We start from the raw sequence: 40,604 nt of genomic DNA, 5'->3' as shown, positions 1-40,604 counted from the left end.
GCGTGCCAAGCTGATCGGAACCTGGACGCTGCACCAGCTTCTCGACGAGCGACCGGATGCGATCGTGATCGGCTTCTCGTCGATCAACAGCTTCTTCGGCGGCTTTGGTGTGGGCGCGTATGCTGCGGCGAACAGCGCGCTGGAAAGCTTCGCCCAGATCCGGGCGCGCACCTACTGCTATGCCTGGAGCATGTGGGAAGGCATCGGCATCAACCGTGAGATGCGCATGAAGGATCTCGCGCACGCGCGGGGCTACGCCGCGATCTCTGCCCGCCAGGGCTGGCTCTCGCTGCTGGCTGGTCTGCACCGGGGAGCGGACAACCTGCTGATCGGCCTGGATCGCAGCCGCCCGCAGATCCGCCGAACGCTCACCGTGGAGGAGCATCGCCTCTGGCAGCTTATGGGCTACTTCAGCAGCGCCGATGGACAGGTGTCAGCCGAGCAGCTCGCGGAGCTTGCGGTCGTCGATCGCTTCGAGACGCCGAGCCGCTGCACGTTTATGGAGCTTCCGGCGCTGCCCCGCACGGCGGATGGACAGATCGATCGTCAGGCGCTGCCGGCGCCCAGCGGCGGTCATCTGGCGCGCGAGTCCAGCTATGTCGCGCCGCAGAGCGAGCTTGAGCGGACGATCGCGGCGATCTGGCAGGACGTGCTGCGGGTTGAGAAGATCGGCGTCAACGATAATTTCTTCGAGCTTGGCGGCCAATCGCTGATGATGGCCCAGGTGCAGGGCAAGCTGCGCCAGAAGCTCAGCCGCGATATTTCGATGGTTGAAATGTTCCGCTATCCGACGATCGGCGCGCTGGCAAAGCATCTCGGCGTCGTGCAGCCGCCGCCTGCCGCCGGGCCTGGCCGCGAGCAAGATCGCAGCCAGAAGCAACGCGCGGCGATAGCGCGGCAGAAACAGATGGCGAAGAGAAGGAGCGACGGCGATGAGCGAGCATGATCTCGCGCTGACCGGCATCGCGATCATCGGGATGAGCGGGCGTTTTCCGGGTGCTAGCAGCGTCGAAGCGTTCTGGCAGAACCTCCGCGCCGGAGTCGAGTCAGTCCAGTTTTTCTCCGATGAGGACGTGCTGGCAGCGGGAGTCAATCCGGCCCAGCTAGGCGATCCGAGCTACGTCAAGGCCCGGGCTGTGTTCGACGGCGCGGAGCTCTTCGACGCGGGCTTTTTCGGCTACAACCCGCGCGAGGCAGCGATCATGGACCCGCAGCAGCGGCTCTTTTTGGAGTGCGCCTGGGAGTCGTTGGAGCACGCGGGCTACGACTCATCCACCTATCCGGGGCTGATCGGCGTCTTTGGCGGCGCAAGCATGAACACCTATCTGCTGGCAAACCTGTATCCGAACCGCGATCTGATCGGGCTGATCGGCGATTTCCAGTCGATGATCGGCAACGACAAGGATTATCTGACCACGCGCGTCTCGTACAAGCTGGATCTGAAAGGTCCAGCCGTCACCGTCCAGACCGCCTGCTCGACCTCGCTGGTGGCGGTCTGCCTGGCGTGTCAAAGTCTGCTCCAGTACCAGTGCGACATGGCGCTGGCGGGCGGCTCGTCGATCGGCGTTCCTCAGCGCGGCGGCTACCTCTACCAGGAAGGCGGCATCGGCTCGCCCGACGGCCACTGCCGGGCCTTCGACGCGGCAGCGCGCGGAACGGTCGGCGGCGATGGCGTGGGCGTGGTCGTGCTCAAGCGGCTTGAAGACGCGCTGGCTGATGGCGACACGATTCACGGCGTGATCACCGGCTTTGCGATCAACAATGACGGCGCGATCAAAGCGGGCTACACCGCGCCGAGCGTCGAGGGGCAGGCCCAGGTGATCGAGGCGGCGCAGGCGATGGCGGATGTCGATCCTGAGACGATCGGCTACATCGAGACGCACGGCACGGCCACACCAATCGGCGATCCGATCGAGATCGCCGCGCTGACCCAGGTGTTTCGTGCCCGAACTGACAAGACCGGCTTCTGCGCGATCGGCTCGGTCAAGACCAATATCGGCCATCTCAACGCGGCGGCGGGCGTGGCGGGCCTGATCAAGACCGTGCTCGCGCTCGGCCACAAGCGCATCCCGCCGAGCCTGCACTTCACACAGCCGAACCCGCAGATCGACTTTGCCAACAGCCCGTTTGTTGTGAACTCGCGGCTCTCTCCGTGGACGGCACGGGGTGGCCCGCGCCGCGCTGGCGTGAGCTCGTTCGGCATCGGCGGCACGAACGCGCATGTGGTGGTCGAAGAAGCGCCACAGCCTGAGCCGTCGGGTCCGTCGCGGCCCTGGCAACTGCTGCCGCTCTCGGCGCGCAGCGCGGCGGCGCTTGAGGCCGCGACCGACAACCTGGCCGCCTATCTGGAGCAGGACGCGAATCTGGCCGATGTGGCCTATACCTTGCAGGTCGGACGACGCGCCTTCGGCTACCGGCGCGTGCTGCTCTGCCGCGATCTGGACGATGCCCGGCGCGCGCTGGCGTCTGGGCGCGGACGGCTGCTGACTCGGTTTCAGGAAGATCAGCAGCGCCCCGTGGCGTTTCTGTTTCCCGGCGGCGGCGCTCAGCATCTCGCAATGGCGGCGGATCTGTATCAGCACGAGCCGACCTTCCGCCAGGAGATCGATCGCTGCGTCGAGCTACTCAAGCCTCAGCTAGGGCTGGATCTGCGCCAGGTGCTCTATCCACAGCCGGGCCAGTCGGAGGCCGCCCGCGAGTTGCGCCAGACGGCGCTCGCGCTGCCAGCGCTCTTTATGGTCGAGTACGCGCTGGCCCAGCTCTGGATCTCGTGGGGCGTCAGGCCGTCGTTCATGATCGGCCACAGCCTGGGCGAGTATGTCGCCGCCTGTCTGGCCGGTGTCTTCTCGCTGGAGGACGCGCTGGCGCTGGTGGTGCTGCGCGGACGCCTGATGCAGCAGCTACAGCCGGGAGCCATGCTCAGCGTCGCCGCGTCGCCGGAGGAGATCCAGCCGTTTCTGAACGCAGCGGCTACCGATCACCTGGCGCTGGCGGCGATCAACGGTCCGGCGCTGTGTGTGGTTTCAGGAACCGCAGAGTCCATCGCCGCGCTTGAGACGACGCTCAGCCAGCGCGGCTTGAACGTCCGCCAGCTTCATATCGACGTTGCCGCCCACTCCGCGCTGGTCGAGCCGATCCTGGGAACGTTTACCAGCTTCGTCCGAACGCTGCGCTTGCAGGCACCGCGGCTGCCCTATCTTTCCAACGTCACCGGCACGTGGGCCACCGCAGCCGACGCGACCGATCCGCAGTACTGGGCGCGGCATCTGCGCCAGACCGTGCGCTTCGGCGATGGGCTGCAAACGCTCCTGGCTGAGCCGGATCTGGCGCTGCTGGAAGTGGGACCAAGCCAGTCGCTAACCACGCTGGCAAAGGCCCAGGCTACGAGCGACCGGATCGTGCTTGCTTCGATGCGCCACCCCAACGATCAACAGCCGGACGATGCGTTTCTGCTGTCCACGCTCGGACAGCTCTGGCTTGCCGGAGTTACCGTGGACTGGGCGGGCTATTCCGCTCATGAGCGCCGCCGCAGGCTGCCGCTGCCGACCTACCCGTTCGAGCGGCAGCGCTACTGGATCGACCCGCCGGGCGCTGCGGCAACCGGCTCACACGATCGCGGCGAGCTTCTGCACATACCGTCGGCTGTGCCCGCCGCGCTGCCAGCCGCGTGGGAGCAGGCCGCGCTCCATCCTCGGCCCCATCTGCCCAACGAGTATATCGCTCCCCGCAGCGATCTTGAGCAGCTCATCGCGGGCGTGTGGCAGAATCTTCTTGGCATCGAGCCGATCGGCGTCGAAGACAACTTCTTTGCACTGGGCGGTCACTCGCTCCTGGCGACACAGATCGTCGCGCGCGTGTCCGAGGTCTGCCGCGTCGAGCTGCCGCTGCGCAGCCTGTTCGAGACGCCGACGATCGCGGGCCTGGCCGAGCAGGTGGCGCTGGCCTCAGCCGAGGCGCAGCCGCCTGCCGCTCCGCCGATCCCGCCGATCCCGCGCGAGGCTCCGCTGCCGCTCTCGTTCGCCCAGCAGCGGCTCTGGTTCGTCGACCAGCTCGCGCAGGGGATGTCGGCCTACAATATGCCCGCAGCCGTGCGGCTGCGCGGGCGGCTCGATGCGCCTGCTCTTGAGCGCGCGCTGGCCGAGGTCGTGCGACGCCATGAGATCTTGCGGACGACCTTCGCGCTGCTTGGCGGGCAGCCGGTCCAGCGCGTCGCGCCAGCCGGAAGCGCAGCGCTGCACCTTGCCGATCTGCGCGATCTGCCGCCGGAAGAGCGCGAGGCCGAGGCCAAGCGCCTGGCGACGATCGAGGCGCAACAGCCCTTCGATCTCGAAGCGGGGCCGCTGCTGCGCTCCAGATTGATGCGGCTGCAAGACGATGAGCACGTGCTGATGCTCGCCATGCACCACATCATCGCCGATGAGTGGTCGCTGGGCGTGCTGATCCGTGAGCTAACCACGCTCTACGCGGCCTTCAGCCAGGGCCAGCCATCGCCATTGCCTGAGCTGCCGATCCAGTACGCCGACTTCGCCGCATGGCAGCGCGCGTGGCTTGCCCCAGGGGCACCCGGCGGCGTGCTGGAAGAGCAGTTGAGCTACTGGCAGCGCCACCTTGCCGACGCGCCCGTGCTTCAGCTTCCCACCGACCGGCCACGCTCGCCGGTTGGGACCTTCCGAGGCACAAATCAGACGTTCACGCTGCCGCTTGAGCTGGCGGATCGGCTGCGCGACCTGAGCCAGCGGGCGGGCTGTACCCTGTTCATGACGCTGCTGGCGGCCTTTCAAACGCTGCTGAGCCGCTACTCCGGCCAGTCCGACATTGTTGTCAGCAGCGGCGTGGCGAACCGCCGCAGGCCAGAGCTGGAAACGCTGATCGGCTGCTTCATCAACATTCTGGTGCTGCGCGTCGATCTGGCCGATCGGCCACGGTTCCGCGATCTGCTTGGCCGCGTGCGCGAGATCTGCCTTGAGGCGTATGCCCATCAAGATCTTCCGTTCGAGCTGCTGGTCGAGCGGCTGCATCCTGAGCGCGATCTCAGCTATAACCCGCTGGCGCAGGTGATGTTTATCGTCCAGAACGCGCCGGTGGAGATCCACGATCTGCCCGATCTGACCGTGGAGCCGGTGGTGCTGTTCGAGCGGGCGGCGGCGCAGTTCGATCTGACGATGCATGTCTGGGAGCAGCCCGACGGACTTCGCGGGATCGTCGAGTACAACACCGATCTCTTCGACGCCGCGACGATCGCGCGCATGCTTGGGCACTTCCGGGTGCTGCTTGAGGCGATCGTCGCCGATCCCGACCGGCGGACCAGCGAGCTGCCGCTGCTGACCACAGCCGAGCGCTATCAGATGATCGTCGAGTGGAACGCCACGCAGACGGCCTTCCCCGCCGATCGCTGCCTGCACGAGCTGTTCGAGGCGCACGTGACACGCGATCCCGGCGCGGTCGCGCTGATCGTGGACGAGTGGCAGCCGCAGACAACGCCGGGCATCCAGCGCATGACCTACGGCGATCTCAACCAGCGCGCCGATCGACTGGCCGCGCACCTGCGCGCGCTTGGCGTCGGGCCGGACGTGCCGGTCGGCCTGTATGTCGAGCGGTCGGCGGAGATGGTGATCGGCATCCTCGGTATTCTCAAGGCGGGCGGCGCGTATGTGCCGCTCGACCCCGACTATCCGCGCGAGCGGCTGGCGGCGATGGTGCGCGATGCCCGGATGCCGGTGCTGGTGACGCAATCCCGCCTCGACGCCGGGATCTTCCAGGCAAGCGCCAGTCAGCAAGCGCCGGTCGTGGTGTATCTCGACCGCAGCCTGCCGCCGGTCGATCCACAGCCGCGCCAGCAGCCAGCGGTCGCGACGACGCCTGAGCATCTGGCGTATGTGATCTACACCTCAGGCTCGACCGGACGACCCAAAGGTATTGCGATCCGGCATCGCGGCGTGCTGAACAATATCGTTGATCTCAACGAGCGCTTCGATGTCGGCCCCGCCGATCGCGTGCTAGCGCTCTCGTCGATCAGCTTCGATATGTCGGTCTATGAGGTGCTTGGCACGCTCGCGGCGGGCGCGACGATCGTGATGCCTGCGATGCAGGTTTCGCGCGAGCCCGAATGCTGGGCCGATCTGCTGGTCCGGCATCAGGTCACGGTCTGGAACTCCGCGCCGCCGCTGCTCAAGATCCTGGTCGATCATGTTGCCGATCGTCCGCCGCAGCACCCGCGCTGGCTGCGGCTGGCAATCCTCGGCGGCGACTGGGTGCCGGTGACGCTGCCGGATCGGCTCAAGGCTATCGCGCCGGATGTGCGCGTGATCAGCCTGGGCGGCGCGACCGAGGCTTCGATTCACTCGACGATCTTTCCGGTCGATGTGCGCGATCCCGGCTGGCGGAGCATCCCTTATGGCTGGCCGATGGCGAACCAGCGCATCTATGTGCTGGATGCGAATTTGCAGCCGGTGCCGATCGGGGTGCCGGGCGAGCTGCACCTGGGCGGGATCGGCCTGGCGCGAGGCTACTTCAATCGTCCGGATCTTACGGCGGCCAAGTTCATCCCCAACCCATTCATCGGCGACGATCCGAGCCTCGATCCATCCGACCGGATCTACAAAACCGGCGATCAGGTGCGCTACCTGCCCGATGGCAACACCGAGCTGCTCGGCCGGATCGATCATCTGGTGAAGATTCGCGGCTTCCGCATCGAGCTTGGCGAGATCAAGGCCGTGCTGGAACGCCACCCCTCGGTTCGCGAGGCCGTGGTCGTCGTGCGCGAGGATCAGCCGTCCACGGGCGGGCATCCGCAGAAACGGCTGGTGGCGTACGTTGTAGCACAACGGAACAACGGCACAACGGAACAACGGAACAACGCAACTGGGGACTCGGAACTCGAAACTCGAAGCTTGGAACCTGGAACCTGGAACCTGGAGCTCCGCGCCTATCTCAAAGAGCAGCTCCCCGACTACATGGTGCCGAGCGCGTTCGTCTTCCTCGATGCGCTGCCGCTCTCACCGAACGGCAAAGTCGACCGCAAAGCGCTGCCCGCGCCGCAGCCGGAGACGAACGAGCGCGCCGAGGTATTGGCAGCGCCGCGCACGCCGATCGAGGAATTGCTGGCAGGCATCTGGGCCGATGTGCTGGGCATGGAGCGCGTCGGCATCCACGACAATTTCTTTGAGCTGGGCGGTCACTCGCTGCTGGCAACCCAGGTCTTGTCGCGGGTGCGGGCGGCAATCGACGTGACGCTGCCGCTGCGCGAGCTGTTTGAAGCGCCAACGGTCGCGGGCATGGCGGCGCGCGTCGCAGCGGCCCGGCAGGTCTGGAATCCGCCGCCGCTTCGTCCGGCAGCTCGCGAGGACGCGATCCCGCTATCGTTCGCGCAGCAGCGGCTCTGGTTCCTCGATCAGCTTCAGCCCCACAGCCCGTTCTACAACGTGCCGCTGGCTGTGCGGCTCAGCGGCCAGCTCGATCGCGCGGGGCTTGAGCAGAGCTTAAGCGCGGTGCTGCGCCGCCACGAGGCGCTGCGGACAACCTTTAGCGAGGTCGCGGGAGCGCCCCGCCAGGTGATCGCGCCAGCCGCGACGATCGATCTAACGGTCGTGGATCTGCGTGGGCTGCCAGCATTCGAGCGCGAGCAGGAGGCGCGGCGGCTGGCAGCGATCGAGGCGCGCCGCCCCTTCGATCTCCAGCACGGCCCGCTGCTGCACGCCGCGCTGCTCCGTCTCGATGACGCGGAGCATGTGCTGATCCTGACGCTGCACCATATCGTCGCGGATGGCTGGTCGCTCGGCGTGCTGCTGCGCGAGATGGCGGCGCTGTATCAGGCGCAGATCGACGGCACCGCGCCAGCGCTGCCCGATCTGCCGGTGCAGTACGCCGACTACGCGATCTGGCAGCGCACCTGGCTACGCGGCGAGGTGCTGGAGGCGCAGCTTGGCTACTGGCGCGGGAAGCTCGCGGGCGCGCCGTCGGCGCTGGATCTGCCCACCGATCGACCGCGCCCGGCGGTCCAAACCTTCAACGGCGCGATCCATACGTTTACGCTGCCCGCCGAGCTTTCCACCGCGCTCTCGGCGCTGAGCCAGCGGGAAGGCGTGACGCTCTTTATGACGCTGCTGGCGGCATTCCAGACGGTCCTATCGCGCTATAGCGGACAGACCGACATCGTGGTCGGCTCGCCGATCGCCGGACGAGCGCAGCCCGAAGTCGAGGGGCTGATCGGCTGCTTCATCAATACGATGGTGCTGCGCGCCGACCTTTCGGGCCGCCCGACCTTCCGCGCGCTGCTTGGGCAGGTGCGCGAGGCGTGTCTAGACGCCTATGCACACCAGGATCTGCCATTTGAGCTGCTGGTCGAGGCGCTGCATCCCGATCGCGATCTGTCGCATCATCCGCTGATCCAGGTGCTATTCGCGCTTCAGAACGCGCCAATTCCTGAGCTGAGCGTTCCGGGGCTGACGCTGCAACCGCTGGAAGTATCGAGCGGTACGGCGCGGCTCGACCTGGCGCTATCGATGACCGAGACGGTCGGTGGGCTGGCCGGGACGCTGGAGTACAACACCGATCTGTTCGAGGCCGCGACCATTGCCCGTCTTGCCGGGCATATCCAGACGCTACTCGAAAGCGTCGTGGCCGATCCCGACCGACGGGTGACGGATCTCCGGCTGCTGACCGCCGCCGACCATGCTCAGCTTCGCGCCTGGCACGCACCCAACCTGTCGCTGCCATCGGCGCTTGTTCCACAGCGCCTGGTCGACCAGGCGCGCCGCACGCCGCAAGCTCCTGCGCTAGTCTGCGGCTCCGCGACGCTGACCTATGCCGAGCTGCTGGGACGGTCCAATCAGCTCGCGCACCACCTGCGCGCGCTGGGCGTCGGCGGGTGCCCGCCGGGCGAGACGCGCGTCGCCGTGCTGCTGCCGCGCGGCCTCGATCTGGTGGTGTCGCTGCTGGCGGTCTGGCAGGCGGGCGGAGCCTATGTGCCCCTGGACGCGCGCTATCCCGCCGAGCGGCTGGCGTTCGTGCTCGCCGATAGCGCGCCGACGGTGCTGCTCACTGACAGCGGTCTGCTGGCGGCGATGCCAGCACCCGCCACGCAGGTGGTCTGCCTGGATGCTGCGTGGCCGGAGATCGCGCGGCAGCCTGAGACATCGCCCGTGGTGTCGCGGCAGCCTGAGCAACTCGCGTATCTGATCTACACCTCGGGCACGACCGGCCAGCCAAAGGCGGTGATGGTCGAGCACCGGCAACTGGCGACCATGCTGGCAGGCAGCGCCCACAGCTTTGGCTTCGCCGCGACGGATACGATGCCCTGGATCGCCTCGGTGGCGTTCGACATCAGCCTGCTGGAAGTATTCAGCATGCTGCTGGTCGGCGGCACGACGCGGATTGTCACTCAGGAGCAGGTGCTCGATCTGCCGCTGCTGGTCGATGGGCTGGCCCGCTGTACGGTGCTGCACGCCGTGCCGAGCCTGATGCAGCAGGTGGTGGCAACCCTGGACGAGCAGCCGGAGTGGGCGGCGCGCTGCCAGGGCTTGCGACTGATCTACACCGGCGGCGATGCGGTCCCACCGGAGCTGCTGACCGGCCTGCAACGGCTGTTCCCGCAGGCGACGGTCTGCGTGCTCTACGGCCCGACCGAGACAACCGTGATCGCTACGTCGTATACGGTGCCACGCAGCATGGCAGTGTCCGGCCATATCATTGGGCGAGCGCTGCCCAATGTGCGGCTGCGGATCGTGGACCGCTACGGCTCCGAGGTGCCGATCGGCGCAGCAGGCGAGCTACAGATCGGCGGGCCGCAGGTGACACGCGGCTACTGGCGGCGGCCCGCGCTCACCGCCGAGAAGTATCACGCGGCTGACGAGCAGCGCTGGTATCGCACCGGCGACCTGGCGCGCTATCGCGCGGATGGCGTGATCGAGTACCTGGGCCGGATCGATACCCAGGTCAAGATTCACGGCTTCCGCATCGAGCCGGGTGAGATCGAGGCCGTGCTGCGGCAGCATGAGTCCGTCGCCGAGGCGGTCGTCGTGGCGCGGGCCGACAACGGCGGCGAGAAGCGGCTGGTAGCGTACGTCGTAGAACAGGGGAACACGAGAACAGGTGAGGGCCTGCACCCGAAACTCCGAGCCTACCTGAAGGATCGATTACCGGAGTACATGGTGCCGAGCGTGTTCGTGATCTTGGATGCGCTGCCGCTCTCACCAAACGGCAAGCTCGATCGCAACGCCCTGCCCGCGCCGGGCGACGTTCGCTTGCAGCTTGGCGCGGAGTTCGTCGCGCCGCGCACGGCGATCGAGGCGCAGCTAGCGCGGATCTGGGCCGAGGTGCTGGGCGTCGAGCGCGTGGGTGTCTTCGACAACTTCTTCGAGCTGGGCGGCCACTCGCTGCTGGCGGCGCAAGTCGTCTCGCGGGTACGCAGCGCCTTCGGCCCGCGCATGACGCTGCGCACGCTCTTCGAGACGCCGACCGTCGCCGGGATCGCGGAGGCGCTCAGCGGCAGCCCGTCCGAGCAGACGGATGCCCCGGAAGACGACATTCCGCTGGTCGCTCGCGGCGATCAGTCGCTCGATCAACTGCTGGCTGAGCTGGAGCAACTGCCGGATGAGGCGATCACGGCGCTGCTTGCCAGTGAGCGGCAGGCGATCGACGAAACCAGCCCGCAGGAGATGTCATGATTGATGCGCGCCGTTCGTGCCAGGAATAAGGACGAGGTTATGCTTGCAGCGTTTGCGCAGACAGGAATTGACCTGCTCTTTCACGAGGATCGCGCCCTGTACGATCTGCTCGATCAGGAGTATCAGCGCCAGCAAGAGTCGCTGGTGATGGTCGCCTCATCGAGCATCGCCGATCCGTCTGTCCTGGTCTGCGAGGGCATGGTTACGGGCAACACCACAACCGAGGGCTATCCCGGCGCGCGCTTTCATGCGGGCTGCGCCTGGGTCGATGCGATCGAGCGGCTGGCGATCGAGCGGGCACAGGCTGCCTTCGGAGCACGCTACGCCAATGTCCAGCCGCACTCAGGCTCATCGGCGAACCAGATTCTGCTCTTCGCGCTGCTCAAGTCCGGCGATACGATCCTGGGCCTCGACCTGAGCGCGGGCGGCCATCTGACCCACGGAGCCAGGGCCTCGGTGTCGGGCCAGCATTTCCATGCCGTGGGCTATGGCCTTGATCGGGACGGGCTGATCGACTACGATCAGGTGCGGCAGCTAGCCCTGCGGCACCGGCCAAGGCTGATCATCTGCGGCGCGAGCGCCTACCCGCGCGCGATTGATTTCGCGCGCTTCCGCGCGATTGCCGATGAGGTCGGCGCGTTTCTGCTCGCCGATATTTCGCATATCGCCGGGCTGGTGGCGGCGGGCGTACATCCCAGCCCGATCGACCACGCGCACTTCACGACAACCAGCACCTACAAGCAGTTGTACGGGCCGCGCGGCGGCCTGATCCTGATGGGCCGCGACGCGGACACGCCAGCGCCCGGTGGCAGGGGAACGCTCGCCGATCTGATCCAGCGCGCGGTCTTTCCCTTCTTCCAGGGAACGCCCAATCTCAGCGCGATTGCCGCTAAAGCGCGGGCACTGGCGCTGGTGAACACGCCTGAGTTCAGGGCGCTGGCCCGGCAGATCGTGGCGAATGCCCAGGCGCTGGCGCGGCATCTGGCGCAGCGCGACTACCACGTGCTGACCGGCGGCTCCGATAACCATATCGTACTGATCGATACGCTGGCACGCGGCACGACCGGCCTGATCGCCGAGCGGGCGCTGGAGTCCTGCCAGATCATCGTTAACCGCAATAAAATACCGGGCGATACCAAGCCGGCCCTTGTGACAAGCGGCATGCGACTCGGCACCAATAGCCTGGCGCGCCGAGGCATGGAGCCGGCGGATATGGCGCTGTGCGCCGAGCTGATCGATCGGGTATTGTCGACGGCTGTGCCCCTCGGTGATAGCGAGTACGAGCTATCGCCGGATGTGCGCCGGTCGACGCTCGATCAGGTTCGGCAGCTCTGCCATCGATTTCCAATACCACGCTACCCACCGACGCACCGCGCGGATGAGACGAGGAATCAGCATGAGTGATCTTTCGCAACGTATCTCCGGCCTATCTCCTGAAAAGCGAGCGCTTCTGGAGCTGCGGCTCAAGCAGCAGGGCAGCGCGCTCAATACCTTTCCACTCTCGTTTGCGCAGGAGCGGCTATGGTTTCTCGATCAGCTTGAGCCCGGCAGCGCGTCCTACAGTATCCCCGCGCTGGTGCGGCTGCGCGGATCGCTCGATGCTGCCGCGCTTGAGTCGGCATTAAACCAGATCGTCGAGCGGCACGAGGCGCTGCGCACCACGTTCACGACCAGCGAGGGTCGTCCGGTGCAGGTGGTCGCTCCAGCACTGGCTCTGGAGCTGCCGCTGATCGATCTGCGCGACCAGCCTGAGTCCGCCCGCGAGTCGGTGGCGATGAGCATGGTCCAGGCCGAGATCGAGCGGCCCTTCGATCTCCAGCACGGCCCGCTGCTGCGCGCCCGGCTGCTGCGGCTCGATGCCGAGGAGCATCTGCTGCTCCTGACGATGCACCATATCGTCTCGGATGGCTGGTCGATGGGCGTGCTGATCCGCGAGCTAGTCGCAAGCTATCATGCCCATGTTGCCGATCAGCCGTTGCAGGTACCGCCGCTCCAGCTTCAGTATGCCGACTACGCGGTCTGGCAGCGCAAGCGCTTGCAAGGCCAGCTCCTCGATCAGCAGCTCGGCTACTGGCGGCAGCAGCTCGGCGGGGCACCCTTTGGATCTGGCACTCCCGCGCCGCCGCTGCTGGAGCTGCCCACCGATCGCCCGCGCCCGCCGGTCAAAACATCACACGGCGCGATCTATGCGTGGTCGCTGCCGCAGCCGCTCACGGCGGCGCTGCTGGCGCTGAGCCAGCGCGAGGGCACGACGCTCTTTCAAACGCTGCTGGCCGCGTTTCAGGTGTTGCTCGCCCGCTACAGCGGTCAGGATGATATTGTGGTCGGCTCGCCGATCCATGGACGCTCGCGCCCTGAGCTTGAGGACCTGATCGGCTTCTTTGTCAATACGCTGGCGCTGCGCACCCGGCTTGCCGACAATCCATCCTTTCGGACGCTGATCGGGCGCGTGCGCGAGATGACGCTCCAAGCCTTCCTGAACCAGGATCTTCCGTTCGAGCGGCTGGTCGAGGCGCTTCAGCCCGAACGGGATCTGCGCTACACGCCGCTGTTTCAGGTGGTCTTCGCGCTCCAGAACGCGCCGATCCCGGCGATCGAGGTGCCGGGCCTGACCATCTCTCCGGTCGCGGTTGCCAGCCAGACCGCCAGGTTCGACCTCGCGCTGACGCTGGCTGAGACGGAGCAGGGCATGAGCGGGCGATTCGAGTACAACACCGATCTGTTCCATGCCGCGACGATTGAGGCGCTGGCGCGGCATTTTCATACGCTGCTGGCTGGGATCGTCGCCGATCCCGACCGCCGGATCGCCGACCTGCCGCTGCTGACGGAAGCCGAGCGCGAGCGGCTGCTGGTGGAGTGGAACGCGACTCAAACGCCCAGCCGACCCGACCAGTCGATCATGGCGCTGTTCGAGGCGCAGGCTGCCCGCACGCCCGACGCGGTCGCGCTGATTTCCGGCACCGAGCGGGTGACGTATGCGGAGCTGAATCGCCGCGCAAACCGGCTCGCGCACTATCTGCGCGCTCAGGGCATCGGGCCGGAGCGCCGCGTCGGCGTCTGCCTCGATCGCTCGCCAGAGCTGATTGTTGCGATCCTCGCCATTCTGAAAGCGGGCGGCGCGTATCTGCCGCTCGATCCGGCCTACCCTGCGGCACGTCTGGCGTTTATGATCGAGGATGCCCAGGTGGCGCTGCTGCTGACTCGCCGGGCTTCTGTCACGGCGGCCTGGTCCGCACTGCCCGATCCGCCGCCGGTCGTCGATCTCGAAGTCGTCGGGCCAGCTATCGCCCAGGCGAGCAATGCCAATCCAGGCGGCCTGCTGTCGCTCGATCAGCTTGCCTACGTGATCTACACCTCCGGCTCGACAGGCGTGCCGAAGGGCGTGCTGGTGTCGCATCGTGGGCTGAACAATCTCGCCGCCGCCCAGATTGCGGCCTTTGGCCTGCGCCCCGATAGCCGCGTGCTTCAGTTTGCCTCGCCCAGCTTCGACGCTGCGGTATCCGAGATCGTCACGACGCTGCTGGCGGGTGCGGCGCTCTATCTGGCGGCGGATCTGCTGCCCGGCTCCGATCTACTGCGCCTGCTGCGCGACGAGTCGATCACCACGGTGACGCTGCCGCCTTCGCTGCTGGCGGCCCTGCCCGACGCCACGCTTCCGAAGCTTGAAACCATCGTCGCGGCAGGCGAGTCGTGTCCGGCGGAGGTTGTGAGGCGCTGGCAGCCCGGACGACGCTTCCTGAACGCCTACGGCCCGACCGAGTACACAGTCTGCGCGACGATCGGCGTGCCTGGGAATGAGCCAGGCATTCCGCCGATCGGTCGTCCGATCGCCAACACGCGCGTCTATCTGCTCGATCGGCACATGCAGCCGGTGCCGGTCGGCGTGGTGGGCGAACTGTACCTGGGTGGCCCGGGCATTGCGCGCGGCTACCTCGATCGTCCCGACCTGACCGCCGAGTGCTTCGTCCCCGATCCATTTGCTGATCAGCCCGGCGGGCGGCTCTACAAAACCGGCGATCTGGCGCGCTATCGACCTGATGGGCAGATCGTCTTCGTAGGCCGTCATGACGAGCAGCTCAAGGTGCGTGGCTTCCGCGTCGAGCCGGGCGAGATCGAGGCCGCGCTGCGCTCGCATCCCGCCGTGCGCGAGGCGATAGTGCTGGCGGGCGAAGATACGCCGGAGCAGACGCGGCTGGTAGCGTACGTCGTGCCGAGCGCAGCGCAGGCCGGGGGTGTGGGGGTGCCCCCCACGACTTCTACCCCCTCGCCTGCCTCAGCGGGAGAGGGAGGCCGGGGTGGTGAGGGCCTCAACTCCGAACTCAGAGCCTACCTGAAAGAGCGCCTCCCCGACTACATGGTGCCGAGCGCGTTCGTCTTCCTTGATGCGCTGCCGCTCTCACCGAACGGCAAGATCGATCGCCGCGCACTGTCGGCGCTGAGCAGCGCGCAGCCCTCGCATGTGCCCCGTGTCGCGCCGCAGACCGAGCTTGAGCACACGATTGCCGCGATCTGGCAGGAGCTACTTCAGGCCGAGGCCGTCGGTCGGGAGGATAATTTCTTCGAGATCGGCGGGCACTCGCTGCTGATGGTCCAGGTTCAGCATAAGCTCTCTGCCGCGCTGGGCCGCGATATTGCGATGGTCGATCTGTTCCGCTATCCGACGATCAGCGCGCTGGCGCGCTTTCTCAGCGACGGAGAGCAGGCCGCTGCGGGACAGCGCGGCAGCCAGGCGCGCGCCGAGCGCCGACGAGCGCTGCTGCACGGCGTGGCGCAGCCAGCCAACGATCAGCAGGCGCGGCGCTCCGACTCCGCGATTGCGATCATCGGCATGGCAGGCCGCTTCCCAGGCGCACAGGACATCGATACCTTCTGGCAAAACCTCTGCAACGGCGTCGAGTCGATCGCGTTCTTCTCCGATCAAGAGCTGCTCGACGCGGGCGTTGAGCCGTCGATGCTGGCGCTGCCGAACTACGTCAAGGCAGGCGCGACGCTGGATGACATCGAGCTGTTCGATGCGGACTTCTTTGGGTACAGCCCGCGCGAGGCGGAGATTATGGACCCGCAGCAGCGGCTCTTTTTGGAGTGCGCCTGGGCTGCGCTGGAGCACGCGGGCTACGCCCCCGACAGCATCGCGGCCCCGACCGGCGTGTTTGCGGGCGTCAGCCTGAACCGCTACTGGATGAATCTGTTCAGCAACCCGGAGGCCGTCGAAGCGCTGGGCGGGTTCCATACCGTGATGTCCAACGACCGCGATTTCCTGACCACGCGCATCTCGTATAAGCTCAACCTGCGCGGGCCTAGCATCAACGTCCAGACCGCGTGCTCGACCTCGCTGGTGGCGGTGCATATGGCCTGCCAGTCGTTGCTGCACCACGAGTGCGACATGGCGCTGGCCGGCGGCGTGTCGGTCGCGGTCCCGGCCAAGAGCGGCTATCTGTTTCACGAGGGCGGCATCAACGCGCCCGACGGTCATTGCCGCGCCTTCGACGCCGAGGCGCGCGGGACGATCAGCGGCAGCGGCATGGGTATCGTGATCTTGAAGCGGCTCCAGGACGCGCTCGACGACGGCGATCAGATCTACGCGGTGATTCGCGGCTCCGCGATCAACAACGACGGCGCTCAAAAGGTTGGCTACACCGCGCCCAGCGTGGACGGCCAGGCCGAGGTGCTCGCCGAAGCGCTGGCGGTCGCGGGCGTTGCCCCGGATACGGTGAGCTACGTCGAGGCCCACGGCACGGCTACGGCGCTCGGCGATCCGATCGAGGTTGCGGCGCTGACCCAGGCGTTTCGCGGCGGCACCGATCGCACGGGCTTTTGCGCGATCGGCTCGGTCAAGACCAACGTCGGCCACCTGGACGCGGCGGCGGGCGTGACCGGGCTGATCAAGGCCGCGCTGGCGCTCAAGCACGGGCAGATCCCGCCGAGCCTGCATTTCGAGCGGCCCAACCCGCAGATCGATTTCGCCAGCAGCCCGTTCTATGTCAACAACCGGCTGGTCGAGTGGCCGTCGGACAGCCAGCCGCGCCGCGCGGGCGTGAGCTCGTTCGGCATCGGCGGCACGAACGCCCACGTGGTGCTCGAAGAAGCGCCAGCCGCCGAGTCTTCCGACGCCGGACGGCCCTGGCATCTGCTGACGATTTCGGCGAAGACCGAGGCCGCGCTCGAAGCGGCCACGACGAATCTTGCCGCGTACCTGCGCCAGCATCCTGCGGCGAATCTGTCCGACGTGGCGTACACGCTACAGACTGGCCGCAGCACGTTCGACCACCGGCGGGCGCTGGTCTGCCGCGATGTCGACAGCGCCGTTGCAGCGCTCGAATCCCGTGATCCGCAGACGGTCCTTACCGATCAACAGTCGGCCAAAGCGCGGCCTGTGGTCTTTATGTTCCCCGGCGGCGGCGGTCAGCACGCGCAGATGGCCCGTGAGCTGTACGAGACAGAGCCGGTCTTCCGCTCCTGGGTCGATCGCAGCGCCGATCTGCTCAGCCCGCAGTTAGGTCTTGACATTCGCGCTGTGCTCTTCCCCGCTCCCGATCAGGCGGCAGCAGCGGAGCGGCAGCTTCAGCAGACCGCGCTGGCACTGCCCGCGCTGTTTGCGATCGAGTACGCCCTGGCTCAGCTCTGGATCTCGTGGGGTATCCAGCCTGCCGCGATGATCGGCCATAGCCTGGGCGAGTACGTTGCCGCATGCCTAGCCGGTGTCTTCTCGCTCGAAGATGCGCTGACGCTTGTCACCGTCCGTGGTCGCCTGATGCAGCAATTGCCCGCCGGAATGATGCTCAGCGTCGCCCTGCCGGAGGCCGAGCTGCGGACGCGGCTGGAATCAGAGGATACCGGGCGTCTTTCGATCGCGGCGGTTAACGCTCCCGCGCTGTGCGTGGTGTCGGGTCCGGCGCAGGTGGTCGCCGAGCTTGAGCGCGCGCTGCAAAGCGAGCAGGTCGATTGTCGGCGCGTCCCGATCGAGGTCGCGGCACACTCTACGCTGGTCGAGCCGATGCTTGAGGAGTTTGGGCGTCATGTGCAGGCGCTACGACTCAATCGTCCACAGATCCCGTGTATCTCCGGCGTCACCGGCACCTGGCTCTCCCCAGCCGACGCGACCGATCCGGCTTATTGGGTCAGGCATCTCCGCCAGACGGTCCGCTTCGCCGATGGCATCGCCGAGCTGCTCACCGATCCCGACCGCATGCTGCTTGAGGTCGGGCCGGGACGCGCGCTGAGCGGCGTTGCCAGGCTGCAAGCGCCGCCCGATCGCGGGCTGACCACGCTCGCCTCGCTGCCCGGCCATCGCGATCAACAGTCGGACGATGCGTTCCTGCTGACGACGCTCGGACGGCTCTGGCTGGCCGGGGCGCAGGTGGACTGGCGAGCGTTTTATAGCCACCAGCGGCGTCGGCGTGTGGCGCTCCCGACCTATCCGTTCCAGCGGCAGCGCTACTGGATCGAGCGACAGCGGATGGAGCCGGGCGGTCAGATGCGCCACGCGGCGCTGCGCAAAAAGCCGGAGCTTGCCGACTGGTTCTACGTCCCATCGTGGAGGCGCACGGCGCTACCACAGCCCTTCGATCTTCGTGAAGCTGTCGATCGTCAGGGTCGCTGGCTGGTTTTCGTGGATACCACAGGATTCGGCGCGGCGGTTGTGCGACAGATGCGGCAGGCGGGACAGGCGGTGGTCGCGGTGCAGGCGGCAGACCGGTTCTCGCGGCTGGATCAGCACGACTACGCGGTCGATCCCCGGCAGCCAGAAGATTATGTCGAGCTACTGTCCGACCTCCGGGCGCACGGCTTCGATCTCGACCGGATCGTCCACCTGTGGAGCGTCGCGCCCGCCGAGTCGTTCGAGCAGGCTCAGGCGAGCGGCTTTTACAGCCTGATCTATCTGGCGCAGGCTTTGGAGCAGCAGCGCGCCGCCGATCCGCTTGAGCTGGTGGTGGTGCTCAGCGGCGCGCAGGCCGTCACGGGTGAGGAACAGCTTGAGCCTGAGAAAGCGACCGTACTAGGTCCAGCCCGGATCGTCGCGCAGGAATACCCGCACATTACCTGCCGCACGATCGATATTGCGCTGCCTGCCGCCGGGCCACGCCGCGAGCAACTGGCTCGTCTGCTGCTGGCTGAGCTGTCGGCTGGATCGGCGGACTTCGCCATCGCCTATCGCGGCGGGTATCGCTGGGCGCAGACCTTTGAGCCGATGCAGACTGGCGAGGCGGAGGCTGGACGGCCCCGTCTGCGCGAGAACGGCGTGTACCTGATCACCGGCGGCCTCGGCTACGTTGGCCTGACGATCGCGGATGAGCTGGCGCGCTCGGTGCGGGCACGGCTGGTGCTCGTCTCTCGCTCGGCGCTCCCCGATCGCTCACTATGGGAGTACTGGCTGACGAGCAACCCCGAAACCGATGCGGTCAGCACGAAGATTCGCGCGGTACAATTGCTGGAGTCGCACGGCGCGATGGTGCTGACGCTCAGCGCCGATGTGGCGGATGCCGCGCAGATGCATTCGGTCATGGAGCGGATTCGGGACGAGTTTGGGACGCTTCACGGCGTTATTCACGCGGCTGGCGTGACGGGCGAGCAGGCATTTCGTGGGATTCATGCCCTCGGCTCTGTCGAGAGCGCCTGGCAGTTCCAGCCCAAAGTCTACGGGCTTCAGGTGCTTGAGGCGGTACTGGCCGAGCAGGAGCTTGACTTTTGCTTGCTTTGCTCCTCGCTCGCTTCGATCCTGGGCGGCCTTGGCTTTAGCGCCTACGCCGCCGCGAACCTGTTTATGGATGCGTTTGCGCATCGGCATAATCAGGAGCATGCCGTGCCGTGGATCAGCGTCAACTGGGAGGGCTGGCGCGCACCGGCGCATCAGGGGCACCGCCTCAGCCTCGGCGCGGATCTGGCTGAGCTGGCGATCACGCCTCAGGAAGGAGCGGCGATCTTCCGCCGGATCATCACGCTTGCTCCGACCGCGCAGATCGTCGTCTCAACCAACGATCTCTCAGCCCGCATCGAGCATTGGAGCGGACGCAGCGCGCGGCAAGACGCGCCGGAGCAGACCGAGGAGCAGACCGTTCTGCACGAGCGCCGCAATATCCCGACGCCGTACACCGCTCCGACGAGCGAGCTTGAGGGCAACATCGCGCAGATCTGGGAGCGACTCCTGGGTATCGCGCCGGTCGGCATCCACGATAACTTTTTCGACCTGGGCGGCCACTCGCTGCTGGCGGTCCAGCTTGTCTCGCGGCTGCGCAGCGAATATCAGGTTGACGTATCCCTGCACACCGTGTTTGAATCACCGACCGTAGCGCAGATCGCGGCGCTGATCGACGCCAGCCCGGCCCAGAGCGATGAGGCCGAGACGCTGGAAGAGATGCTTCAGATGGTGGAGCAGCTTTCGGAGGATGAGATCACGAATCTGTTGCTCGGCGGGCCGCAGGAGTGAGGGCCTCGCCAAAGAACCAAGAACTGGGAGAAACTCGAAACCTGGAACTTGGAACGTTGAACTCGAAACTTTGAACTTGATTGATAAGGAACCGCTGCGGCATGAGCGATATGTTTAACCGGATTGCCGATCTTTCGCCACAAAAGCGCGAACTTCTTGCGAAGCTCCTCAAATCGCGTGGCGTCGATCCGTCGCGCCTGCCGATCGTGCCGCGCACAGGCGATCGTAGCACGGCCATGCTTTCGTTTGCCCAGCAGCGGCTCTGGTTTCTCAACCAGTTGGAGCCGGGCAATCCGTTCTACAACGTGCCGACGGTGGTGCGTTTTCGAGGGCCGCTGGATAGCCGTGCCTTCGAGCGCGCGCTGAATACCGTCGTGGAGCGGCATGAGGCCCTGCGCACCGTCTTTCCGATCGTCGAGGGGCAGCCGGTGCAGCGGATCTTGCCCGCGCTGAGCGTGCCGCTGGCAATCATCGATATGCCGGTCACAGCGACCGTCAGGGATCTCGCCCGCGCCGAGATCCAGCGACCGTTCGATCTGGCGCAGGGGCCGCTGCTGCGCGCGCTCTTGCTGCGCATCCAGAACGAGGAGCATGTGCTAGTCCTGACGATGCACCACATCGTCGCGGATGGCTGGTCGATGAAGATCTTTATCCAGGAGCTGGCGACGTTGTACCAGGCATTCAGCGCCGGTCATTCGCCCGCGCTTGCCGATCTGCCGATCCAGTACGCCGACTACGCCGTCTGGCAGCGCGAGTGGATGCAGGGCGAGGTGCTGGCGGCGCAGCTTGCCTACTGGAAAGATCAGCTCGCCAATCTGCCCACGCTTGACGTACTGACCGACCATCCGCGTCCTCCGGTGCAGACCTTTCGCGGCGGACGCTTGATGTTTGCGCTGCCGAAAGCGCCGAGCGCGGAGCTGACGGCGCTGGCTCAGGCCCAGGGCGTGACGATGTTCATGCTCCTGCTGGCGTCGTGGCAGGTGTTACTGGCACGCTACAGCCGACAGACCGACATCGTAGTCGGATCGCCGGTTGCCGGACGCCACCGGCTGGAGATCGAGGGGCTGATCGGCTGTTTCATCAACACGCTGGTGCTGCGCGCCGACCTGTCGGGCAATCCCTCCTTCCGAGAGCTGCTGGCGCGCGTGCGGCGGATGTGCCTTCAGGCGTATGCCCATCAGGATCTCCCATTCGAGAAGCTCGTCGAGGAGCTACAGCCGACTCGCGATCTCAGCCGACAGCCGCTCTTCCAGTCGATGTTTATCCTTCAAGATGATCCGATGGGCTCCAGCGAGCTGACGAATCTTACGCTCCAGCCGCTGATCGTCGAACATGGCACGTCGCAGTTCGATCTCACGCTGTCGATCGTCGATTCGACCGATGGCCTTGTTGGGACGCTCGAATATAACTCGGATCTGTTCGAGCCGACGACGATCGAGCGGATGGCGGGTCATCTCCAAACGCTGCTGCTGGGCATCATCGCCGCTCCTGAGCAGCGGCTCAGCGAGCTACCGCTGCTCACTGCCCAGGAGCGGCAGCAGCTTGTCGACTGGAATACCACCTATGTCGAGTACCCGACGCACCTCTGCCTCCACACGCTGGTTGAGCAGCAGGCGCAGCGCACGCCGACGGCGATTGCGGTAGTCTTCGAGAACACCAGCATCAGCTACAGCGACCTTGATCGACGCGCCAATCAGCTTGCGCGTCACCTCGGAGCGCTTGGCGTGGGCGGGTGCCCTCAGGGCGAGACGCGCGTAGGCGTGTGCCTGCATCGATCGCTTGATCTGGTCGTCGCGCTGCTGGGAATTTTGAAGGCGGGCGCAGCCTACGTGCCGCTCGATCCGTCGTATCCTGCCGAGCGACTGGCATTTATGCTCGACGACTCGCAGGTGCCGGTGCTGCTCACCTCCCAGGAGTTCGCCTCACGCTTCAGCGCCGCCGAGCGCCATCTGCCAGCGCTGGTCGATCTCGATCTCGATTGGCCGACCATCGCTCAGCAGCCGACGACTCCGCCCACGGTCAACGTCAGCCCGGATCATCCGGCCTACGTGATCTACACCTCAGGCTCGACCGGACAGCCCAAGGGCGCGGTCAATACCCACCGCGCGATCGTGAATCGGCTGCTGTGGATGCAGGATGCGTATGAGCTTGACGCGACCGATCGGGTGCTGCAAAAAACGCCGTTCAGCTTCGATGTCTCGGTCTGGGAGTTTTTCTGGCCGCTGCTGAGCGGTGCGCGGCTGGTCGTCGCCCGACCAGAGGGCCACAAAGATCCGGCCTATCTGACGCAGGTGATCGCGGCGCAGCAGATTACGACGCTGCACTTCGTGCCCTCGATGCTGCGCCTGTTCCTTGAGCAGCCGGAGCTGGAGGCGTGCCGCTCGCTGCGCCGGGTGATCTGTAGCGGCGAGGCGCTGCCCTCCGAGGTGCAAGACCATTTCTTCACCCGGCTGCACGCCGAGCTGCACAACCTCTACGGCCCCACCGAGGCGGCGGTCGATGTCACCGCGTGGGCCTGCCAGCCCGACCATCCGCTGCCCATCGTCCCGATCGGTCGTCCGATCGCCAATACGCAGATCTATCTTCTTGATCCGCACGTGCAGCCGGTGCCGGTCGGCGTGCCGGGCGAGCTGCACATTGGCGGCGTGCAGCTCGCGCGCGGCTATCTCCACCGCCCCGATCTGACCGCCGAGCGCTTCATTCCCGATCCGTTCAGCCAGACCGGGTACCCTCAGGGTGGCGCGCGGCTCTACAAAACCGGCGATCTGGCGCGCTATCGGCCTGACGGCGCGATCGAGTTTTTGGGCCGTCTCGATCACCAGATCAAGATGCGCGGCTTTCGAGTCGAGCCAGGCGAGATCGAGGCCGCGCTGCGCTCGCATCCCGCCGTAGGTGCAGCCGCCGTGGTGCTGCGCGGCAGCGCGAGCGATCCGCGCCTGGTGGCGTATATCGAACCACGCGCCAAGAACCAAGAGCTCGAAACGCCGAACGCGGAACTCCGCGCCTACCTGGCCGAGCATCTACCCGACTACATGGTGCCGAGCGCGTTTGTGCTGCTGGAGGCGCTGCCGCTGACGCCCAACGGCAAGCTCGATCTGCGAGCGCTGCCCGATCCAGACGGCGCGCGACCTGCGCCTGAGACGAGCTACGTCGCGCCGCAGAGCGACATCGAGCAGCAGATTGCCGAGATCTGGCAAGCGGTGCTGAAGATTGACAGAGTCGGCGTGCATGACAACTTCTTCGATCTCGGCGGCCATTCGCTGCTGCTGATCCAGATCCATCGGCGGCTGTGCGAGACGGTCAGCCCGAATCTGTCGGTGGTTGAGCTGTTTCAGTACCCGACGATCAGCGCCCTGTCGCGGCATATCACCGGCGATCGGCCTGGACCGCCTGCGCCGCAGCAAGCTCAGGAGCGCGCCGCGACACGTCTTGAAACGATGCGCCAGCAGCGCCAGTTCCGCCAGCGGTCGCAATCGACGAAGAAATCATCGCGCTAGCAAGGATACGAGATGGAGTCCGAGAATACCTTTAGCCCCGACATCGCGATCATCAGCATGAGCGGGCGCTTCCCCGGATCGCCGAGCGTCGAGGCATACTGGCAACAGATCCGCGATGGAGTCGATCTGATCGCCCGCTTCTCCGAGCAGGAGCTTGCCGACGCAGGCGTTAGCGACGCGCTGCTGCACCATCCGCGCTATGTCAGAGCGCACGGATCGCTGGACGACATCGATCGCTTCGATGCTCATTTCTTCGGCTACCTGCCGCGCGAGGCCGAGATCTTAGATCCTCAGCAGCGGCTCTTTTTGGAGTGTGCCTGGGAGGCGATCGAGCGCGCGGGCTACAACACCGAGACGTTCGACGGTCGCATCGGGGTGTATGCGGGAGCGAGCATGAGCAGCTACATGCTGCTGCTGTACGCCAATCCACACGTGATGGAGGCGCTTGGGAGCTTCCAGGCGCTGCTCGGCAACGACAAGGATTTTCTGGCGACGCGCGTGGCCTATAAGCTCAACCTGCGCGGACCTGCGCTGAGCGTGCAGACCGCGTGCTCGACCTCGCTGGTGGCCGTGCATCTGGCCTGTCAGGGTCTGCTCAACGGCGAGTGCGACATCGCGCTGGCCGGTGGCGTCTCGATCGGTATTCACCAGAAATCCGGCTACCTGTACCAGGAGGGCGGCATCCACTCGCCTGACGGCTACTGCCGGGCCTTCGACGCCAGCGCTGGCGGAACCGTCGGCGGCAGCGGAGTCGGTGTGGTGGTCTTGAAGCGGCTCGACGACGCGCTGGCCGACGGTGATCCGGTCCATGCGGTGATTCGCGGCTTCGCGATCAACAACGACGGCGCGCTCAAGGTCGGCTACACCGCGCCCAGTGTAGACGGTCAGGCCGAGGTGATTCGTGATGCCCTGGCGCTGGCGCAGGTCGATGCGGAGACGATCGGCTATGTCGAGACGCACGGCACCGCCACGCCGCTGGGCGATCCGATCGAAGTGGCCGCGCTGACCAAGGTCTTTCGCGAAAGCACCGACGCAGCCACCTTCTGCGCGCTTGGCTCGGTCAAGACTAACATTGGACACCTCGACGCGGCGGCGGGCGTCGCGGGCCTGATCAAAGCGGTGATGGCGCTCAAGCACGGCCAGATTCCGCCGAGCTTACATTTCGAGCAGCCCAACCCGCAGATCGATTTCACGGGTAGCCCCTTCTACGTCAGCACGCACCTTGCCGACTGGCCGCGCGGCGATACGCCCCGTCGCGCTGGTGTGAGCTCGTTCGGCATCGGCGGCACCAACGCGCACGTTGTGCTTGAGGAAGCGCCGCCGCTCGCACCGCCCGATGATCCGTCGCGCTCCTGGCACGTGCTGCCGCTCTCCGCCAGAACCTCGACGGCGCTTGCCGCCGTGACCGAACATCTGGCCGAATATCTGCGTCAGCATCCTGAGGTGCAGCTCGCCGATGTCGCCTACACATTGCAGCTTGGACGGCGCGCCTTCGAGCATCGCCAGACGCTCGTCGCCAGTGATGTGCAGGATGCGCTCTCGGCGCTCTCAGCGCCCGGATCGAATCGGGTTTTGCGAGGTGCGACCGCGCTTCAGGAGCGGCCCGTCGTTTTCATGTTTCCGGGGCAGGGCGCGCAATACCTGCGGATGGCCCAGGACATCTACCGCCACGAGCCGATCTTTCGCGAGCATCTCGACCGCTGCGCCACGCTCTTTGCTCGGCACCTGGGTCTGGATCTGCGCGACGTGCTTTATCCCACTTCGTCAGCACACACGCCCGACGATCTGCTGAGCCAGACCTGGATCACACAGCCAGCGCTGTTTGCGGTCGAGTACGCGCTGGCGCAGCTCTGGATCTCGTGGGGCGTCAAGCCTGTCGCGATGATCGGCCACAGCCTGGGCGAGTATGTCGCCGCCTGTCTGGCCGATGTGTTCGCGCTCGAAGACGCGATTGCGCTGGTCGCCGCGCGCGGACGGCTCATGCATCAATGCTCCGGCGGCGGGATGCTCAGCGTCTCGCTGGCGGCGGAAGCGCTGCTGCCGCTGCTCAACGATCGCCTGTCGCTCGCGGCGATCAACGGGCCAGCGCTCTGTGTTGCCGCCGGGTCGGCCACCGAGATCGATCGGCTTGAGCAGCGTTTGGCGGCGCAGGATGTGCGCTGCCGACGTCTGCCGAGCGCCTACGCCTTCCACTCGGCGCACATGGACTCGATCGTGGATGTGTTCGTGGAGCGCGTGCGATCGGTGACGCTCCGCCCGCCGACTATTCCGTTCGTCTCCAACGTCACCGGAACCTGGGCTACTGCCAGCGATGTGATGAACCCGCGCTACTGGGCAAGCCAGCTCCGCCAGACGGTACGCTTCGCCGACGGCGTGGCGACGCTGATCGAGAATCCTCACCGGGTGCTGCTTGAGGTTGGGCCGGGCCGCACGCTGATCAGCCTGGCTCGGCCTCAGACCGACGCAGCGCCGGGGCCGGTCCTGCTCTCATCGCTGCGCCATCCCCAGGAGGATCAGCCAGACGAGGTCTTTCTGCTGGCGACTTTAGGCCGCCTGTGGCTGGCTGGCGTGCCGGTTGATTGGGCAGCGCTGTATGCCGAGCGTCGCCAGCGCTTGCAACTGCCGACCTATCCGTTCGAGCGTCAGCGCTACTGGGTAGAGCCGCAGGCGCTGGGTATTGCGCCGCCGTCATCCGATAGGGCCGCTCCGCCAGCGGCTCAAGCCACGCCCGCGCCGACCTACCTGCGGCCTGATCTGCCGAATGAGTATGTCGCACCGCGCAGCGAGCTAGAGCAGAAGATCGCGCTGATCTGGCAGGAAAGCCTGGGCATCGGGCCGATCGGCGTGTACGATAACTTCTTCGAGCTTGGCGGCCACTCGCTGATCGCGACCGAGCTCATCTTTCGGGTCCGCGAGCTTTTTCCGGTTGAGCTGCCGCTGCACAGCCTGTTCGAGACGCCGACGATCGCCGGGCTGGCTGAGCTGCTGGAGGCCAAGCTGATCGAGAAGATTGCAACCCTGTCGGATGAGGAGATTCGGCTGCTGATGTAGCCGGTCATGAGTCTTGAGTTCTGAGTTCAACGTTCTTCGTTCGTTCTTGGTTCTCTGCTCTCGCTTGGTTCTCTTGTTCCTTTGTGCGCCGGGCGCCATGCCCAAAGGGCACCCGCATGGCACCCGGTTCTTTGTTCTCCGTCAGGCAAGGAAGCTATATCATGTCACTGCTGGATGATCTGATGCGACGCAAGGCCGATCTTTCACCGGCCCAGCGAGCGCTGCTCGAAAAGTGGAAGCGCGGCGAGTCCGCGCCGCCAGCCGAGCCGCAGGCGATACCACGACGGGCGAATGCCACAGCGCCGCTCTCGTTCAGTCAGCAGCGGCTGTGGTTTCTTGACAAGCTGGCTCCCGGCAGCTCCGCCTACACGATCCCGATTGCCCTGCGGCTGACCGGCCCGCTCGATACGGCGGCGCTACAGCGCGCGCTCGACGCGATCGTTGCGCGGCACGAGATTCTGCGCACGACCTTTCACGACACCGACGAGCAGCCGGTGCAGGTCGTCGCGCCCAGCCAGAGCCTCCCGCTTGCGCTGATCGATCTGTCGCACGAGTCGCAGCCCGAAATGCTGGCGCAACAGCTACTCTCGGCGGAGTCGCAGCGTCCGTTCGATCTGGCCGAGGGGCCGCTCGTCCGCGCCACGCTGGTACGGCTGGGGCCGCAGGACTCTATCGCGCTGCTGTCGCTGCATCACATCGTCTGCGATGGATGGTCAAAGGGCGTGCTGATCCATGAGCTGGCCGTGTTGTATGGCGCTTTCGCTCACGGCAGCGGCGTTGCCCTGCCCGATCTGCCGATCCAGTACGCCGATTATGCCGCCTGGCAGCGCCAATGGCTTCAGGGCGCGGTGCTTGACGATCAGCTCGCCTACTGGAAGCACCAGTTGAGCGATCTGCCGACACTGGACCTGCCCTCCGATCATCCACGACCGGCGATCCAGACCTTTCGCGGCGCTCAGCACGCGCTGATGTATCCGCAGGCGCTCGCCAGCGCGCTGGCTCGGCTGAGCCAGCACGAAGGCGCTACTCTCTTTATGGTGCTGCTGGCGGCGTTTCAGGCGCTCCTCCATCGCTACACCGGCCAGACTGATATTGTCGTCGGCTCGCCCGTGGCCGGACGGACGCGCCCTGAGACTCAGGTGCTCGTCGGGCCGTTTATCAACACGCTGGTGCTGCGCACCGATTGTTCGGGCAATCCGAGCTTTCGCGAGCTGCTAGGCCGTGTGCGGACGATCTGCTCAGGAGCCTATGCCCATCAGGACCTGCCCTTCGAGAAGCTGGTCGAAGAGCTACAGCCCGATCGCGACCTGAGCGGCAATCCGCTGTTCCATGTGATGCTCAACGTCCAGAACGCGCCGATCCCCGATCAGCAGTTCGACGGCTTGACGCTCCAGCCGCTCGACCTTCAGACCGGCGCGGCGCAGCTTGATCTCACGCTGTTCCTGGTCAACACCGAGAACGGACTGGTCGGCTTTCTGGAGTACAACACCGATCTCTTTGAATCGGAGACGATCGCGCGGCTGACCGAGCGCTATGAGCTGATTCTGGAAAGCGTGGTCGACAACCCGGATCGGCGGCTGGCGGATCTGCCGCTGCTGACCGCTGCCGAGCGTGATCGCATGCTCATCGACTGGAACGCGACAGCCGCCGCATCCGACGATGCTTGCATCCACACGCTGTTCGAGCGGCAGGCCGCGCAGACGCCCGCTGGCATCGCCCTGACCGCTGGCGACGAATCGCTGTCCTACGCGGAGCTGAACGAGCGCGCGAACCAGCTTGCGCATTATCTGCGCGGCCTCGGCGTGGGGCCGGAGATCTGCGTCGGTCTGTGTGTCGAGCGCTCGGCAGCGCTGGTTGTGGCGATGCTCGGTATTCTGAAAGCGGGCGGCGCGTATCTGCCGCTGGACCCCACGTATCCGCCTGAGCGGCTGGCCTTGATGCTTCAGGACTCGCAGGCCAAGGTGTTGATCACCCGGCGACGGCAGAGCGCATGGCTGGCACGCGCCGCATCCAGCGTCAGGACGGTGTATCTGGATGCGGAGTGGCCGGTGATCGGTCGCGAGAGAGAGACAGATCTGGCTGCCGGAGCGACGCCCGACAATATAGCCTACCTGATCTACACATCAGGCTCGACCGGACAGCCGAAGGGCGTGGTGGTCAGTCACCGTAACGTCGTCAACTTCTTTACTGGCATGGACCGGCAGCTCGGCCACGATCCAGGTGTCTGGCTGGCTGTCACCAGTGCCTCCTTTGACATCTCCGTGCTTGAGCTGCTGTGGACCCTGACGCGCGGGTTTCAGGTGGTGATCCATGCGGAGCAGGCGCGCCCGATCCGCAGCGCGCAGCGTCCGATCGCCTTCAGCCTGTTCTACTTCGCCGGGGATGCCGGGAGCGACGCCAGCGATCGGTATCGTCTGCTGCTTGAGGGCGCGCGCTTCGCCGATCAAGCTGGCTTCAGCGCCGTCTGGACGCCGGAGCGCCATTTTCATCCCTTCGGCGGCCTGTACCCGAATCCATCCGTCGTCAGCGCCGCGCTCGCCGCCGTCACGCAGCGCATTCAGATCCGGGCCGGAAGCATCGTCCTGCCGCTCCATCAGCCGATTCGGGTCGCCGAGGAGTGGTCGGTAGTCGATAATCTTTCACACGGGCGGGTCGGCCTCTCGTTCGCCTCCGGCTGGCACGCCGACGATTTTGTGCTCGCGCCCGATCGCTATGCGGAGCGCAAATCGGTGATGATGCAGGCGATCGAGACGGTGCGGGCGCTGTGGCGCGGCGAGCCTGTCACCGCAAGCGGCGGCACCGGCAACGAGGTCAAGGTGACGATCTTTCCACCGCCGATCCAGCGCGATCTGCCAGTCTGGCTGACGGCGGCTGGCAATCCCGAAACGTTTCGGATGGCTGGTGAGGTCGGCGCGAGCCTGCTGACACACCTGCTGGGCCAGAATCTCGATGAGCTGGCGACGAAGATCGCGGTCTACCGCCAGGCGTGGCGCGATCATGGACATCCGGGCGACGGCTACGTGACCCTGATGCTGCATACCTTTGTCGGCGAGGATCTGGAACAGGTGCGCGAGACGGTGCGGCGACCGTTTATCAACTACCTGCGCAGCTCGCTGGATCTGATCGGTAATCTGGCGCGCAGCCTGGGCCAGGACATCACCGCCGCCAATTTCAGCGAGTCGGACATGGAGGCGCTGCTGGCTCACGCCTTCGATCGATATTTCGGCGCGAGCGGCCTCATGGGCACGCCCGACACGTGCCTGGAGATGATCGGGCAGCTTACCGAGATAGGCGTGGATGAGGTGGCGTGCCTGATCGACTTTGGGATCGACCCCGACGTCGTGCTTGATAGTCTTGAGTTGCTGAATGTCGTGCGCGAGCGCAGCCAGCAGCTTAGCGTGCCAGCCGTCGCGTCGATGCCGCTGCCGGACACGCTGGCCCTGCATGAGGTGTCGCATCTGCAATGCACGCCGTCGCTGGCGCGGATACTGGCGCAAGAGCCGGACACACTCGCGGCCATGCGCTCGCTGCGGGCGCTGCTGCTCGGCGGCGAGGCGCTGCCGCCTGATCTTGCGCGGCAGTTGCGCGACGCGCTTCCAGCTACAATCATGAATATGTACGGCCCCACCGAGACGACGATCTGGTCAGCGACGCATCGCGTGGAGCAGATCGCCGAGACGGTGCCGATCGGTCGTCCGATCGCCAACACCCAGATTTTCCTGCTGGATCGCTACCGCAACCCGGTTCCGGCGGGCGTGCCCGGCGAGCTGTACATCGGCGGCGCAGGCGTGGCGCGCGGCTACCTTAAGCGGCCCGATCTGACTGCCGAGCGCTTCGTGCCCAACCCCTTCGGCGATACTCGTGGCACCCGGCTCTACCGCACCGGCGATCTCGCGCGCTACCGGCCCGATGGCACGATTGAGTTTCTTGGCCGCGTGGATCATCAGGTCAAGCTGCGCGGCTTCCGGATCGAGCTGGGCGAGATCGAGTCGACGCTCCGGCAGCACCAGGCCGTGCGCGAGGCGATCGTGCTGCTCCGCGACGAGCGGCTGGTCGCGTATATTGTTGAGAACCAAGAACGGGCGCCCGGCATGGGCACCCGGCATGGGCACCCGGTACACAAAGAACAAAGGGAGCCTGGGCAGGTGCCCTCTGGACTTGGTGAGGGCCTGCACTCAGAGCTCCGAACCTATCTCAAAGAGCGGCTGCCGGAGTACATGGTGCCGAGCGCGTTCGTCTTCCTCGACGCGCTGCCGCTGACGCCCAACGGCAAGCTCGATCGCACCGCGCTGCCCGATCCTGGGCGAGATCGACTCGCTGCGCAGCGAGCCTTTGTCGCGCCGCGCACCTCAGCCGAGCAGCTCCTCGCTGGCCTCTGGAAAGAGATTCTGCGGCTGGAACGAGTCGGAGTCCACGATAACTTTTTCGAGCTTGGCGGCGACTCGATCCTGAGCTTGCAGGTCATCTCGCGGGCCACGCGCGCCGGGCTGCGCCTGACGCTGACCCAGCTCTTCCAGCACCAGACGATCGCGTCGCTGGCAGCGGCGATGCAGGCCAGTCCCGCGCATGTCGCCGAGCAAGCGCCGCTGGCTGGACCGGTGCCGCTGCTGCCGTTCCAGCACTGGCTGCTGGAGCAAGATCTGGCCGATGCGCATCACTGGAATCAAACCGTGCTGTTCGAGGTCTTCCAGAAGCCAACGCCTGAGCTACTGCGCGAGGTGGTCGGTCATCTGATGCTGCACCATGATGCCCTGCGGCTGCGCTTCATCCGCGATGGCAACGGCTGGCGGCAGATCTGCGCAGAGCCGGATGTGCCGGTGCCGTTCGACTGGATCGATCTGTCGATCACGCCGGAGGAGTCGCGGATCGCGGCGCTTGAGGCCACCGCAGCCCAGCTCCAGGCCAGCCTCAACCTCTCCGAGGGGCCGCTCCTGCGTGTCGCCTATATCGACCTTGGCGCGGATCGGTCGGGCAGGCTGCTGATCATCATTCACCACCTAGTCACCGATGGCGTCTCGTGGCGCATCGTGCTTGAGGATTTTCAGACGGTCTATCACCAGTTGAGCCAGGGAGAGCCGGTCCAGCTGCCGCTCAAGACAAGCTCGCTCAGGGAGTGGGCCGAGCGCCTGACGGCCTATGCGCGCTCCGGCGCGCTCAACGATGAGCTGAGCTACTGGCTCGACGAAGCTCGCACGCGGGTCGTCGGCCTGCCGGTGGATCATCCGCAGGGAGTGCGCACAAGCACGGTCGCCTCGTCGCATACCGAGCGCACGTGGTTCGACGGCGACGCCACCCGCGCGCTGCTCCAGGTCGTGCCCGCGACCTATCAGGTCCAGATCAACGACATTCTGATGACAGCCCTGGCCTGGGCATTCAAGGAGTGGACCGGGTCGCCAACGCTGCTGACCGAGATGGAGGGTCATGGTCGTGAGGCGCTGTTCGAGGATCTTGATCCATCGCGCACGGTCGGCTGGCTGGCGTCGCTCTTCCCGATTGTGCTGGATCTCGGAGCGGCGACGACGCCGGTCGCGGCCCTGCACGCGGTCAAAGCACAGCTCAGCTCGATCCCGCAGCGCGGCATTGGCTACGGCCTGCTGCGCTATCTTGGCGACGAAACCATCGCCAGGCGGCTCTGTGCGCTGCCCCAGGCCGAGGTGCGCTTTAACTATCTGGGGCAGTTCGATCAGGTATTGGCGGATGACGCGCCCTTCGGACCTGCGCGCGAGTGGGTCGGATTCGTGCGCAGCCCGCACGGCAACCGGCGCTATCTGCTTGAGATCGACGGCAGCATCGTCGGGGGGCGCTTACAGCTTGGGTGGACCTACAGCCGCGAGCTGCACCACGACGCGACGATTGCGCGCCTATCAGCGTATTTTGCCGACGCGCTGCTGGCGCTGGTCGCCAGTTGCCCATCGCAAGAGCAACGCCCGTGATTGTCGGAGGCTACCAGCGCGGCTTCAGGATTGGAGCTGCGCTAGCAGCGCTGATCGACCGCAACGATCCGCAGCTCGCTCGTATAAGCCTGACCATCCGCATCGGGCAGCCAGGTCTGATCGAGCGCGGGACACATCTCGGTGATCGTCAGGAGCGACTCCGCCGCGTCCTGCTCGGCCATCCGGCGCGCGGTTTTCGCCAGAATATTGACCAGGATCGGGCTGTCGAAATCAACATAAAACGGCTTGCGCTCGATCGGCGACTTCACAAACACCTGGCGCGGCAGGCCATTTTCTCGCGCCCAGCGCCGAGCTCCAAGGAAGCGACCGGCCTCGCTTTTATCGTTGGCAAACGGCAGCGCCCTGGGAGCCACGCGCCACGTCTCGCGGCTCACCACCAGGCGATCGATCGTTACGCGGGGCGTGTGGCTGTGCGCACCAAAGATCTTGAAGCCGTCCACAATATCCATCATCATGATCTCAGAGAAGAACTCGACGATATCGAACTGGTGACGACCGTCGCGGGTGCGAACCACGAGCCGGGTTCCGTGCTTCACCACGATCAGCCCGCCGATCGTCAGCAGGCGGGGATGGTTGTGTCCGGCTGCATCGAAGGTGAACGCCAGCCGGAAATCGCGGTCGGTGATAAACTCCGACCGTGTACGCGAGGTGATTTCCGGCCAGTTGCGCGGCGCGATCGGCACCACCTGCGGATCGGGAAGATCGCACTCAAGCGCGGCCAGCAGCTCGCCCGGCGCCGGGTGCTGATTGACGAACAGCGATCCGCGCAGCGTGTTCGCCGCAAGGTGCAGCTCGCCCATCACGAGCTGGTAATCCCCCTGGCGAATTGCCTCCGGGCTGGAGGACGCGATCATCACATCCGGGCTATGATAGCGGGCGCTCTGCCAGCCGGGAGCGGGCGCTGCAAATGCCTGCGCGACACGTGGCCCTAGCTCGTCGCTGGTATAGGCCACCTGGCGCTGGCCTTCAGGGATCGCCAGCACATCCGCCCAGCGCTCCTGAAACATACGCATGACGGCCAGAGCAAGATGTGGCTGCTCGTTGTGCAGGCGGCTCTGGGCCTGCTGCCAGAAGGCGACCATCTCAACTTCTGGCGAGCCTGTCTGGCGCGCAAGGTCGTTATAGATCTCGTCGAGCGCCACGCGGTAGAGCGCCCCAGTCTGGTACGTGTACCAGCGGGCGCTCGCCAGCAGCAGCGAGAGCGCAGGACCTAGCTCATCCAACAGCGACGGCCCCAGCTCGATCTCAATATCACGCTGGCAATCCTCATAGACCAGCGTTCGTCCGGCATACGTGGCACCTGCCTTGCGCGTTGCCTGCGCATCGGTCAGGCGCGTAAAAGCCCGCTCCAGCGCGTCCAATGCCTGATCCAGATCTTCAGCGCTGCCGGTTGCCCGCACAACCTCGTCCCGTAGCTGCTCAAGCTCATCGAGCGGAGCAAGCGCGGACCTGCGCAGACGAGGCTCGTCGATCCGCTCAAGCAGCCGCCGCAGCGCTCGCTCAGGATGCCCCGCGAACGGAACCTCAAGCGTCCAGGTGATCACGCCCAGGTTGCGCAACTGATCGAGCAGCTTATACACCTCCGCCTCGCCGCCCAGCTCAGCCGCGATCGTTTGCGCGGTTCGCGCGCCGGTGCAAGCCGCCAGCACCGCCGCCTGGGCCGCCGACACACGGAGCGGTCGCTTGGCGGGCCAGTACAGCGTCGTTCCGCACAGGTCGAAGAACGGCAGCCGCCGGGGAGCGAACCACGGGCGTAACACGCTGGTTTTCGCCAGCGCGGCTGCCACTCCGTCGACGGCCCACTGCTCAAAGTAGACGTTTCGCACACGCAGGAGCGACGGGCCGGGCCGCACCCTGATCGCCTCGTCGCACGGCGTGAATCGCGCCCAGCCCACGGGTCCAAAAAACCCGATGGTGTCATTCTTGACACAATACCGCTGAAGGTAGTTCGCTACCATCTCTTCGTGCTGACGACGCTGGGAGCCGCGCCCCGCTCTCTGAGAAGCGGTCTGAAGCGACGCGATACCGGTATGCAAGGCCCGCCGATTTTGCCACACCAGCGCCTCACGAAAGCGGTCGTCGCCAGCAATGTCGCTGATCGCCTGAGAGATCGACTGGATGGCTGTTTCAAACGCCAGCGCAAACGCTGCGCGAGCCGTCTCCGCCCGTGCGCGCGCAGCCTGGAGCGCAGCCAACGCCTCGGCCACGGCGGGCGGGACCGGTGTTTGCTGCGGAAGGTCGCCCTTCTTGAGGCCGCGCAGGAGCTTGAGGAGCGGCGCTCGTCGATCCGGATCGTCCCAGCCCTGGGAAGCACGCAGATCATCCAGCGCCGCGTTGACCGCGCCCAATGCCAGCGCTAATGCCTGCTCTGCCTCCGCCTCGGCATCAATCGTCTCATCGGCTGTGCGCGCGCAAGCGGCGTCGGCGAGCTTAAGCACGCTGTTTGCCGGAAATCCAGCGCCGCGTAGTCCTGCCCAACGCCAGACGGCCCACTGCTCTCCGGGCAGCCGGGCGAGGTGCGGCGGTAGGCGCTCTGGCTCTAGGGTCGGGGCATGCTTGTCGTTGGTCTGCTCTTCGGGTCGTGGGATCATCTGGAAATAGCAACCTTGCGGATAACGTTTGGCAAACGACGATGGCTACTTGGGATGTTCAGCACGTTGGACAGCCGAGCAATCGATGGTACAGATCATTGGCCTGGCTGTGGAGTAACGGCGGTATTATAAGCGTGCGTCAGACGTACGTCAATCGCAGGGTGCTGTGTTTCGATCTCCCGCGGAGATTCGCTCCGCTCTGAGCGTGTCCGAGCCTCTTAAACCCTGGCGCTCGCTCCAACGAGCCATAGCCTGAGCGAGCATGATGCCAGCGTGGCGCAGCCGCACCGCACGAGCTGCCAACATCCTGGTTCGGCAGAAACGATCCGGCTGCGCCACCCCAGGCTCGCCAGGACTACCGTTGGAGGTCCTCATCCTGGCTGGCGACCGCGAGCATCTGATCGCCCGTCGATCGCTGCCTGAATCGCTGCCACGAGCATCTCCGTGCGCGCAGTCTTCAGCAGATAGCCTGAGGCCCCAGCGCGCACGCCTTCCAGCACATAGCCGTCCTGATCAACCGAGGTAAACAGGATAATCTGAACATCGGGATAGGCCGCCCGTATCTGCCTCGTAGCCGCAACGCCATCAAGAATGGGCATGTACAGATCCATCAGCACGACATCGGGACGGACCTGCGCTACCACGTCGAGCGCCTCCATGCCATCCCCTGCCTCGCCGACCACCACTATCTCTGAGTGCATCGAGAGCAGGCGGTGGGTGATTCGCCGGAAAGCCGGTTGATCGTCGACAAGCACGATACGGATCATCTCATCCCTCACACGACAGTCGGACGCGGTGGAGCGGCAGCCTGCTGAGAAGCGTCGATGCTCGCTCGAACCGATCTCGTGACCTACTGGTTCGGCGCGTGGTCGATTTGGTGTAACAGTCATTCGGGATGCCTCGCGAGAGCCTTGCATTCTTTCCAAAGGGCCTGGATGATTTCCTTGCGTAGGGAAATCCCAACGTAGTCCTAGTACATCATGGCCGCCCTCGTCTGTGGGATCGGTTTCCGATACAAAAAGCGATCTGTTTTAAGGACAGCGGTTCGGCCCACGCCATCCAAAGACCCTAGCCGCACGTACGACGCTCGCCACCTTCAAGATCGAACCTGCGAGCGTCCCGCGCATGCAGCGCCAGATCCCGCGCTCCGAGATACAGCATTCAGCAGCCGTGGCGAGCATCATGCATCATCGGCTGGAGCGGCACGTGGCGCGTCCGCGCACATTGCTTGATGATGCACCGGGGCAGGGGTACAATAAAACGAGCCATGACCTCACAGGACGCGCGACGATGGCCTTTGCGCGTGAGTGCGCGCCCTTGCAAATGAGTGAACAGGTAGCATGCCAGATCTAACCTACACAGCGATCGAAGATCCGTCCGCCTTTGAAGAGCGCCTGAAGAACGTGCCGCTCTCGCCGGGCGTGTATCTCTGGAAAGACACCGGCGGCAAGATCTTGTACGTCGGCAAATCGAAGGTGCTGCGCGACCGGATGCGCTCCTATTTTGGCGCGCCGCGCGGCCTGAGCGGCAAGACGCGGCGGCTTGTCTCGCAGATCGCCGATTTCGACTATATCCTGACATCGAGCGAGCTTGAGGCGCTGGTGCTGGAGATGAACCTGATCAAGCAGCACCGGCCCAAGTACAACGTGCTGCTCAAGGACGATAAAAGCTATCCCTACATTAAGATCACGCTGCAAGAAAGCTGGCCGCGCATCTTCACCACGCGCAAGGTTGTGGACGACGGCGCGCGCTATTTCGGCCCCTTCGCCTCGGCAGGCTCGGTGCGCGCCACGCTCAAGCTGCTGAATAAGCTCTTTAGCTTTCGCCCGCCCTACGACTGTTCGGACGTGAAGTTCGATCGGCACCGCAAGCTGGGCAAGCCCTGCATGTACTACGACATTCGGCGCTGCCTGGGGCCGTGCGTGCCCGGTCTGACCTCGAATGAGGAGTATCGCAAGGCGATCGGCGATGTGTGTCTGTTCCTGGAGGGCAAGTCCGAGCAGATCGTGCGCGACCTGCGGCGCAAGATGGTTGCCGCCGCCGAGGCGCTGGAGTTTGAGCGCGCCGCGTATGTCCGCGATCAGATCGAGGCGCTGGAAAAAGTGCTGGAGCGCCAGAAGGTCTTGAAAACTGCGGCGACCGACCAGGATGTGATCGCGTTCGCCCGTGAGAACGGCTCGGCGGTCGTGCAGGTCTTTTTTGTGCGCGGCGGAAAGCTGATCGGCGCGGAGCCGTTCACGCTTGAAGGAGCAGAGGATACCGACAATCAAGAGCTGCTCACGCAATTTCTGACCCAGTTCTACGACTCGGCGGCGTCGATTCCGTCCGATATTCTGCTGGCCGAGCATCCCGAAGAGGCCGAGATCATCGAGCGCTGGCTGGAGCACAAGGGCGGCCATCGCGTCTCGCTGAGCGTGCCGCGCCGGGGCGAGAAACGCCAGCTTCTCGATCTCGCCGCCAAGAACGCCGCCCAGAAGCTCGAAGAGGTTCGGCTGAAGTGGCTCAACTCTTCCCAGCGGACGATCGGCGCGCTGACGGAGCTGCGCGATGTGCTCGATCTCGCGGGGCTGCCCCGGCGCATCGAGTGCTACGATATTTCCAATACCCAGGGCACCAACTCCGTCGGCTCGATGGTGGTCTTCGAGAACGGCGAGGCCAGAAAAAGCGAGTACCGCCGCTTCAAGATTAAGACCATCGCGGGCGCCAACGATGTGGCGTCGCTGCAAGAGGTGCTGCGTCGACGCTTTCGGCGCGCGCAGCAGGCGCAGGGCGAGCTGGTGGAGATCAATAGCGCGACCGATCCCGATCAGCCGCCGCCCGACCTCGCGGACGCTCCCGATCCGTCCGATCGCGGCCCGACCAGCGCCGACGGCCAGGAGATCGACGAGCGCTGGGCGGAAATGCCCGATCTGCTGATCATCGACGGCGGCAAGGCGCAGGTCAACGCCGTGAAAGCGGTGCTCGACGAGCTTGGCTTCGGCCACGTTCCGCTGGTCGGCGCGACCAAAGGCCCCAACCGCGACCGCTTCGATCTGCAACTGCCGCACGCGCCCCGGCCCATCGAGCTGCCGCGCACATCGCCCGCGCTGTATCTGGTGCAGCAGATCGACGAGGAGGCGCACCGCTTCGCGATCACCTATCACCGCAAGCTGCGCGACAAAAACACCTTCGTCTCGCCGCTGATCGACATTCCGGGGATCGGCCCCAAGCGCAAGCAGGCACTGCTCAAGCATTTCGGGTCGCTGGACGCGATCCGCCAGGCGTCGGTCGACGAGCTTGCCGCTGTGCCGGGCATGACGCGCAAAGCCGCCGAGGAGCTGAAGCAACTGCTGTAGAACCGAGCGCAGCGCGGGTGCCCTTTGGGCCTGGGTGCCACCGTTATTTCTTCACTTCAACATGTGTCGTTGTATGGCGAACAAACAACAAGCAAACCAAGAACAACCGACTATTGATACGCAGCGATGCTCCCTGCTCGCTGTTCTTTGTTCTAGCTCGCTGCTTGCCACATGCTACGCATCCTCGTACAATACATCTCCCATGATACGGAAAGAGGCCGAATGTTATCGATGCAAACTGTGCGTCCAGCTATAGCGCTCTTCACGCTGCTGCTGGTTGGGATGCTCGTGCTGGCAGGTTGCCAGGGCGTCACGCCGATCCCGGCAGCGCCCGTCGCCGAGGCTCCCACCTCGTCAGCCGAGCCGTCGGCAGCCGCTACCAGCGCTCCTGAGCCGTCGGCGACGGAGCAGCCAGACCAAACCGCCGCGCCCACGCGCTCCCCCGCCGAATCCACCCCCACCTCTGATCCGAGCACGCCAGCGCCAGCAGCAACCACGCAGCCGGTGACAGATCCGGGCATGGCGACGATTGCCTCGCTCGGCGAAAACCTGATGCCGCATCGCGATCCGATCGAGCTGGCGTTTCAGTTCGGGCGGACCAAGACGAAAGATCGGGTGGCGCGTGTCGAGCCGCGCAATCTCAAGGTCGGCGATGAGGAGGTCTTCAACGTCACCAACGTGGCGACCGATCGCAACTATACGATCACGGCGACGCTGGTGCTGATCCTCGATCATGTGCTGGTCTATGTCGAGAACGGCGTCGAGCTTGACCTGCGGGCGCTCGAACGGTCGGCGCGTCAGTTCAACGACGAGATCTACCCGCGCAACCGCGAACTCTTCGGCTCGGAGTGGTCGCCTGGGGTGGACGGCGATCCGCGTCTGACGATCCTGAATGCGCGCATCCAGGGCGCGGGCGGCTACTTCTCCGGCAGCGACGAGGTGCCCAATGACGTCAATCGCTTCTCGAACGAGCGCGAAATGTTCTATATCAACACCGACGATCGCATTCCCGGCACCGATTCCTACGGCGATGTGCTGGCGCACGAGTTTCAGCATATGATCCAGTGGAACGAGTCGAAGCGTCCGACGACCTGGATGAACGAGGGGCTGGCGCAGTTGGCCGAGGAGCTGAACGGCTTTGAGGAGTCGGTGATCAATGTCACACCGGCCTACCTTGTCGCCCCCGACCTTCAGCTCACCGCATGGGCGGACAATCCCCAGGAGGCGATCCCGCACTACGGCGCGTCGTATCTCTTTCTGACCTACTTCTACGAGCAGTACGGCAAGGATCTCGATCTGAAACAGTTGATCCGCGATGGCGCGGGCGAGCGACTGGAGCTGTTTGCCGAAACCGCGCGCAAGCTCAATCCTGAGATCAAGGACTTTGGCGATCTGTACGCCGATTGGTCGATCGCGAATCTGGTCAACAGCCAGCGCTACGGCAAAGGCCGCTATACCTACAAGCAGCTCGCCGAAACCGTCAGGCCCCAGCCGCTGCCCAACAACGACGAGGCCGAGAGCGTCTCGCAGTTCGGCAGCGACTTCTACGAGGTCCCCGAAGCCGACGAAGAGCGCGTTTTGCGCTTCGATGGAAGTGATACAATTGGGGTGGTCGAAGCGCAGCCGGAAGGCAGCGCGATGTGGTGGAGCAACCGGGGCGATAGCGGGCATAGCACGCTGACGCGCACCCTGGATCTGCGCAACGTCTCCAGCGCAACGCTTCAGTTCCGGCTCTGGTTCGACATCGAGGCGGACTACGATTACGGCTTCGTCTCAGTCTCGGCTGACGGCGGCGAAACCTTCACCACGCTCCAGGGACGCCACACCACCACGGAAGATCCGCAGGGCGCGAACTGGGGCAACGGCTACACCGGCACCACCGGAGAGAGCGATGTCGCGGAGTGGGTTGACGAGCAGATCGATCTGACGCCCTACGCCGGAAAAGAGGTCGTGCTGCGCTTCTCGCTGATCACCGACGATGCCTTCACGAAGCCGGGCATGGTCATCGACAACATTCGCGTGCCGGAGATTAACTTCAGCGACGATGCCGAGCGCGACGGCGCGGGCTGGAACGCCGCCGGATTTGCC

Annotated in this window: 11 protein-coding genes; 9 read left to right on the top strand and 2 right to left on the bottom strand. The window is 65.4% G+C overall.

Annotation, left to right across the window (positions count from 1 at the left end):
- The 7 genes from VFZ66_25065 to VFZ66_25035 all read left to right on the top strand — a co-directional run.
- On the top strand, window positions 1–946 hold a 946-nt coding region (locus VFZ66_25065; protein ID HEX6292481.1), incomplete at its 5' end, for a phosphopantetheine-binding protein.
- A complete protein-coding gene (locus VFZ66_25060; GenBank protein ID HEX6292480.1) occupies window positions 933–10,664 on the top strand; it encodes an amino acid adenylation domain-containing protein in 9,732 nt (3,243 codons plus the stop codon). The genes VFZ66_25065 and VFZ66_25060, both read left to right, overlap by 14 nt.
- Before the next feature lie 39 nt (window positions 10,665–10,703).
- On the top strand, window positions 10,704–12,068 hold the full coding sequence (glyA, locus tag VFZ66_25055) for a serine hydroxymethyltransferase (protein HEX6292479.1): 1,365 nt from the start codon (window positions 10,704–10,706) through the stop codon (window positions 12,066–12,068).
- Window positions 12,061–20,088, top strand: a complete 8,028-nt coding sequence (locus VFZ66_25050; protein ID HEX6292478.1) for an amino acid adenylation domain-containing protein — start codon at window positions 12,061–12,063, stop codon at window positions 20,086–20,088. Before glyA ends, VFZ66_25050 begins: the two co-directional genes overlap by 8 nt.
- Window positions 20,089–20,189: 101 nt before the next feature.
- A complete protein-coding gene (locus VFZ66_25045; GenBank protein HEX6292477.1) occupies window positions 20,190–23,585 on the top strand; it encodes an amino acid adenylation domain-containing protein in 3,396 nt (1,131 codons plus the stop codon).
- Window positions 23,586–23,597: 12 nt separating this feature from the next.
- A complete protein-coding gene (locus VFZ66_25040) occupies window positions 23,598–26,636 on the top strand; it encodes a beta-ketoacyl synthase N-terminal-like domain-containing protein (GenBank protein HEX6292476.1) in 3,039 nt (1,012 codons plus the stop codon).
- Between the two features lie 161 nt (window positions 26,637–26,797).
- Window positions 26,798–32,569: a MupA/Atu3671 family FMN-dependent luciferase-like monooxygenase gene (locus VFZ66_25035; protein HEX6292475.1), complete on the top strand. Its 5,772-nt coding sequence runs from the start codon at window positions 26,798–26,800 to the stop codon at window positions 32,567–32,569.
- 41 nt (window positions 32,570–32,610) lie between these two features.
- On the opposite strand, the gene VFZ66_25030 is transcribed toward VFZ66_25035, so the two are convergent.
- Together VFZ66_25030 and VFZ66_25025 are read right to left on the bottom strand one after the other, a co-directional pair.
- On the bottom strand, window positions 32,611–35,181 hold the full coding sequence (locus tag VFZ66_25030; protein HEX6292474.1) for a lantibiotic dehydratase: 2,571 nt from the start codon (window positions 35,179–35,181) through the stop codon (window positions 32,611–32,613).
- 371 nt (window positions 35,182–35,552) lie between these two features.
- Entirely contained in the window at window positions 35,553–35,948 is a 396-nt protein-coding gene (locus VFZ66_25025) for a response regulator transcription factor (GenBank protein HEX6292473.1), read from the bottom strand.
- 573 nt (window positions 35,949–36,521) lie between these two features.
- Here VFZ66_25025 and uvrC point away from each other — a divergent pair.
- On the top strand, window positions 36,522–38,516 hold the full coding sequence (gene uvrC / locus VFZ66_25020) for an excinuclease ABC subunit UvrC (GenBank protein ID HEX6292472.1): 1,995 nt from the start codon (window positions 36,522–36,524) through the stop codon (window positions 38,514–38,516).
- 240 nt (window positions 38,517–38,756) lie between these two features.
- Window positions 38,757–40,604, top strand: a 1,848-nt coding sequence (locus tag VFZ66_25015) for a hypothetical protein (GenBank protein ID HEX6292471.1), incomplete at its 3' end; no start/stop codon positions are given.

Source organism: Herpetosiphonaceae bacterium (assembly GCA_036374795.1).
GTDB lineage: Bacteria > Chloroflexota > Chloroflexia > Chloroflexales > Kallotenuaceae > LB3-1.
This window is presented reverse-complemented; position numbering and strand designations above follow the sequence as displayed.

Coding starts and splice junctions, on each gene's coding strand:
- VFZ66_25060 (HEX6292480.1), top strand. CDS start 933: ATGAGCGAGCATGATCTCGCGCTGACCGGCATCGCGATCATCGGGATG.
- glyA (HEX6292479.1), top strand. CDS start 10,704: ATGCTTGCAGCGTTTGCGCAGACAGGAATTGACCTGCTCTTTCACGAG.
- VFZ66_25050 (HEX6292478.1), top strand. CDS start 12,061: ATGAGTGATCTTTCGCAACGTATCTCCGGCCTATCTCCTGAAAAGCGA.
- VFZ66_25045 (HEX6292477.1), top strand. CDS start 20,190: ATGAGCGATATGTTTAACCGGATTGCCGATCTTTCGCCACAAAAGCGC.
- VFZ66_25040 (HEX6292476.1), top strand. CDS start 23,598: ATGGAGTCCGAGAATACCTTTAGCCCCGACATCGCGATCATCAGCATG.
- VFZ66_25035 (HEX6292475.1), top strand. CDS start 26,798: ATGTCACTGCTGGATGATCTGATGCGACGCAAGGCCGATCTTTCACCG.
- VFZ66_25030 (HEX6292474.1), bottom strand. CDS start 35,181: ATGATCCCACGACCCGAAGAGCAGACCAACGACAAGCATGCCCCGACC.
- VFZ66_25025 (HEX6292473.1), bottom strand. CDS start 35,948: ATGATCCGTATCGTGCTTGTCGACGATCAACCGGCTTTCCGGCGAATC.
- uvrC (HEX6292472.1), top strand. CDS start 36,522: ATGCCAGATCTAACCTACACAGCGATCGAAGATCCGTCCGCCTTTGAA.